The 57,671-nt window shown below is 59.5% G+C and carries 46 protein-coding genes (1 of these 46 running past the window's edge); 22 read left to right on the top strand and 24 right to left on the bottom strand.

The window, feature by feature from the left end; translation table 11 throughout:
- Nucleotides 1-341, bottom strand: partial view of a hypothetical protein gene (locus tag J7E24_RS10725; protein ID WP_215137954.1) — the 5' end (the start) only. The gene continues 637 nt to the left of window position 1, outside the view; 341 of the gene's 978 nt are visible here — the first part of the coding sequence; the start codon lies at nt 339-341; the stop codon falls past the left edge of the window.
- The gene (locus tag J7E24_RS18010; RefSeq protein ID WP_410779732.1) at nt 341-559 is read right to left on the bottom strand and encodes a helix-turn-helix domain-containing protein; all 219 of its coding nucleotides are present in this window, start codon (nt 557-559) and stop codon (nt 341-343) included. Before J7E24_RS18010 ends, J7E24_RS10725 begins: the two co-directional genes overlap by 1 nt.
- 605 nt (nt 560-1,164) lie before the next feature.
- Between J7E24_RS18010 and J7E24_RS17780 the strand changes: the two genes are divergently transcribed.
- A complete protein-coding gene (locus J7E24_RS17780) occupies nt 1,165-1,287 on the top strand; it encodes a hypothetical protein (protein ID WP_262898871.1) in 123 nt (40 codons plus the stop codon).
- Nucleotides 1,288-2,065: 778 nt separating this feature from the next.
- Nucleotides 2,066-2,494, top strand: a complete 429-nt coding sequence (locus J7E24_RS10715; protein ID WP_215137950.1) for a hypothetical protein — start codon at nt 2,066-2,068, stop codon at nt 2,492-2,494.
- 3 nt (nt 2,495-2,497) lie between these two features.
- On the opposite strand, the gene J7E24_RS10710 is transcribed toward J7E24_RS10715, so the two are convergent.
- From J7E24_RS10710 to J7E24_RS10695, 4 genes are all read right to left on the bottom strand, one after another.
- Complete coding sequence (locus tag J7E24_RS10710) at nt 2,498-4,822, bottom strand: hypothetical protein (protein ID WP_215137948.1); 2,325 nt, start codon at nt 4,820-4,822, stop codon at nt 2,498-2,500.
- Nucleotides 4,823-5,839: 1,017 nt separating this feature from the next.
- The gene (locus J7E24_RS10705) at nt 5,840-6,310 is read right to left on the bottom strand and encodes a hypothetical protein (protein WP_215137946.1); all 471 of its coding nucleotides are present in this window, start codon (nt 6,308-6,310) and stop codon (nt 5,840-5,842) included.
- Nucleotides 6,311-6,958: 648 nt separating this feature from the next.
- A complete protein-coding gene (locus J7E24_RS10700) occupies nt 6,959-7,339 on the bottom strand; it encodes a hypothetical protein (protein ID WP_215137944.1) in 381 nt (126 codons plus the stop codon).
- Between the two features lie 263 nt (nt 7,340-7,602).
- Nucleotides 7,603-8,940, bottom strand: a complete 1,338-nt coding sequence (locus J7E24_RS10695; protein WP_215137942.1) for a site-specific integrase — start codon at nt 8,938-8,940, stop codon at nt 7,603-7,605.
- 393 nt (nt 8,941-9,333) lie between these two features.
- Here J7E24_RS10695 and J7E24_RS10690 point away from each other — a divergent pair, with 393 nt between their 5' ends.
- The 6 genes from J7E24_RS10690 to mutM all read left to right on the top strand — a co-directional run bounded on the left by J7E24_RS10690 (nt 9,334) and on the right by mutM (nt 18,632).
- On the top strand, nt 9,334-11,514 hold the full coding sequence (locus tag J7E24_RS10690; RefSeq protein ID WP_215137940.1) for a hypothetical protein: 2,181 nt from the start codon (nt 9,334-9,336) through the stop codon (nt 11,512-11,514).
- A 119-nt stretch (nt 11,515-11,633) separates the two neighbouring features.
- Nucleotides 11,634-13,409: an ABC transporter ATP-binding protein gene (locus tag J7E24_RS10685; protein WP_215137938.1), complete on the top strand. Its 1,776-nt coding sequence runs from the start codon at nt 11,634-11,636 to the stop codon at nt 13,407-13,409.
- A gap of 309 nt (nt 13,410-13,718) precedes the next feature.
- The gene (locus J7E24_RS10680) at nt 13,719-15,380 is read left to right on the top strand and encodes an MFS transporter (protein ID WP_215137936.1); all 1,662 of its coding nucleotides are present in this window, start codon (nt 13,719-13,721) and stop codon (nt 15,378-15,380) included.
- A 239-nt stretch (nt 15,381-15,619) separates the two neighbouring features.
- Nucleotides 15,620-16,507, top strand: a complete 888-nt coding sequence (locus J7E24_RS10675; protein WP_215137934.1) for a membrane-binding protein — start codon at nt 15,620-15,622, stop codon at nt 16,505-16,507.
- 196 nt (nt 16,508-16,703) lie between these two features.
- A complete protein-coding gene (locus J7E24_RS10670; protein WP_215137932.1) occupies nt 16,704-17,606 on the top strand; it encodes a PhzF family phenazine biosynthesis protein in 903 nt (300 codons plus the stop codon).
- A 201-nt stretch (nt 17,607-17,807) separates the two neighbouring features.
- Nucleotides 17,808-18,632 carry a DNA-formamidopyrimidine glycosylase gene (gene mutM, locus J7E24_RS10665; RefSeq protein ID WP_215137930.1) on the top strand — a complete coding sequence of 275 codons (825 nt, stop codon included), beginning with the start codon at nt 17,808-17,810 and terminating at the stop codon, nt 18,630-18,632.
- Between the two features lie 21 nt (nt 18,633-18,653).
- Here mutM and J7E24_RS10660 read toward each other — a convergent pair whose 3' ends face one another.
- Together J7E24_RS10660 and J7E24_RS10655 are read right to left on the bottom strand one after the other, a co-directional pair.
- The gene (locus J7E24_RS10660; RefSeq protein ID WP_215137928.1) at nt 18,654-19,436 is read right to left on the bottom strand and encodes a DUF3223 domain-containing protein; all 783 of its coding nucleotides are present in this window, start codon (nt 19,434-19,436) and stop codon (nt 18,654-18,656) included.
- 64 nt (nt 19,437-19,500) lie between these two features.
- Nucleotides 19,501-20,535: an SDR family NAD(P)-dependent oxidoreductase gene (locus J7E24_RS10655; RefSeq protein WP_215137926.1), complete on the bottom strand. Its 1,035-nt coding sequence runs from the start codon at nt 20,533-20,535 to the stop codon at nt 19,501-19,503.
- Between the two features lie 238 nt (nt 20,536-20,773).
- On the opposite strand from J7E24_RS10655, the gene J7E24_RS10650 reads away from it, so the two are divergent.
- Complete coding sequence (locus J7E24_RS10650) at nt 20,774-21,247, top strand: hypothetical protein (RefSeq protein ID WP_215137924.1); 474 nt, start codon at nt 20,774-20,776, stop codon at nt 21,245-21,247.
- Between the two features lie 159 nt (nt 21,248-21,406).
- On the opposite strand, the gene J7E24_RS10645 is transcribed toward J7E24_RS10650, so the two are convergent.
- Entirely contained in the window at nt 21,407-22,180 is a 774-nt protein-coding gene (locus J7E24_RS10645; RefSeq protein WP_215137922.1) for a sulfite exporter TauE/SafE family protein, read from the bottom strand.
- A 251-nt stretch (nt 22,181-22,431) separates the two neighbouring features.
- Here J7E24_RS10645 and J7E24_RS10640 point away from each other — a divergent pair, with 251 nt between their 5' ends.
- The 6 genes from J7E24_RS10640 to J7E24_RS10615 all read left to right on the top strand — a co-directional run bounded on the left by J7E24_RS10640 (nt 22,432) and on the right by J7E24_RS10615 (nt 31,263).
- Complete coding sequence (locus J7E24_RS10640) at nt 22,432-24,021, top strand: MDR family MFS transporter (protein WP_251047145.1); 1,590 nt, start codon at nt 22,432-22,434, stop codon at nt 24,019-24,021.
- A gap of 194 nt (nt 24,022-24,215) precedes the next feature.
- Nucleotides 24,216-25,271 carry an LLM class flavin-dependent oxidoreductase gene (locus J7E24_RS10635; protein WP_215137920.1) on the top strand — a complete coding sequence of 352 codons (1,056 nt, stop codon included), beginning with the start codon at nt 24,216-24,218 and terminating at the stop codon, nt 25,269-25,271.
- 218 nt (nt 25,272-25,489) lie between these two features.
- Complete coding sequence (locus tag J7E24_RS10630) at nt 25,490-27,988, top strand: TonB-dependent receptor (RefSeq protein ID WP_215137918.1); 2,499 nt, start codon at nt 25,490-25,492, stop codon at nt 27,986-27,988.
- 137 nt (nt 27,989-28,125) lie between these two features.
- Nucleotides 28,126-29,388 carry a PepSY-associated TM helix domain-containing protein gene (locus J7E24_RS10625; protein WP_215137910.1) on the top strand — a complete coding sequence of 421 codons (1,263 nt, stop codon included), beginning with the start codon at nt 28,126-28,128 and terminating at the stop codon, nt 29,386-29,388.
- Nucleotides 29,389-29,586: 198 nt separating this feature from the next.
- A complete protein-coding gene (locus tag J7E24_RS10620) occupies nt 29,587-30,672 on the top strand; it encodes a bile acid:sodium symporter family protein (protein WP_215137908.1) in 1,086 nt (361 codons plus the stop codon).
- Nucleotides 30,673-30,813: 141 nt separating this feature from the next.
- Entirely contained in the window at nt 30,814-31,263 is a 450-nt protein-coding gene (locus J7E24_RS10615) for an ankyrin repeat domain-containing protein (RefSeq protein ID WP_215137906.1), read from the top strand.
- 100 nt (nt 31,264-31,363) lie between these two features.
- On the opposite strand, the gene J7E24_RS10610 is transcribed toward J7E24_RS10615, so the two are convergent.
- The 4 genes from J7E24_RS10610 to J7E24_RS10595 form a co-directional block, all read right to left on the bottom strand.
- The gene (locus J7E24_RS10610; protein ID WP_215137904.1) at nt 31,364-34,027 is read right to left on the bottom strand and encodes an MGH1-like glycoside hydrolase domain-containing protein; all 2,664 of its coding nucleotides are present in this window, start codon (nt 34,025-34,027) and stop codon (nt 31,364-31,366) included.
- Between the two features lie 287 nt (nt 34,028-34,314).
- Nucleotides 34,315-35,190: a sterol desaturase family protein gene (locus J7E24_RS10605; RefSeq protein ID WP_215137902.1), complete on the bottom strand. Its 876-nt coding sequence runs from the start codon at nt 35,188-35,190 to the stop codon at nt 34,315-34,317.
- Between the two features lie 137 nt (nt 35,191-35,327).
- Nucleotides 35,328-36,257 carry an SDR family oxidoreductase gene (locus J7E24_RS10600; protein WP_215137900.1) on the bottom strand — a complete coding sequence of 310 codons (930 nt, stop codon included), beginning with the start codon at nt 36,255-36,257 and terminating at the stop codon, nt 35,328-35,330.
- The gene (locus J7E24_RS10595; RefSeq protein ID WP_215137898.1) at nt 36,257-37,597 is read right to left on the bottom strand and encodes a family 1 glycosylhydrolase; all 1,341 of its coding nucleotides are present in this window, start codon (nt 37,595-37,597) and stop codon (nt 36,257-36,259) included. Before J7E24_RS10595 ends, J7E24_RS10600 begins: the two co-directional genes overlap by 1 nt.
- A gap of 355 nt (nt 37,598-37,952) precedes the next feature.
- Between J7E24_RS10595 and J7E24_RS10590 the strand changes: the two genes are divergently transcribed.
- Nucleotides 37,953-39,497, top strand: a complete 1,545-nt coding sequence (locus J7E24_RS10590; protein ID WP_215137896.1) for a SulP family inorganic anion transporter — start codon at nt 37,953-37,955, stop codon at nt 39,495-39,497.
- A 124-nt stretch (nt 39,498-39,621) separates the two neighbouring features.
- Here the strand turns inward: J7E24_RS10590 and J7E24_RS10585 are convergent, their stop codons facing one another.
- The 3 genes from J7E24_RS10585 to J7E24_RS10575 all read right to left on the bottom strand — a co-directional run bounded on the left by J7E24_RS10585 (nt 39,622) and on the right by J7E24_RS10575 (nt 42,398).
- Nucleotides 39,622-40,602, bottom strand: a complete 981-nt coding sequence (locus J7E24_RS10585; protein WP_215137894.1) for an SDR family oxidoreductase — start codon at nt 40,600-40,602, stop codon at nt 39,622-39,624.
- A 4-nt stretch (nt 40,603-40,606) separates the two neighbouring features.
- Nucleotides 40,607-41,626: an NAD-dependent epimerase/dehydratase family protein gene (locus tag J7E24_RS10580; protein ID WP_215137892.1), complete on the bottom strand. Its 1,020-nt coding sequence runs from the start codon at nt 41,624-41,626 to the stop codon at nt 40,607-40,609.
- Between the two features lie 73 nt (nt 41,627-41,699).
- Complete coding sequence (locus J7E24_RS10575) at nt 41,700-42,398, bottom strand: TIGR04283 family arsenosugar biosynthesis glycosyltransferase (RefSeq protein WP_215137890.1); 699 nt, start codon at nt 42,396-42,398, stop codon at nt 41,700-41,702.
- 234 nt (nt 42,399-42,632) lie between these two features.
- On the opposite strand from J7E24_RS10575, the gene J7E24_RS10570 reads away from it, so the two are divergent.
- The 6 genes from J7E24_RS10570 to J7E24_RS10545 all read left to right on the top strand — a co-directional run bounded on the left by J7E24_RS10570 (nt 42,633) and on the right by J7E24_RS10545 (nt 48,032).
- Nucleotides 42,633-43,436, top strand: coding sequence for a DUF547 domain-containing protein (locus tag J7E24_RS10570; protein WP_215137888.1), 804 nt, complete (start codon nt 42,633-42,635; stop codon nt 43,434-43,436).
- A gap of 156 nt (nt 43,437-43,592) precedes the next feature.
- Complete coding sequence (locus J7E24_RS10565) at nt 43,593-44,201, top strand: DUF6134 family protein (protein WP_215137886.1); 609 nt, start codon at nt 43,593-43,595, stop codon at nt 44,199-44,201.
- Nucleotides 44,202-44,367: 166 nt separating this feature from the next.
- On the top strand, nt 44,368-44,940 hold the full coding sequence (locus tag J7E24_RS10560; RefSeq protein WP_215137884.1) for a hypothetical protein: 573 nt from the start codon (nt 44,368-44,370) through the stop codon (nt 44,938-44,940).
- Nucleotides 44,941-45,082: 142 nt separating this feature from the next.
- Nucleotides 45,083-46,291: an MFS transporter gene (locus J7E24_RS10555; protein ID WP_215137882.1), complete on the top strand. Its 1,209-nt coding sequence runs from the start codon at nt 45,083-45,085 to the stop codon at nt 46,289-46,291.
- 35 nt (nt 46,292-46,326) lie between these two features.
- Nucleotides 46,327-47,211, top strand: coding sequence for a DUF488 family protein (locus J7E24_RS10550; protein WP_215137880.1), 885 nt, complete (start codon nt 46,327-46,329; stop codon nt 47,209-47,211).
- Nucleotides 47,212-47,222: 11 nt separating this feature from the next.
- Complete coding sequence (locus tag J7E24_RS10545; protein WP_215137878.1) at nt 47,223-48,032, top strand: hypothetical protein; 810 nt, start codon at nt 47,223-47,225, stop codon at nt 48,030-48,032.
- A gap of 127 nt (nt 48,033-48,159) precedes the next feature.
- Here the strand turns inward: J7E24_RS10545 and J7E24_RS10540 are convergent, their stop codons facing one another.
- The 8 genes from J7E24_RS10540 to J7E24_RS10505 form a co-directional block, all read right to left on the bottom strand.
- Nucleotides 48,160-48,975, bottom strand: a complete 816-nt coding sequence (locus tag J7E24_RS10540; protein ID WP_215137877.1) for an MBL fold metallo-hydrolase — start codon at nt 48,973-48,975, stop codon at nt 48,160-48,162.
- An 81-nt stretch (nt 48,976-49,056) separates the two neighbouring features.
- Nucleotides 49,057-51,288 carry a xanthine dehydrogenase family protein molybdopterin-binding subunit gene (locus tag J7E24_RS10535; RefSeq protein ID WP_215137875.1) on the bottom strand — a complete coding sequence of 744 codons (2,232 nt, stop codon included), beginning with the start codon at nt 51,286-51,288 and terminating at the stop codon, nt 49,057-49,059.
- Nucleotides 51,289-51,351: 63 nt separating this feature from the next.
- A complete protein-coding gene (locus J7E24_RS10530; protein ID WP_215137873.1) occupies nt 51,352-52,371 on the bottom strand; it encodes an FAD binding domain-containing protein in 1,020 nt (339 codons plus the stop codon).
- A gap of 99 nt (nt 52,372-52,470) precedes the next feature.
- On the bottom strand, nt 52,471-52,989 hold the full coding sequence (locus J7E24_RS10525) for a (2Fe-2S)-binding protein (RefSeq protein ID WP_215137871.1): 519 nt from the start codon (nt 52,987-52,989) through the stop codon (nt 52,471-52,473).
- Nucleotides 52,990-53,269: 280 nt separating this feature from the next.
- Nucleotides 53,270-53,569, bottom strand: coding sequence for a putative quinol monooxygenase (locus J7E24_RS10520; RefSeq protein WP_215137869.1), 300 nt, complete (start codon nt 53,567-53,569; stop codon nt 53,270-53,272).
- 169 nt (nt 53,570-53,738) lie between these two features.
- Nucleotides 53,739-56,369, bottom strand: a complete 2,631-nt coding sequence (locus J7E24_RS10515; RefSeq protein WP_215137867.1) for a TonB-dependent receptor — start codon at nt 56,367-56,369, stop codon at nt 53,739-53,741.
- Between the two features lie 90 nt (nt 56,370-56,459).
- The gene (locus tag J7E24_RS10510) at nt 56,460-56,753 is read right to left on the bottom strand and encodes a hypothetical protein (RefSeq protein ID WP_215137865.1); all 294 of its coding nucleotides are present in this window, start codon (nt 56,751-56,753) and stop codon (nt 56,460-56,462) included.
- Nucleotides 56,754-57,098: 345 nt separating this feature from the next.
- The coding region (locus J7E24_RS10505) for a hypothetical protein (RefSeq protein WP_215137864.1) at nt 57,099-57,671 on the bottom strand (573 nt) is incomplete at its 5' end.

The raw sequence follows: 57,671 nt of genomic DNA, 5'->3' as shown, positions 1-57,671 counted from the left end.
TTGTAAATTGTTAATAGAATATCGCTTTTGCAAGCCCTTACTCTCATTCCGTTTACCTCAAGCCACTTTTTCCCTTCTTCAGCAGTAGCAAGTGGGCCTAAAGCAATAGCTTCTACTGCATGACAATTTCCCCAACCTAAAATCTTTAACGCTTTTTTTACAATTGAAATTTCAGGATTTCCGTTAATCAAATAATCAGGTAATGGGTTTTGCGAAATGGGACAAGGCAAATTATTAATTGTTTGAGCAAGGCTGGTTTCAAAATTATGACCTGCAATTCTCCCTGCAACTCCCGCTTGTATTTGAAGTGCGTGCTTATAATCGTTAGGTGTTAATGCCATTACAAATCTTTCGTTAATGAACTAATAGTTGTATTTAATCCTGCTACAAGTATTGACAGATTTAAGAATGAAATATTCCTTAATCCTCTTTCGACAAGACTTATGTATGTTCTATCAAAGCCACATCTAAAGGCGAGTTCTTCTTGCGACAGTTTCAGTTCTGTTCTTTCGAGCTTCACTTTCTCACCGAGTTTTTTCAGCAGTTTCTCCTTGTCCATAGTGAAATTTCCCTTGGTCATAGTACAATGCGAAAGTATTTTTATGTAGACACTATGACAACGGACAATACGTCTCATTCCTATTAATAACCCTCCTATTCATTCACACCATTTGCAAGCAACACAACCTGTACACTCTCGAAACGGAAAGACAAATACCTGGTGTGAATCGACGAACTGAAGAAGCTGGTCCATGAATACCAAGAAGAACTAATTCGACTGAGGGCGTAGGCACCGCCTGAGCAGCCACTGAGTTCCAACAATAGCCGTTGATTCCGATACCCTCGGGAGCAGCGGCTGTTTTGCGTTGGCGTTTGCGGTGGGCAGGTGAGGGGCGAGGGGTGTCTGCGGGCGTGTAGCGCCTATTGGAACGGTCAGAACGGGCATAAGCGCATCAAATCTGACCCACATCGAGGCCGGACTATCCAAGTAGCTACTATGCTTACTGGGTGATTTGGCCTCGTCACAGGAGCCGATTTGAGTCCGTTTTAACGGGTCGCAATATTTTGGGCGTTTGAATTAAAAGATTTGATGGGTAGCAGTGGTGTCGCACCAACAGCGCTTCTTCGCATAGTACTTCAACACTAAATCCCCAAACGACCACCATGAGAACCAAAAAAGCTATTGCTAAGAGTGTAGATGCGCCTCAGGCCGAGCCAAGAAAATTTGCAATAAACCTAGAAAACATTCCTGTTACTGCCGATGTACCAGCCGCTGAGGTAGTTTAGATAGCAGAGGCCAAGAAGCGTGAGCGCAGCTATAGCCAAAACGCCATCAACATGGAGGACCTAGAGCGCCTGAGCCAATTAAAAACCTTTGTTAAGGAGAAGCTCAACGTAACAGTGAGCAACCAGCGCATTAAAGCGCATTAATTAGTGCAGCCCTCAGCTACATTGGCGACAACGTAGAGGCATTTCTGAAAGGGATTACCGACGAGGCCAAAGCCAAGTAGCTCGCCAAGGGGCGCAAGACCTACTTGGAGTTGAAGGCGAAGTTTGATGCCCTCCCCTCCCCTGCTGTATAGACCACGATCACACTGTTCTTAAAATTTACTAACAAAACGATAAAGCCCTCAAGTGGAAATTGACTTGAGGGCTTTATCATTCCTTTTTCGTTAATTCCTGCCCCATTTGCAGATTGTTCAATTAACCAAGTACCTCAAACAACTTCTATGGAGCGTGTGATGGGGTGAGCTAGTAGTTAGCTGAGCAGGGGGTGGAGATGTTGATTCTGCCACCCTATTCGCTCGACTTCAAGCCGCAACCTGCTCAAAACCAAGTTGCGGATGGCATAGACCCATACGCGCATGATATTGACGGAGGCTTTATGAACGGCCATCGACTGGACTACGAGAAAGGACACGTTCGGCTGGTTTGACCACTTTGGTTATTGTGTTGGCACAGGCTGAATAATCAACGAACCATTTACAAAACCGATATAGTAATGGTTAAGTAGTACAGCAGTCGGGAAGTCGGTTGGCGCTATCTTCATTCAAAATACGAACCGATGGCCAAACTACGAACCGTAACCGGCGGCACCGCATCCTACCTGAAGGAGTTTACTACCCTGCCCTGCCCCGTCGATAGAGAAGCAACGCAGCACACGCAGCAGCAGGTACTGGCCCACTGGCCGGAGAGTCGGCAAGCCAAGTGGCAGATTCTCGTAAAGTGCGAAAAGTGCCGACTGATACATCTCTGGAAAACCAATGAAGTGCCGGAGGGGCTGACGCTGTATCAGGTGCGGGTGCACGCCCAGGGCCGGGTGATACCGGAGCTGGGACAAGAGGTGCCGACGATGGAAGAGTCCTTCATGCTGCTGGCCAAGGACCGCCAGGCTGCCTACCAGCAATCCCAGTTCTCGCGTTCTATGCCCACTAGCGGGCAACTGGTCGAAACATACATTGACGGCGAGGTGGAACGCGATGCCCGATTCTAGCAATTACTGTCGGGCGTTGTTGCGGCGTACCAACTCCGCTCTGGCCTGGCTCTCGCGCTTCTCGTCGATGTCGTCCAGGTAATACTCGGGGAAGGTGGCGGCCTTGTACCCAGCCAATTCATTTTCCGTGAGCAGCGCCACTCTAGGGTCTTGCACCACAAGCGTTTCGGGCTTGCGTGTTGGCTCTGCTGGGTCTGGGCCAGCTGTTGGCCTACCGGCATCTACAATGTCCATGTGGTCATCGAAACCAGCGTCCGCCACCATGCCTAACAGGTTGAAGGCTTGACGTTCATCAGGTAGTTGACCGCCACCATCAGCAGCATCTTCGTGGAGGGCCACAGCGTCGGCGACCGTATCAGGGCCAGCAGATGTTGCGGGTCCTGCTCGAAGGTCTCGGCTATAGTCTGGCCCTGGTACTTGCCAAAGGCCATTGTCTGCTTCGTCGTATTGGCCTGCCAATCCTTCTTGCAACTGAACAGAGCTAGAAAAGTCTTCGGGTATACTTTCATTGGCTGCTGGCCTTCCAGCGTCATGGTATAGTTGTTCTGCACGTCCTTCAGCACGTTGAGGTAGCATAGCGGCCGGCCGGGACTCGTCACCACTAATATTGTCGGATTGTCCAGACTTGGCGTGTAAGGTATTCTGTGGTCGTGTAAGTGATTCAGTGCAGCCGCCAGCTGCTTTTGCGGCCATGTCAGTATCAGTACTTCTCGTTGCATTAGTCTCTATAAGCGTTTTTGTGGCCTTGCCGTCAGCATCGATTGTTTCGATATTGTAAGGGGCCATTGGTAGGTCGGCGTCGGCGTAAACACCAACGAGTACCTCACCAGCCAACCGAATAACCTGCTGGTCGGATTGCACCGAGTCGTGAACCAAGAAGAACGGCGTATCGGTTAGCTTCAACAACCGGGTTGCAACACCGCCAATCATCAGCTCTTGCTCTAGAAGTTGCAGCAGCCGTGGCATGAGATTGCGCTTCTCCTTGTCCTTCCTTTCCAGTGGGGCGTTGAGCTGACCAGTAACGTCCAATAGCGAACCACAAAGCGGGCGTAACTGATTCTTGGCAGCGGTACACTCACCAGTAGCCGAAAAGAAGGCTCCAAACCACAAATCCTTGCCCTTCTTGCGTGCACCGAGTCCAAGGACTTCAGCCGTGTGCGCGTACAGATCCTTCGTGCGCACGTCAGCACAGAACTGCCGTATCTTTTTGTCGGCCTCGTAAGCGGTGTGCAACTCATCCAGTACGTAGCGCACCTCGGCCGCATCGATGGCACCACTCTTGGTCAGCAGCCGGAAACACTGCTCGGGGTACTCAAACAGGTAGCTAGCCAACACGAACTGGGAGCATCGAATATCGAGTACGTAGGCTTGGCTGCCATAGGTAAAGAACTGGCGCAACGCCGTGGCGATGTTGGTCAGCGGCGTGTGCATCCGGTTCCCAAACTCGCAGCAGAGGTTTTCAAATGTAATGATGCCCTGGCGCAGCATATCCACGTAGCAGAGGCTCCAGACCGCTGGCATCTCCTGAACTTCGCTCTCAGCGCGCAAGAACGCTTCCAGCGCAACCATATCAACGTGCTTAATCAACGAATCGACGTGCGCGGCCAGCTGCTGGCGTGCCTGGTTGTACTTGGTGCGCCGACGTAGAAAGACCTGCTTATTCTTATCGTAAAAGCGGTGGGCCTTGGCGCTGTACTTGGCACCCAGCACAACCGGCACGATAACATCGAAGTCCGTGGTATCAACCGTGTGAGGGCGCTTCAGGCGGTAGCTCTTGGGTACACCGTCGCCACTCTCGCCAGCAATCCTTGAGATGTAAGAGCCACGGCCAGCCCGCGAAGTCTTCGCCTGGTAAGGGTAGTTCTTTCTAACTGGCGCAGGACTAAACAGGTCGGTGCCATCGCTTTTCAACCCTTCCTCATCGTAGAATGAGTACCACTCGACGTAGTTGTGTTCTGTAAGAAAATCGATGTGCTTGGCGTAGGATTTGCCGAATTGCTTGTACAGTTGGTCCCTGCTGGCACTGTGGTATCCCAGCTCTGTTAGCCTGGTCACAATGCCGCTGCCATCTTTGTACACCTCGTTGGCCTTCTTGCTGCGGTAGATGGTCAGGTTAGCCGATAAAGCAAATAAAGAGAGAACGTGCAGGCACTCATCTTCAAGGGCCACACCCGTGCTGTTGTAGAACCTCTTATCGGTAGCCCAAGCAGAAAATTCGGTACGTAGTTGGGCTACGTCCACAGTTGCGGGTAGCCATATTTGTAGGGGCGTTAATTCGCCGCTGTCAATTGCCTTCTCGGCGGTAGTTAGTCGTTTATTACGTGTCATTGCACTAGTATGTCATTTAGTGTTTTTTAACGGTAGGCGTGAAAGAGAACGGCCGTTCCCTCTCACTATCTTCCAGAATGACAAACTGGAAGCCGTCGCCTATATTTTAAATTACATTCCGCTCTTCTCAAACAGAATCATAATTAACTCGTTGGTTGAAACCGGCCGCTCGTAAAGAGCAGATAATTCTTTGGCATGTGCGGTTAGTTTCGCTCTGGTTTTCTTGCTCACGCGGACTGTAGTAGTTTCTGTTGCTGCTGTCATAATTTCCATAAACTATATACTGCGTTGTAGACGCTCTGATTGCCAAATGCCGATAAATAATTCAACTATTTCCAAGCAGGCAATACCAGTGGGGGCTCGGTCTGCGACGCCGCCCCTCAAACCAATCTAACCAACACCAGCTCAACAGGACAGCCCAACCAACCACCACCAGCAAGCAGGCCCAACCAACCACCACGGCCAGCAGAAGAGAGTTGTATAGACAGATGTGTTTCCGTTTTTGCGCAAGGCGCTTTAGGGTGGTATTTGCAGCCACTAATAGCGGAAATGGAAACACTTAAATACCAACAGCGAAAACGGAAATACTTAATGCTGGTTGCGGAAATGGAAACACTTAAACAAGATGGGTCTTCGGGTCGCTGACACCTACGACCACCACACCAACCACCACCATACAACTAGCGGCCACCACGAGAGAGTTTGTATAGACAGATGTGTTTCCATTTTTGCGCAAGATTACCGATGATTGCGAAAATGGAAACACTTAAATTAACTGCTCATTAGCCTGGAAGGCGCGAAAACGGAAACACTTAAATTAGCGACTCATTGACCCTATTGATTGACCCGTATAGCGCTCTAAATTACTTGCGCCTGACGCCTCGAAAATCACCAACCATATTTTGTTGTGTCGCCTCGTACAGTGAACATAACTACCTGCTATTTCTCAGCTATGCTCCCTCGTACAGCTCTCTAAACTACCTACTACTGGCATAGAGAAAGTATAAGGTAGTATTTTCAGACTAAGACGGGGGAAGCGAACTGCTGTAGCTGCTCTACGCGCTCAACCTTGGCCTTCTCGATTGCATTGACGAAAGCCACGACCGCCTCCCGCTTCATGCCCTTCGTTTGAAAGCCCAACCGGACCCCACCATCTGAGGCCACGCTGACAATGTGCCTTCTGGTCGAGAAGTACACCAGCACCAGCATAAGACCCACGATGAAGCCCAAGAAACCTAGTTCTCGGTCGCCATTGAAGCCCGTGGACCACATAGCACCCAAGACAGCAGCTATAATGCCTATAACCAGTAATACTGGATTGCTCTGGTAGCGGACTTCGCACGAACTCACCTTTTCCAGCAGTACGGAAACCAAGTACGCCTGAGACGAAGAGGCAGCATTGTAACGAATACGGTGGGTCGTCAGCATCACCACCTTGTTGGGCGATTGCGTGATCAGCGCCTCACCATCGAGTAAGAAGTTTTCCATGCCGGAAAGGTATAGAGCAGCCCTATTATTCCAAGCTGATTATACCAACATTTTCGGGCAGGCCTAACCATCCATAACCAGCTATGTCACGGCAAACACATCCATGAAGTCATGGCGTATGTAAGGATAGCACAGCCACCATACCAGCGATGGAGCTTTAAAGAAGCAATGAGAAGTATTTACGATTGACGCGTCTGATTAAAATTCAGAATAGATACCGCTCCGTCAATTACCCTTTCTTGGATTATTAGCATTATAAGCACCATACGCGTAAAAGATGGCAAATACCACTAGAGCACAAATGGTAAACACTATACCCTCAAATACAATCGAATATAACACAAGGCTTACACACAGTGCCATAAAGAAAATTTCTGACCCTCTCATATTGCTAATGATTATCCTTTGTCACACAAAGAAGCTGAATAACTACATAAAGACAAAAAACCTGTGTCCATTAAAAGCCGAAGCCTAGCATTTTCTACGGTTATCTCTTCGCAACTATCACTACCCGGCTAACCCGTTGTAGGAGCGATAGCTTATTTGTAAAGCATTTAAAGTATTACTAGCTACCACCCTCAGTATAATGCAAAAAACAAGCCCCAACCATTGCTGGCCGGGGCTTTGCTTTTAAGGCTACTGCTTAGGTTACTCCATTCCCAGCTTTGCTTTCAATTCGGAGAGCTGTTTAAAGTCTTTAGCCTTGGCCTTCTCGTTGGCTTCCGCGACAAGTTCACTTAGAAAGCCTTCCACTTGGTCACCAAGGCAGTCCAACGCTTTACTCAGGATACGCTGGTTGCTGATGCTCATTTGCAACTTGCCCTTGATAAGCGATTTCAAGCCATTGAGCCGAACTAAATCAGCCTTGTCGATTGCCGATTGGGAGTAGCCCCGCTCCTTCTTGACATTCTCTACGGGTGCTTCCGTCACTTCTGCCGGTGCCTCAATTTCTGCAGTTGCTACTGCTATTACAGGTGCTTCCTCGGTGGCAACTGCTACTTGCTTGACGGTGGTTTTCTTGCTGGCCATTCTGTTGGTCTTTAAGTGGTTGTTGAAAGATTACATCGTGAAGATGCCGCGTTACCGCGACTTATGACAACTTCCACTAACTTATTTTAGTCCTATTAATGTCTAAGATTTCGTCCTTCTCAAACGGACTCAAACGGACGCGTACAGAGAGGCCAGACCTTCTAACTAGCAGTTAGTCTAGCTGGAAGGGCTGGCCTCAGTGGTGAGCTTGTTTGGTAGCTCTATTCGCGTTTTCAATCTGGTTGTAGCCTTGCCTCTCGCACTTAGCAGAAAGCCTTAGCCATCTCCCCTACTGCGTTCCGGTTTTGGTCCGCGTACTGAAGCAACTGTTCCAAGTTGGCGTGGCCCACCCACGAGCGTAACACGGCCACCGATACGCCACTCTCCAACGCCACGTTGATGAACGTGCGCCGGGCCGTGTGGGTCGTGACCAATGACCAACGAGGTACCACCTCACTCCTTCTCTCGGCACCGGACCAACGCACCCTTTCCACCGGAGCAAGCATGGTAGGCAGCATCTGTAGCAAGGTCTTCAAATGGATGTTGTAGCCACAATTTGAAATGCGCCGAATGGTATAGTCGTACCGTTTGAGAATAGTCTTTGACGTTGCATTAAGCGGAATGGCTACTGCCTCGCCGGTCTTCTGCATTTCAATGTGGATGTGGTTGTTGCGGATGTGCGACGGCTGCAACCGGACCAAATCACTGTAGCGAAGCCCCGACGAACAGCCAAGAATGAACAAGTCGCGGACGTAGGCGACACCCGGCGTTTTACCCAACGGCAGTGCCTTCAGCGCAGCCATTTCCTGTTGCGTCAGGGCTATCACGGTACGGGCCACCGTTTTCTTGCTTTCCGATAGCGTGAAGCGCCGGTATTTCGTGTGGGGCATCAAATCGTCGTCGGCCAGTTGGTTGAGCACCCGTTTCAGGCTCTTGATGACCTTGGCAACCGAAGAGTTCAGGTACTTCTTTTCCCCTACCAAGAATGCCTGAAAGTCCGAGAGCATCCGCTTGTCGAAATCAACTAACTCCAACACCACATCCTTGTGTAGTTGGTACTCCTTGATGATGCGATACAGCGAGTAGTAGGTCTTCATCGTGTTGTTACCGAAGATGCCGCCCTCATGTTGAATGGGCACTCGGTAGTCCATCTTGCGGTGCTGCCGGTTGCGTACCTGTATATGCTCGTAGGTAAGGCCACCGTTTTTGCTGCTGATGAACGAATCAAGGTGATACAGAAAGGGCAACCCGGTGTTGCGTATTTCCGGCACCGACGTGACGGCAAGCGTCGAACTAGGCGCTTTAGGCTGGCATTTCTGCATAGCCTTCACGGCTTCCACCGACGGCTCTATGCCTTGCTGGGCTAGGTCGTCGGCAATGGCTTGCAACGCTGCCGCGACACGGGAAATAGCGGCGTTGACACCAGCGGCATTGGTAGCGGTGGACTTGGCTTGGCCTTTCACTTTATCCCAATGTTCGGGCTCGATGGTCGTGCCAGTTGAAACGGCAAACCACTGCCGCTGGTGGCAGTACTTTACCCCAACGGGCAGGGCAGACTTGTGGACGTTGGTGGCTCTTAAATACGCCTTGGTGGTGGCCATAATATTCTACTGTTTAGTGTGTTAAATGCAACACACGCAGTATAGGCGCGCGTACTTTCCCATGAAACGGGGCCGACAAATCGTCGCCTTTTGCAGTGCGGTACGGACCTGCTGACTCCGCACCGTCAGGCGCTCAAAGACCTAAAAGAGCTTTCCGCATCTGGTTACCTGTCAGTCAAATAGGAATCTAGAAGTCATTCTACCAACAGGGGTTCGATTCCCCTACGGACTACTTAAAAGGCTTTCTGCAGTACGCAGGAAGCCTTTTTGCTTTTCCGGGCAGTTGCCCGGAATTTCCGGCAAAAAGCCCCCTTGTTGTACAACGGCTTGGCGTAGCCGCCTACCTTTGCACGGGCTACCGGTGGGTCGGGAGCTGTTTTTACTCTTATTGCCGTGTTCAATTTGTCCGGATTTCGGGCGGGCCAACTGCTGCCCGCCCTGCTGCTAGTGCTTGGCCTGTGCCTGAACGCCCGCGCCCAGCAGGCCCCTTCTGCCCCCCCACTGCTGCGCGAGCTGAGCCTGCGCCTCGATACCACTACCTTCTACCTGAGCCGCAACACAGCCACGGTGCAGGAGGAGCCCCATCTCTACTTCAGCTACCGCCCCGGCGACGACGCGGCCGAGCTCCGGGTAGTTCCCCTCGACCCCAGCGCCGGCCCGCTGCACCTGCAACGCTCGGCCGATTTTACGCTGCTCGACTCGCTGACGCCCGTAGACGGCGGGCAGTATTACCGGGCCAAGCTGCGCTTCCGCAGCCTCGCCGACGCCCGCTTCCTGAGTTTCACGTTTCAGCAGCCGGCTGTGGCGGGTGGTTTTGCCCCGCGCACCCAAACCGTGCGGCTGCTGCCCGTAACAACGACGACGCTGGAGCTGCGGCCCGCCGATACGGAGCTGTTTGTGGGGGAAGAAAAGGTGTTCGAGCTGACCAGCAACAACCCCAAAAACATCCGCCTGAGTCCCGAATGGACCCGCGGCCAGGACATCGACTACCGCCTCGACCGCGAGAAGGGCACCCTGCGCCTGCACGTACTGCCCAACGCCACGGGTAGCCGGGTGCTCACGCTGCGGCCCCAAACCGAGCAGCCGTTCCTTACCGACCGCAACCGCCGCGTTACGTACGCCCTGCCCCCGCTGCGCCAGGAGTTCACCGTAAAAAGCTCACGGCTGCGCTTTCTGAGCGTCGATAAAAAAGAAATTACGCTCGATGAGGAGTCGCGCCGCAAGGGCGTGGAGCTGATTCTCGACAATGGCCGCAGCTTCAACCTCAAGCGCACCTACCGCATTGAGGACCAGGAGGAAGCCGGCGGCGCGCTGATTGCCGAGCTGTTTACGCGCCAATACCTCACCAACGACCGGGTGCTGTGCTGGCTGCGCGTGTACAATACCCACCGCCAGGCCGACAGCTACCTCTACATCAAGGAAAACGACCAGGCCAAGTACATCACCAACTTCAACATCTCGCCCCCTACGGCCCTAACCGGCCTGAGCGTGCGCCACCGCGGCGGCGACTGGACCAGCAGCAACGCCGTGAACCCCGGCGAAACCGTAGACGTGCGCCTCGAAGGCGTGGCCCTGCTACGGGGCCGCTTCCACTTTGAAGATGTGCGCGTGGTGCCCTCCGACTCCAGCGTGCGCTCGGACGCGGCCGTGGTGTACCGGGTGCAGGTGCCGGTGAATATCGATAAGAAGCGGATTGCCATTGATAACGCCGGCCAGCCCACCAACTTCGCACTGGCGGTGCGCGAGTTCCAGAAACCCCACCCGCTCGACTTTGTGGGCGTAACGTTTGGCGAGGCCGTGCGGCCCATCACCCGCCTCAACGGCCCCATTCTCTACGACCGCACCATCCGCGACGTGGTGTTCAGCTTCAACACCGGCGCCATCGACACGCCCGAGCAGCTATATGGCAAGCAGTACCTCACCTTTGAAATCAGGACCCAGAATGCCAAGGGCGACCTGATTGAGATGCGCACCATTGATAACGTGGTTATCTGCCCCGATGGCAAATCGGTGCGGGCACCTTTCTACCAGGACAAGCAGTGCCAGGTGGGCAACATCAGCCTCAACAACCTGCTGAGCGCCCGCAAAAGCTACGACCTCGACGACTGGAGCAAGATTATCATCACCGTAAAGCACACCCAGGCCCAATACCAGGAGCCCGGCTTTACGCAGCGGCTGGAGCTGGTGCTGCAGCGCCGCGTGAAGTTCGATATCGACATCAGCTTTCCGGCCGGTTTGCTTACCAAGCAGCTCGGCGGCGGCGAAACCAACAACTACACGGCCTTCAGCGGCATCAGCCTGGCCACGCTGGCCCAATTCAGTTTTTACAACCCCAACAAAATAAACAAGCTGCGGCCCTATAAAGTGGGCGCGGGCTTTGTGGCGCTCAACGCGTTCAACCTCAGCTCCAACGCCAACGCCTCCCGCGACCTGGGCCTCGTGGTGCTGGGCTCTGTATACCCCACCCGCTCCGATGCCAAGCTCACGTTTCCGCTCTATTTGGGGGCCGGCTATCTGGTGAACAAGGGCCAGATGTTCTTCCTGTTCGGGCCTGGTATCGGCGTGCGGCTGTAGCACGAACTAAACGGCTGTAGCGCGAACCGAAGGACAGCGCTACAGCTGTGCAACGGCCGGCAGCCGAAACTTTCCGGTGGCCGGGGCGCTTTCTGGTTGATTCTTCCCTTCCCGATTTCATGAAAATCCTTTTTTCTTACCTCCGGCACTACCGGGGGCTGCTGGCGTTGGCGCTGCTACTGGCCGCCATAAACCAGGTTTTCTCCTTGCTCGACCCCTACATTTTCCGGCAGATTATTGACCGGCATGTGGTGAAAGCCGGGACCAACGTGCTCGAAAACGGCTTCTGGACCTTCCTGACCGGCGGGGCGGGCCTGCTGATTCTGCAGGCCATGGGCGTGGCCATGGTGAGCCGCATTGCCAAGAATTTCCAGGACTACTACACCAACGTCATCACCCAACGCCTCGGGGCCCAGCTGTATTCCGATGGCCTGCGCCACTCGTTGGAGCTGCCCTACCAGGTGTTTGAGGACCAGCGCAGCGGCGAAACGCTGGGCAAGCTTCAGAAGGTGCGCACTGACGTGGAGAAGCTGATTCTGAGCTTCGTCAACATCCTGTTTATCTCGCTGGTGGGCATTGTGTTCGTGACGTGGTATGCGCTGAGCGTGTACTGGCCCATTGCGGCGGTGTACTTTCTTACTATTCCGCTGTTAGGGTCTCTGAGCCTGTTTCTGAGCAAGCGTATCAAGGTAATTCAGAAAACGATTGTAGCCGAAACCACGGCGCTGGCTGGTTCCACCACCGAAAGCCTGCGCAATATCGAGCTGATAAAAAGCCTGGGGCTGGCACAGCAGGAAACGCTGCGCCTGAACGCCACAACCGAGAAAATCCTGAAGCTGGAGCTGCGCAAGGTGCGGTACCTGCGCTCCTTGTCGTTTGTGCAGGGCACGTTTGTGAACCTGATGCGCAACCTGATTCTGCTTATGCTGCTGTTTCTGGTAGTACAGCAAACCATTTCGGTGGGCGAGTTCTTCTCGTTCTTCATCTACTCGTTCGCCATTTTCGGGCCGCTGCAGGAGATGGGCACCATCATTAATATATACCGCGAAACCGAGGCCTCGCTGGCCAACTACCAGCAGCTACTCGACACGCCCAAGGAAGTGAAGCCGGCTCACCCCAAAGTCATCGACCAGATTGAGACACTGGAGTTTGACGACGTGCGCTTCCAGCACCTCACGGCCAGCGCGCCGGCCCTCGACGGCATCAGTTTCCGTACCAAGCTGGGCGAAACTATTGCCTTCGTAGGCCCTTCGGGCTCGGGCAAAACCACCCTTGTAAAGCTGCTGGTGGGCCTCTATCCACCCGCCGAGGGCCGGATTCTCTACAACGGCATCCCCGGCCCCGAGCTCGACCTGGACACGCTGCGCGAGCAGATCGGCTTCGTAACCCAGGACACCCAACTGTTTGCCGGTACCATCCGCGAAAACCTGCGCTTTGTAGCCCCCAACGCCACCGACGAGCAGTGCATAGCAGCGCTGCACCAGGCGGCGGCCGAGTTGTTGCTGGCCCGCGCCCCGCTGGGCCTCGACACGGTGATTGGTGAGGGCGGCGTGAAGGTATCGGGCGGCGAAAAGCAGCGCCTGAGCATTGCCCGGGCGCTGCTGCGCCACCCTACCCTACTGGTTTTTGATGAAGCCACCTCGGCCCTCGACTCGCTTACGGAAGAAGAAATAAGCCAGACGGTGCGTGAGCTGTCGGGTTCGCGCCAGCACATCACCATCCTTATTGCCCATCGCCTGAGCACCGTGCTGCACGCCGACCGCATTTTTGTGCTCGAACGCGGCCACGTAGCCGAAGCCGGCCGCCACGCAGAGCTACTCGAACAGCGCGGCCTCTACTACGCCATGTGGCGCCAGCAGATTGGCGAGCGGCCGTTGGCAGCGGTGGGCCGATGAATAACGCTGCGCGGTGGCCCGAAAAACGACGTAGGGGCGGGGCTTGTACTCGCCCGCCGTGCGCGCCGCTGCTGGTGCTTGTTCAACGGTAAGCGTTCAACGGCGGGCGGGGGCAAGCCCCGCCCCTACGTTGTGCTGGCGACCTGTGCAATTTTTTCAGGTGGTGAGGAGGCCCTTTTGCGGAGGATGGGGTTGCGGCTTGTTCGAAAGACCCTGATAGCCGTATGAGTGGGATTCGGGGGGGGGCTGGAAGCTGGCTGAGCAGCCAGAGCCACCGCCAACTCGTTCATCACTTCACCAGTTTCACTTTTGGCCTCCTCGTCGCCGTTTACGCCGCTAAAGACTCCGATTTTTCGGATGCTCTGGATTGCCTCCTTCGTGTCGAACGTGGGCACCTGGATGCAGAACGTGGGCGCCGTGGGGCTGATGACCGAGCTGACGACCTCGCCCGTACTGGTGGCCCTGCTCCAGACGGCTTCGGCGCTGCCCGTGTTTCTGCTGAGCCTGCCCGCCGGCGCCCTGGCCGATCTGCTCGACCGGCGCAAGCTGCTCATCCTCACCCAAACCTGGATGGCCGCAGTGGCGTTGCTGCTGGCGGGCATGGCGTTCGGGGGCTTTTCGTCGCCCTGGCTGCTGCTGAGTCTCACGTTTCTGCTAGGGCTGGGCGGAGCGTTGAACAATCCGGTGTGGCAGTCGGTAACGCCCGAGGTAGTGCCGCCCGCCGACCTGCCCCAGGCCATTGCCCTCAACAGTGTCAGCTTTAATCTGGCGCGCGCTTTGGGGCCGGCGCTAGGCGGGCTGGTTATCGGCTATTTCTCGGCCGGGGCGGCGTTTTTGCTCAACGGCTTATCCTTTCTGGGCACTATTTATATGGTGTATAGCTGGCGGCGTGAGCCCCAGCCCGTGAGCACGCTGGCCGCCGAGCGGCTCGTGATGGCCATGCGCGGCGGGCTGCGCTACGCCCGCTTCGCGCCCCCCGTGCAGCGGATTCTGCTGCGCGGGGCGGCCTTCACGTTTGGGGGTAGCGCATTGTTTGCCCTGATGCCGGCCGTGGTGGCCCAACGGCTACTGCGGCCCACCTCGTTCTACTCGCTGCTGCTCACCTGCATGGGCCTGGGCGCGGTGCTGGCGGCCGTGCTGCTGCCGCGCCTCAACCGCCGCCTGAGCATTGATGGCCGGGTAGCGCTGGCTACTACTGTGTTTGCCGGCGGCCTGCTGGGCCTGGGCTACGTGAATGCGCCGTGGCTACTGTACGGGGCCCTGGTACTGGTAGGTATGGCCTGGATGCTGGTGCTCAACTCGTTTAGCGTGGGCGTGCAAACGGTGGTGCCGCGCTGGGTGCAGGCGCGCACCATCAGCATCTACCTGCTCGTTATTCAGGGCGGCATGGCGGTGGGCAGCGTGGTGTGGGGCGCGGTAGCCGAGCGGGCGGGCTTGCCGCTGGCTTTGGCCGGTGCGGCCGGCTGGCTGCTGCTGAGCCTACTGCTGGCCCGCCGCTACTCGCTGCAAACGCCCCCCGAAGCCCTCGACCACACGCCCACCCGCCAGCGCCCCGAGCCCGTGCTGGCCGAAGAGCCCGCCCCCGCCGAAGGCCCGGTCATCACCACGACCACCTACCGCGTAACCCCCGAAAACCGCGCGGCCTTCACCTATTACATGGAGCAGCTGGGCCGCATCCGCCGCCGCGAGGGCGCCATTGGCTGGGGCCTTTATGCCGACCTGGCCGACCCCGACCGGCTGATGGAATATTTCCTGTCGGAGTCGTGGGAGGAGTATCTGCGGCAGCACCAGCGCGGGGTGGGCCGCGAGGAGGCCGAGCTGAAGGTGCGCCTGCGCCAGCTTCATTATGGCTCCGAACCACCGCACGTCAGTCATCTGCTGGCGCAACACCACCACCCGGCGGCCGGCCACCCGGCCATGCCGCCCGGCAGCACCCGCCTGGTAGCCAGCACCGCCGGCGAGGCTACGTAAGCAATGCGGAGCTGGCAAGACCGCCGGGCAGCAGGACAAGCAGCCCGAAACTAAAGTCTGACGCTGCAAAGGCAGTATACGATTCGCGTGAGAGCGGGCGTTAGTAGGCAAGAATTCCGGCTGTTTTTTTAGCTTTAAACGGAATAAATTCGCATCAGCTGCTGTTGTCCAGGTACCTTGTCGGCACTACTTCGGCAAGGTAGTTGCCTACTTTACGGCGCACTCTACCCTACCTATCCATGACTATCCATCTTCGACTTTTCCGCCGCCTTACCGGCCTGCTGACTGCCGGGTTACTACTGGCCGGCACCGCTTCGGCCCAAAGCAGCAGCAACGGCCAGCGCGATGTACTGCGCGAAATAACCGATGTCGTGGGCCTGAAGCCCCGCTTCCAGCTGCGCGCCACCAGCGAGGTGCAAAATGCCGCCGCCGTGGTGTACGGCGGCCAGCGCTACCTGCTCTACAATCCGCAGTTCGTGTCGGCTGTAAACCGGGCCGGCCGCACCGACTGGGCAGGCATCAGCATTCTGGCGCACGAGATGGGCCACCACCTCAACGGCCACACCTTGCGTGCTGGCGGCTCCAACCCCACCGACGAACTGGAAGCCGATGAGTTTTCGGGTTTCGTGCTGCGCAAAATGGGGGCCAGCCTCGCCCAGGCGCAGGCCGGCATGGCCATCGTGTCCGATGAGCAGGCCTCCCCCACTCATCCCGGCCGCCGCACCCGCCTGACGGCTATCAGCCAGGGCTGGCAGCGGGCCAGCCAGCAGATTACGGCCAGCACCCGCGGTGTTGCCCCTTCGGCCGAGCCAGCCATGATGACCGTCCAGCCAGCGCCGGTGCGGCAGGTGGTAGCCCGCCGGGCCGCGCCGGTAAGTGTGTTGGGTAAAATCACGTTTCAGGCCAAGCCTGAGCTCGATTTCTACGTGACTGACCGCTTGAGCGTGGTGCGCCTCGACCGCGCCGGCCAGGCCGCCGAAGTGGTGGGTCGCCTCACCCGCTCCGAAAGCCTCAGCTACCCCTACGTGCTCATCGACGGCCAGCAGCGCCGCCTCTACATCAGCCGGATGGGCGAAATTTATGACCCTAACGGCCGTCGGGTAGCCATGCTTACCGACCCATCGTAGATGAGAAGAAAGATATGGAACGTCATGCTGAGCGGAGTCGTATCATCTCTACCGCCACACTAATTTCAATGAATGCAATGAAGCAGTAGAGATGATGCGACTCCGCTCAGCATGACGCTCTGTTTCTATCAAACGGCCGGTTTCCCTTGCAGGAGGCCGGCCGTATATCTTTACGGCTCATTCATCCTTTCGTGAAATGCCGGTTTACCCCTTTTTGCTGGTTGATGCCTTTGCCGACACGGCCCTGGGTGGCAACCCCTGCGCCGTAGTACTCGATACCGACGACCTCAGCCCGGCTCAGATGCAACGACTGGCCCAGGAGTTCAACCAATCGGAAACGGCCTTTGTACGCCGCTCGGCAGTGGCCGGGTATGGGGTGCGTTACTTCACGCCGGGCGAGGAAATTCCGCTGGCCGGCCACCCCACCATTGCCACCATTACGGCCCTGCTGCACACCGGCCGCCTACCCCGACCCACCGGCGGCCGGCCCCACGATTTGCAGCTGGAGTTGCTGCACGGGCCCGTTGCCATCCGGGTTTCGCCCGCCGAAGCCGGCCAGCCCCACTTTATCCGTATGACCCAGCGCCGCCCCGAGTTCGGGCCGCTGCACGAGCCGGCCGAGGTGCTGCCCCTGTTTGGCCTCACACCCGCCGACCTGCTGCCCGGCGCCGTAGTGCAGACGGTGAGCACCGGTACGCCCCAGCTGATGGTTCCGCTGCGCGATGCAGCCACGCTGCGGCGCGCCCACTTACCCGACCCCATGGCGCTGGATGCTTACCGCCGGGCCAGCGGCTTTTTCAGCTCGCACCTGTTTTGCCTTGAAGGGGCCACGCCCGTTGGCACCACCTTCGCCCGCCACTTCTGCACCCCACCCGATCTGCCCGAAGACCCCGTAACCGGCTCGGCTACCGGCGCCATGGCGGCCTACCTCTGGCACTACCGCCTGCTTTCCACACCCAATTTCATTGCCGAACAGGGCCACTGGATGGGCCGCCCCGGCATGGTGCACGTGGCGGTACAGGGCCCGCCCGACGCCGTGGAGGCTGTGCATATCAGTGGGCAGGGCGTGGTGATAGTCGAGGGCGAGTTGCGGTTGTGAGTTGGGAAGTTCATGCCGCTGGCCGGTTGTAGGGGGGGCGGGGACAAGCCCCGCACCCTACATCGTTCTTTATAACTCGGACTACTTAGTTGTGCGAGCCAGTCCTGCCTGACTTTTTGCCGGGCTACCTGTTTATGCGTAAAGGGTCCATTATAACGCTCTTTACGATTCTCGAAATCCCCAATTTGCTGCCTCTCCCGAATGCCCGAATTACCCGAGGTTGAAACCTACCGCCGCTTCCTGGACAAGCTGGTAGTAGGCCAGACGATTACCGCTTTTGAAGTGCTCGACGCTCACGTGCTGGGCACGCCCGAAGACACGTTGCGGCCGGCGCTGGTGGGTCGCACCATTGCGGGCACCAGTCGGCTGGGTAAAAACTGCTTTCTGCAACTCGATAACGGCCAGGTGCTGGTGCTGCACTTTGGCATGAGCGGCGACGTGGGGGCCTACCGCGACGCGGCCGATGCGCCCCGCTTCACCCGCGTGGCCCTGCACCTCGATTCGGGCCTGCGCGCTGCCTTCATCGACCCGCGCAAGTTCGGCCGCATCCGGCTGGCCGAGAGCGTGGCCGCCTATCAGCAGGCCAAAAAGCTAGGCCCCGACGCGCTGGCGCTGACCGTAGCCGAGCTGACCGAAAAGCTGGCTAAGCGCAAAACGCTGCTCAAACCCCTGTTGCTCGACCAGCGCCTCACGGCCGGCCTCGGCAACTGGATTGTTGATGAGGTGCTGTTCCAGGCCAAAATTCACCCCGAGCGCATAGCCAACTCCCTCGCAGCGGCCGAAACAAAGCGCCTGCACGCGGCCATTCAGCTGGTGCTCACAACGGCCATTGCTGCCGAGGCCAACTACCGGAACTTCCCGGCCAGCTTCCTCATCCATGCCCGCGAGTGGGACGAGTCGGCCACGCCCGGCACCGATGCCCACGAGTTCTGCCCCCGCCACCCACGCACCCGCATCGAGAAAAAATACGTGGGCGGGCGAGCTACTTATTATTGCCCCAAGTGCCAGCCGGAGCCGGAGTTGTGACCCTCACCGCTGAGCATTTAGTTAAAAAAGAGAAAGCTGCGACGGACCAATCGGCAAGTCTTTCGAGTTTCTCTTGACGCGGCCCATAGCTGAGCGGGCCGAATTGCGCTCTTTACGGACTACACGTAAAGTAGCTTTACCACGATGATATAATACGAATTTTTGCATTAGTTCTGCATCTTTAAATATAATCAGATTGCTTTTAGTTGTTCGATATTCTATAACTTCTAAATCAATATCATTAATTTCTTTAAAACGGTCTATGATAACAGAAAGAGTATTTGGTTGTCTATGATCAACAGCAAGTTCCTCCCACGTAGAAAGGACACCTGTTTCCTGGCATTTAACACCCCCATTTACAAAATTGTCCTTAAAATATTGTTGCTTGACAGTTACTAAGTCGCTTTGAATACAATTTCTACAGGCAGTAGCAAAGATAGACTCTGGGTTGTAGTCCTTTCTATTAACCAACATTATGTACGATGTATAATAACTAGTCTTGTCGCTCAGGAATATTTCGAAGCACTTTGTTTTGAATTGCACCTTAGAGACCTTAATGTTCTCTACGAATACAGATTCTTTGTTCTCTTCATCCTCAACAACATTAGCTTCAATAGATTCTACCTGCAATTCCTCATTAAGACTCATCTGGTAGTCGTAATTCAGCAATGCTAGCAAATCGCCAAAGTCACTATCATTTAGAGATTGACCAAACTCATAAGAGTTAAGCATCATCTTGTAATATGCAAGTGCTTCCTTTTGTGATGAGAAAATTCGCTCACCTATCTGGATCTGTTTTTTCATAATTTAAATTATACTAAGAGCAATATAATATACAATCACTTATCCTTCCTCAAGTTCTGCTACTCTACTCAAGCTCCTCGTTGTTCTTCTTCTCTGCTTTTTGGTTGAGGGTGGTGAGCCAGGAGCGGGTGATGGGCGACTCACTTTGGTAGCCGAAGCGGCGGGCGTCGCCGCGGTTGGTTTCGGGGGCGGGCAGGGCCTGGTTGACCCAGGCGAGCAGGTTGGCGGTGGTGCCGGGTAGCAGGCCGTGCAGGCCTGAAAGCAGCTTGGCGGGCAGGCTGAGGATGATTTCGGCGTCGCCGCGGCGGCAGGCATTCCAGATGCGGCGGGCGGCGTTGTCGGCATTCATCGAGAGGGCCGGCAACGAATCGGCCACCGTAAACCAAGCGTATTCCTTGCGGTGCCGGCCTTTCACGATGGCGTGGCGGGCGCTACCGGTGCGCAGCAGCCCGGGGCACACGGTGGTTACGCGCACGCCGTACTGCAGCAGCTCGGCCCGAAAGCTTTCCGAAAGGCCCACCAGCGCAAACTTGCTGGCGCAGTAGGGCGCCAGGTGCGGCACGGCCACTTTGCCACCCACCGAGGCGATGTTCACAATGCGGCCCTCGCCCCGGTCGCGCATGCTGGGCAGCACGGCCTGCATGGCGTGCAGCGGTGCCCAAAAGTGTGTATCCATCGAATCCGCGAACTCGCGCACATCCATGTTGTCAAGCGGACCAGCCGTGATGATGCCGGCGTTGTTGACCAGCACCTCGATGGGCCCGAGCTGCTGCTCCACGTCGGCCACCAACTGGCGCACCTCATCGGGCTGGGTGAGGTCGCAGACAAAGGCGCGTACGGGCTCGGAGCCGGCAGCAGCCAGTTCGCGGCGGGCGGCTTCGAGCTCGTCGGCGTCGCGGGCGCAGATGGCTACGCGAGCCCCTTCGGCCACGGCCTGCCGGGCCAGAATGAGGCCCAGGCCTCTGGAGCCCCCGGTAATCAGCACGGTGCGGCCGGCCAGCTCGAAATTGCCGCGGCGGTTGGCGTAAAAAGTAGCGGCCAGCAGGCCGGCGGCACCGGCGGCGGCCACGAGCAGCGAGTTACGGGTATCAGCTTTCATAGAAGTATCGATTGGAGAGAAGACTCCTTGGCTGTATGGGTTTCGGAACCGAAAGGTTACGGTTGCATATTACCTGACTGTTGCTTTTTTAAGCCGGTATCTTTACTACTGCCCCGGGGAATATAAGCGCGCCGGCCTGCGTTATAGGCGGCAGCTTGCCGAAACTGGCACCATCTTTATTAGTGTTTGCTGCCCGGCACCATCTGCCGGCTATTTTTCGCCCCGATTTTCTTTCTGCATGAAAGCTTCTTTGCTCATCGGTCTGCTTACCCTAACGGCTACCCCCACCCTGCTGGCCCAAACGGCGGCCCGCCCCAAAGCCCCCACGGCCAAACCTCGCCCCGCGGCAGCGGCCGCGCCTGCCCCGGCCCCACAGCTCGACGAAGCTAAAATTGCCGAGCGCGCCACGGCCCTCACGGCCAATATGCAAAAGGCGCTGGGCCTCAACCCGCAACAAATGGCCAAGGTGGGCCAGATAAACCTGATTAGTGTGCGCGGCGTGGAAACGGCCCGCCAGACTTACCGCCAGAATGTGCGCAAAATGGGCGGCGTTATCGAGGACATCGGTCAGGCCCGCATGGCGCAGCTTAAGGACGTACTCAGCCCCGCCCAGTTCGACAAATATCAGCGCAAGCGCGAGGAAAAGATGGGCGTGCCCAGCTCCCAGGGCATCCAGGGCAACCCGGTACCGGGGATGCCGGGGCAGGATTAGGGATTAGGGATTAGGGATTAGGGATTAGGGATTAGGGATTAGGGAAAGAACGTCATTCAGAGCGAAGCGAAGAATCTCGCGTGCCAAAGTAAACCCTGTCGTCGGGAATTACTTTGGCACGCGAGATTCTTCGCTTCGCTCTGAATGACGTACTTTTCTCTACCCCTCAAAAAACACCTGCCAGCCTAGCTTCAGAATAAAGGCGCTGACCATCAGCAGGAACAGCACCCGCACGAAGCCGGTGCCGTGGCGCAGGGCCAGGTGGGCGCCTAGCGTGGAGCCTACGATGTTGCTGGCGGCCATCGGCAGGGCGGCCAGCCACAGAATCTGGCCGGTGTAGGCGAAATAAGCCAGAGCTGTGAGGTTGGTGACGGCGTTGACGAGCTTGGCCGAAGCCGAGGCCGTGAGGAAATCATAGCCGAACAGCCCCACAAAGGCAAAGAGCAGAAACGACCCCATGCCAGGGCCAAAAAATCCGTCGTAAAAACCCAGCACCAGCCCCAGCGCGGCCCCGTAGTATGGCTCGCGGCTGGCCGGCAGCCGGGGCGCGTGGATGCTGCCAAAATCTTTGCGCCAAAAGGTGTAGGCGGCAATAAGCACCAGCAACCCCAGCACCAGCGGCGGCAGCAGCTCCTGGGGCAGTTTGCTCACGACCCGCGCCCCCAGAAACGAGAACACGCCCGCCACGGCCGCCGCCGTACCCACCGCCCGCCACCGCAGCGGCACCTGCCCCGCGTAGCGCCGCAGCGCCGCCACCGTGCCCAGCAACGACGATACTTTGCCCGTACCCAGCAGCGTGGGCACCGGCACGCCCGGTAGCAGCACCAGCAGCGCCGGCAGCTGAATCAGCCCGCCCCCGCCCACTACGGCATCAATCAATCCGGCCAAAAAGGCAAACAAACACAGCAGGGCAAGCGTGGTAGCAGTCAGCATAGGGCCGCGAAGGTACTTATGAGTTGCCAGTTGAGAGAACTGTCATTCTGAGCATGTTGCGCTTAGAGCAAGGACGAAGAATCTCGCGTGCCACAGTAATTCCCGACGACAGGGTTACCATGGCACGCGAGATTCTTCGTCCTTGCTCTAAGCGCAACATGCTCAGAATGACAGTTCTTTTCAACTCACCCCTGACAACTGACAACTCATCACTGGCAACTGACAACTCATCCGGCCGTACAGGTTGGCTTATGACCGAACAACTTACCCAACGGCAGAAAATGCTCACGTTTGGCGCCGTGCTGCTGGCCATGTTTCTGGGGGCCCTCGACCAAACCATCGTCAGCACGGCTTTACCTCGCATCGTAGACGATTTGCAGGGACTCGACCGGTTTACCTGGGTTGCTACCTCGTATCTGGTGGCCAGCACGGCGCTGGTGCCCATTTATGGCAAGCTGGCCGACACTTACTCGCGGCGCACCATCGAAATTGTGGCCGTAAGCGTGTTCTTGCTGGGCTCGGCGCTGTGCGGACTGGCCGGCGAGTTCGGCCCGTTGCCGCTGCTTGGCGACGGCATGACGCAGCTTATCGTGTTCCGGGCCGTGCAGGGGCTGGGCGGCGCGGGGCTGTTTGCCATGGCCTTTATTGTCATTGCCGATCTGTTTCCGCCGGCTGAGCGCGGGCGTTACCAGGGGTTTGTAGGGGCCGTATTCGGCACGTCGTCGGTGCTGGGGCCGTTTCTGGGCGGGTTTCTTACGGATAACGGCACCGGCCTGATTCCGGGCGTGGCGGGCTGGCGGCTGGTGTTCTACGTGAACCTGCCGCTGGGCGCGCTGGCCCTGTGGTTTATCCTGACCCAGATGCCGCCGCTGCGCCCCCGCACCGAGCCCAAGCCGCTCGACTACCTCTCGATGCTGCTGCTGATACTGGGCCTGGGGCCGCTGGTGATTGGCCTGCAGCTCAACAAGAACGAGTACGGCTGGACCGACCCCGTTACGCTCGGTCTGCTGGGCTTTGCGGTGCTGATGCTGCTGCTGTTCGTGCGCCGCAGCCTCAGTCATCCCAACCCCATTCTGGCGTTCAGCCTGTTCAAAAACCCGGTGTTCCGCACGGCCAACGCGGCGCTGTTTCTGCTGGGCGGGGCCTTTCTGGGCCTGATTATTTTCGAGCCGCTGTTTATGGTGAACGTGCTGGGCGAATCGGCCACCAGCGCCGGCGTCAGCCTGATTCCGCTGTCGATGGGCGTGGTGACGGGCTCGTTGCTGGCCGGGCAGATGGTGTCGCGCTACGGCCACTACAAGCGCTGGATGCTGGCCGGGCTGGTGGTGCTGATGGGCGGCCTGCTGCTGCTGGCCACCATGCCGCCCAGCGTCAGCTACCGCCAGGTGCTGCTGTACTTGCTGATTTGCGGCGTGGGCCTGGGCCCGAGCATGCCGCTCTACACCCTGGCTATCCAGAACGCCGTGGAGCCGCAGTTTATCGGGCAGGCCACTTCGGCCAGCCAGTTTTTCCGGCAGATTGGCGGGGCCGTTGCGGCCTCGGTGCTGGGTGTTATTCTCTCGCTGGGCCTGAGTAGTGTACTGCCCGCGGCCGGCCCGGCGGGCGGCGTAGCGCCGTCGGCGGCTGCGGCCCAGGCGGCACCGGTGGGCGAAGGGCCGGTGGTGGTGCCAGCAGGCACCCCCGCTTCGCCGGAGTTGAAAGCCGCTTTTTCGGAGGCCATTTCGCAGGTGTATCTGGTAACGCTGCTGCTGGTAGCCGCCGGCTTTGTGATGACGCTGTTTGTGCCCGAGCTGCCGCTGCGCAAAACCAACGAGGAAGCGCCGCCGGTAAAGGTGAAGTAGAACAGTTGTAGCGCGAAGCTCCAGCTTCGCGTGTCGTTGCTGACGGCCGTACTGCACGGCTTCGTTCAACGGTACGCGAAGCGGGAGCTTCGCGCTACGGCCGTTCTATAGTCAGCAAACTACTTCCCTCCCGTTGCTGTTCTAGTTGCTTCACCCCGGTTATACCACGGGGCTCACCTCTTGATTTCTACTTGATGAATACTGACCTTAAACTCCAGCTCAGCGTCCTCGACCAGTCGCCGGTACCGTTGGGACGCACCCCCCGCGAGGCACTGCTGCACACCGTAGAACTGGCTAAGCTGACTGATCGGCTGGGCTTTACCCGCTTCTGGGTGAGCGAGCACCATAACACCCGCACGCTGGCCGGCTCGTCGCCCGAAGTACTGCTGGGCCGGCTGGGGGCCGAAACCAGCCGCATCCGTCTGGGCTCGGGTGGCGTGATGCTGCCCCACTACTCGGCCCTGAAAGTGGCCGAAAACTTCCGGCTGCTCGAAACCCTGTACCCCGGCCGCATCGACCTGGGTATTGGCCGCGCCCCCGGCACCGACCGCATCACGGCCCAGGCCCTCAACCCTCACAATACCTTCTCAGACCAGGATTTTGCCGAGCAGCTCATGGACCTGCGGGCTTTCCTGCGCGACGATGTAGTGGCCGACACCATTCATGCCCGGGTGAAGGCTGCCCCGTTCGTTGATACCGTGCCCGACATGTGGCTGCTGAGCTCCAGCGGCCAGAGCGGGCTGTTTGCGGCCCACGTAGGAGCGGCTTTCAGCTTCGCCCACTTCATCAACCCCAACGGCGGCCCGAAAATGGTGGAGATGTACAAGGAACGGTTCCGGCCCTCACCCGAGCTGGCCGCGCCCCAGGCCAACGTGGCCATTTTCGTGGTGTGCGCCGACACGGCCGGCCGCGCCCAGCTGCTGGCCGACAACCTGGCGCTGCAGATGCTCAAGCTCGAAACCGGCCAGTTTACGCCCATCGAAGCCGCCGAAACGGTAAACGTGGCGGCCCTCTCGCCCGACCTGCAGGCCCGCCTGGCCTACCACCACCAGCGCATCATCAGCGGCACGCCCGACAAGGTGAAAGCTGAAATTGAGGCCTTGGCTGCCAGCTACAGCGTGAACGAAGTAGTAGCCGTCACCATCACGCACGACTATGACGACCGACTCCGCTCCTACGAACTGCTGGCCGATGCCTTCGACCTCCCTGCTGCTACGACCTTAGTGCAGCCGGCATTGGCAGCGGTATAAGCCCTTATTTTTCAATCAACCCGAAGAGCCCGGCTAAGCCGGGCTTTTCTGGTTTAAAGCCTTCTAGACCAAGGCAGCCGGCGATAAAATCCGCTTCCGTCCAAGCATTCAAAAAATATAATAGAACTTTTCTAAACAGTTATTTTGAATTGATCCAGATAGACCTGAGCTTTGCATTATATTTAATCAGTCCAAACAAGCGCACCGCTTCTTTTTATATGCCCCGCCCCTTACCCTTGTTGCTGCTCCTGAGCCTGCCAGCCTTCACTCCTGCCACTGCCTTGTCTGCCCCTGCTCCCCGGCTGGCGGCCTATAATGGCCCCGACGATGACGCAGCCCCAAAGGGCCGGCTGAGTGGCCAGGTGCGCGACGAGCAGGGCCGGCCAGTAGAGGGTGTTTCGGTGGCCCTGAAGGGTACCTACCACGGCACGGCCACCGATGCCAACGGGCAGTTTCGGCTTACGGCGCCGGAGGGCAACTACCAGCTGGTTGTCAGCAGCCTGGGGTACACTTCGCAGGAGCTGGCGGTACGCATAGTGGCTGGCCAAACGGCCTCCCTGCCCGCTTTTACGCTGGCAGCCGGCAGCCAGGCGCTACAGGAAGTAACGATACAGGGCAGCCGCAGCCTGAACGAGCGGCCGGTAGCGGTGGGCAAAATGGCCATTGCCCCGCTCGATTTGCCCCAGAGCACTGCCACCGTGGAGCGCCAGGTACTGGAGCAGCAGCAGGTAGTGCGGCTGAGCGACGCGCTGGCCAACGTGAACGGCGTGTATGTAATGGGCAATACGGGCGGTTATCAGCAGGAAATTGCGGGCCGCGGCTTCGCTTTCGGCAGCAGCAACACCTTCAAAAACGGGGTGCGCTACAACAACAGCATTCTGCCCGAAACCAGCTCGCTGGAGCGGCTGGAGGTGCTCAAGGGCAGCGCGGCCATCCTCTACGGCAACGTGGCGGCGGGCGGCGTGCTCAACCTGGTTACCAAAAAGCCCCGCTTCGAGCCGGGCGGCTCCATTGCCCTGCGCGCCGGCAGCTACGATTTTTATAAGCCCATGCTGGATGTTTACGGCGCCGTGAATGGCAGTGAGCACGTGGCGTTCCGGGTGAACACGACCTACGAAAACGGCCGCAGCTTCCGCGACGGCGTGAAGGGCGAGCGGTTTTATGTGAACCCTTCGCTGCTTTTCAAAGTGGGTGCCAAAACCGACTTCCTGCTCGAAGGCGACTACCTCAACGACAACCGTACGCCCGATTTCGGCGTCGGCGCCATCAACTACCGCATTGCCGATGTGCCCCGCAGCCGCACGTTGAATACCGACTGGGCCAACATTGCCACCCAGCAGAAATCGGCCACCGCCACCCTCACCCACCGCCTGACCGAGAACTGGCAGCTGCGCGGTGTGGCCGCCTACCAGGGCTTTAGCAGCAACCTGCGCTCGGCCGTGCGCCCCACCACCATCCGCGACCGGGTAGATATTTTCGCCGGCCTGAACAAGAAAGGCGAACCCAACAAAATCCTGAGTGGCAGCCCGGCCCTCTACGGCAACCTGGTACGCAGCCTGCAGGCTACCGATATCAACGAAGACTACTTCCTGGGCCAACTCGACCTGACGGGCCAGTTCCGTACCGGCGTTTTGAGCCACACGCTGCTGGTAGGCGTTGATGCCGACAAGTACAACACCGTGAACGTGGCCTATAACCGCGTAGCCAACTACGACTCCATCAACGTATTCGAGCCGGGCCGCTTTAACGCCCGCACCAGCCAGCCCGAGTTCAGCCGCAACACCCGCACCTTCTCCCCTATTCGCCGGGTGGGCGTGTACGTGCAGGATCTGATTGGTATTACCGATAACCTGAAGCTGCTGGCCGGCGTGCGCTACAGCTACCAGGAAACCGGCAGCCAGCAGCTTACCTACAAAGATGGCGTGTTGGGAGAGTTGAACCGGAGCTACGACGACGCTTTCTCGCCGCGGGTGGGCCTGGTGTATCAGCCGCTGAAAACCATGTCGATATTTGCCTCCTATGCCAACTCGTTCAACCTGAACACCGGCACCGACAACACCGGCCAGGCTCTTGCGCCCACGCTGGTCGACCAGTACGAGCTGGGCGTGAAAAAGGAGCTGCTCGACGGCCGCCTGTCGGCTAACGTAACGGCCTATCAAATCGTGAACGGCAATCTGGCCCAGACTATTCTGAGCGACGCCGCCAACTTCAATCCCACCTTCCCGAACGCCCGCGAGCTGGCCGGCGAGGTAACCAGCCGCGGCGTGGAAGTAGACGTGCAGAGCAAGCCCCTGAACGGCTGGACGGTGCTGGCCGGCTACAGCTACAACCGCACTACCTACACCCGCAGCAACATTTACACCGTGGGCAGCCTGCTGCGCTACAATCCCGCCCATACGGCCAACGCTACGGCCTTCTACACCTTCGAGCAGGGCGCGTTGCAGGGCCTGAACGTGGGTCTGACCGCCCTCTACATCGGCGAGCGGCAGGCCGGCCGCAGTACCCGCGGCAACGTAGCCAACGACCAGTACCGGCTGATTCCGCTGGCCGCTTACACGCAGCTCGACGCTTCGGTAGGCTACACCCTCGACCGCCTCTCGCTGCGGTTTAAGCTCTCCAATCTGCTCAACCAGCTCAACTACAACGCGCACGACGATAACAGCGTGAACCCTATTGCCCCCCGCCAGTTTACAACGACGCTGAGCTACCAGCTGTAGGTGAATGAATAAGTGAGTAATTAGGTGAGTGATTAAGTGAGGGTCACGATGCCCGGAAGACGCTGGCTGCAACCGGCGGCCTTCCGGGTTTTCGGCCCTTACTACCGGGTTGCTTCCTGCTTTAACCGTTGATTTCGATGAAGATATTTTTCCGCAACATTCACCTTTACCTCAGCCTAGCTTCGGGGCTGGTAATTGCCCTGGTAAGCCTCACGGGTGGCCTGCTGGTCTTCGAGAAAGAGCTGACCCAGGCCTGGCACTCCGAGCGCTACTTTGTGGCCCCCACCGCTGCCAGCACCCCCCGTCAGCCCATCAGCCAGCTGACAGCCGCCGTGCAGGCGGCCAGGCCGGGCGCCCGCATCACGGGCGTTAAGGTATACGCCGACCCCACCCGCACCGTGGAGTTCAGCCTGGCCGGCGCGCCCGAGGGCGGCCCGAAAGCCAAAGCTGCCGGCCCGCGCCCCGCCGAAACCAAAGCAGGCAACCCCGCTGAAAAAGGCAAAGCGGGCAAGGCCGGCGGTAAGAAAGGCGAGAAAGGGGGCGGCCGCGGCCCCACGCTGTTCGTGAACCCCTACACAGCGGCTATAACGGGCGAGCTGAACTACCGCGACACGTTTTTTTACTCGGTGATGGCCCTGCACCGCGGTATGGTGGGCGGCGACATCGGCAAGTTGGTGGTGGGCGTAAGCACGGTGATGTTTCTGTTCATCATCGGTACCGGGCTGGTGCTGTGGTGGCCGGCCTCGCGCAAGGCCCTGCGCCAGCGCCTGAACGTGAAATGGGACGGCAGCTGGAAGCGTCTCAACCACGATTTGCACGTGGTACTGGGTTTTTATGCCGCGCTACTGCTGTTCGTGTTTGCCTTCACGGGTCTGGCCTGGTCGTTCGAGTGGTTCAACAAAGGGATATATGCCGTTACCAACTCCAGCATGGAGCGCCCCGAGCCTCCCACTTCAGTCGTGCCACTGGCCCTGGCAGCCCCGGCAGCGCCAACAACTGCGGCTGGCTTCTCGGCCGATGCGGCCCTGGCCCGCGCCCGCCAGCTGGTACCGCAAGCAGTGTTCTACAGCCTGCAACTGCCTCAGGACTCCGCGGCCAGCTTCAAGCTGACTACCCTGCGCCCCGATGCCGCCACCGACAATGCTACCGACGAGGTGTACCTCGACCAGTACAGCGGTGAGACAGTCGGCTCCCAGACGTACGAGCAGCGCAACCTGGGCCAGCGCGTGCGCGGGCTGTTCAAACCAGTGCATACGGGGGCCATTTGGGGCTGGCCGGGCAAAGTGGTCAGCTTGGTGGCCTGCCTGCTGGGCTTTAGCTTTCCCATCACGGGCACCATTATGTGGCTGAAACGCCTGAAAAAGGCCCGCAAGAAGCCCGCGAAGCGGCTGCTGGCTTAAGGAAGCTGGACGGCCGGAACAGCGCCCAGGAGTAGCGCTGCATCTTCGGGTTGAATTGCCCCCGCCCGCGCCGCCTGGAGTTGGCATCGGTTGCAAGTTCCGTTGCAATTATCGTTCAGCCTCGAAACGTAGCGCTGCTTCTCTACATCATGCCGCGCCGGCCCCTATTGGGCCGGCGCGCTTAGTTTTGCGGCTACTATGCCACAATCTGCCCCGCCTTCCCCCCTATTCCCTGCTGAAAACCGCCTGCTGGCCTGGTTGCGGCGCGCCGGGCTGCTCGACTGGTTTCTGCCGGCGCTGGCCGGGGTAGTGGGGCTGGCCTATGTATTTCCGCAGGCGGGTGCTCCGGCTAGCCCACTGCCCTGGGACGCCCTTACCACTGGCGGCGTGGCGCTGGTTTTCTTTCTGTATGGCCTCAAGCTAAGCCTGAGCAGCCTGCGCCATGGCACCCGCAACTGGCGGCTGCACCTGGTGGTGCAGGCCACTACGTTTCTGCTGTTCCCGCTGCTGGCGCTGGCGGTGCGGCCGCTATTTGGGGGCGCGCAAGGCGAACTCCTGTGGCCGAGCATTTTCTTTCTGTGTGTGCTGCCGAGCACAGTTTCCACTTCGGTGGTGATGGTGAGCATGGGGCGTGGCAACGTACCGGCGGCCATTTTCAACGCCAGCCTGAGCGCCCTGCTGGGCATAGCCCTCACGCCGCTGTGGGTGGGCTTGGTGTTGCACCCGGCCGGCGCGGGCGGCACCGAGGGCCTGGGCCGGCTGGCCCTCAGCCTAGCCTGGCAGGTGGTGCTGCCCGTGGGTGCCGGCATGCTGCTCAACCCACGCTTCGGCGAGTGGGCCGGGCGGCACAAGGGCCACCTGCGAGTGCTCGACCAAGTGGTTATTCTGAGCATCGTGTTTGTCTCTTTTTGCGAATCGTTTGCCCAAGGTGTGTTCCGCAGCTACGCACCGGCTACTGTGGCGCTGCTGGGCCTAGGCATGGTGGGGCTGTATTTCGCCATATTCGGGCTGGTGGCTGGGGTTAGCCGGCTGCTGGGCTTTCCGGCCGCCGACCGCACCACAGCCATTTTTTGCGGCTCCAAGAAGTCGTTGGTGCATGGCAGCGTGTTCGCCAGCCTGCTGTTTCCAGCCACTGCCGCTACTGGGGCGCTGCTACTGCCGCTTATGCTTTACCACGCGTTGCAAATTGTGCTGGCCAGCGTGATGGCGCAGCAGTTCGGGCAGGCGGTGGCCCGCGCCGAGGCAGTGGCCCAACTCCCGGCCAACGCAGCTTCGGCGGGCTAAGCTGCGTAGGTAGCCTGGTTTGGCTTTTAAATGAATGCGCTTCAGCATGAAGCCCAAGAAGATGCACAATATCGGGCAGGTATTTGCGCCAAAATCGTATCTTCCGGCTGGTTTTCTTCCACCCCACCCCCACTTTCCGGAATGAAAAAACTTCTTCTCGTTTTTGCGCTATTTCTGACCACAACTCTTCTGGCCCAGGCCCAGACGCCCACCCAGAAGGTATACGCGGCAGTCGTAAAAAACCACCCGGCCGATGTGGAAGCCCTGCTCGGAGCCGGAGCCGATGCCAACGCGCCGGTAGAAATGATGCCCGGCTTCCCGACTACTTTCCTGGTAATAGCCGCCGGCAACGGCCACCTCGATCTGGTAAAGGCGCTGCTCAAAAACAAAGCGCAAGTCGATAAAACCGACTCCTTCCAGATGACCCCGCTGATGGCCGCCGCCGCCAACGGCAGCCTCGACGTAGTGGAGCTGCTATTGGCCAGTGGCGCCAACCCCAAGGCCAAGGACAAAGATGGCAAAGATGTACTGGCCGCCGCCAAAGAGGGCGAAAATGAGCAGGTCATTAAGCTGATCAAGAGCAAGATGTAGACTTGATGAGTCGAAGAGAAAGCGTAAAAAGTTAAAGCCGTTGAACGGGCCTAGTGCTGACGTTCAACGGCTTTAACTTTTTACGCTTTCTCTTCGACTTCTACCTCACCCCTCCCAATAACCGCACTACGAGGCCGGTCCAGCCGGTTTGGTGGCTGGCACCGAGGCCGCGGCCAGTGTCGCCGTGAAAGTACTCATGGAAGAGCAGATGGTCTTTAAAGTGCGGGTCGGTTTGCAACAGCTCGTCGCCGTTGAAGGCCGGGCGCAGGCCGTTGGCGTCGCGCAGAAACAGCTTGGCCAGGCGCTCCGACAGGGCCTCGGCAATCTGCTGGAGCGTGTGCATCTTGCCCGAGCCGGTCGGGTATTCCACCTGAAAAGAGTCGCCGTAGTAGGCGTAAAACCGCTGCAACGACTCGATGATGAGGTAGTTGATGGGAAACCAAATGGGTCCGCGCCAGTTGCTGTTGCCCCCAAACATGCTGCTTTCGGCCTCGCCGGGCACGTACTGCACCGTGAAATCGGTTTCCTGGGTGCGGTACACGTAGGGATTGGCCAGGTGGTCGCGCGAGAGGGAGCGGATGCCGTAGTCGGACAGGAACTCAGTTTCGTCGAGCATGCGGTGCAGCAGGGCGCGCAGGCGCGAGCGGCGCAGCAGGCTGAGCAGGTGCCGGGCGCCCTTGCCGTCGCCGTCGGTTCCTTTCTCGCGCCAGCGCGACACGAGTTGGGCCAGATGCGGGCGGTTTTCGAGCAGCCAGCGGGCACGCTCCGTGAAATCGGGCAGCTCATCGAGCAGTTCCTCATCCACTACTTCCACGGCAAACAGCGGAATCAACCCCACAATGGAACGCACCTTGAGCATGGTGCGGGCGCCGTCGGGCGTGTGCAGCACATCGTAGTAGAACTGGTCTTCCTCGTCCCAGAGGTTGAACTGGCCGTCGCCGCCGCGCGTCATGGCATCGGCAATGTAGAGGAAGTGCTCGAAGAACTTGCCCGCCATTTCCTGGTACACCGAGTTGGTGCGGGCCAGCTCCATGGCCATGCGCATCAGGTTGAGCGCAAACATGGCCATCCAGGCCGTACCATCCGATTGCTCGATGTGGCCGCCAGTGGGCAGCGGGGCCGAGCGGTCGAACACGCCGATGTTGTCGAGGCCCAGAAAACCGCCCTCAAACACGTTTCGCTCGCTTTTGTCCTTGCGGTTCACCCACCAGGTGAAATTGAGCACCAGCTTGTGGAACACGGCTTCGAGAAAAGCCGGGTCGCCGTGGCCGTTCAGCTTCTTGTCCATCTGGTACACCCGCCAAGTGGCCCAGGCGTGTACCGGCGGGTTCACATCCGACAGGTGCCACTCGTAGGCCGGCAGTTGGCCGTTGGGATGCATGTACCAGTCGCGGCACAGTAACCGGAGCTGGTTTTTGGCGAATTCCACATCCACCATGGCCAGCGGAATGCAGTGAAAGGCGAGGTCCCAGGCCGCGTACCAAGGATATTCCCAGGTATCAGGCATCGAGATGATGTCGTGGTTGCGCAGGTGGCGCCAGTTGTGGTTGCGCCCCTTGCGGCGGCGGGTGGCGGGCACTCGCGGCAGGGCCGGGTCACCGTCGAGCCACTGGGCTACATCGTAGTAGTAAAACTGCTTGCTCCAGAGCATCCCGGCAAAGGCCTGGCGCTGCACGTTGCGGGCGTCAGTGGCATCGGCGGGCAAATCGTCTTGGAGGCAGTCGTAAAACTCATCGGCCTCCTGCTTGCGGGTTTCAAATACGGCCCCGAAATCAGCAAACGGCGTCTCCAAAGCAGCTGGCGTCAGGCGTACCTGCACGGTAACCGATTCGCCGGCCGGCACCTCGAACTGGCAGTGCGCGGCCATTTTGGTACCCCGGCGGGCTGGGTTTACGGCCGTGGGGTCGCCCCCTACCACGTAATCGTTGATGCCGTCTTTAAAGTAGCGGCCGGGGTTGTGGTAGTCGGCCAGGCTGCCGGTGCGGTAGGCGTTGGTATCGTTGTCGCAGAACAGCAGCTCGACGTCGGGCTGGTCGCAGTAGCAATAGTACTGGCCCAGCGTGGGATGCGCAGCCAGCGCCGTGCCGGGGGCATGGGCCGCCACCACGGGCCGCGCCTCCTGGCCGGGGTAGCCCCAGCTCCAGGTGTTGCGAAACCACAGCTGGGGCAGCACATGCAGCGGTGCCGCCTCGGGGCCACGGTTGTGGGCCGTAATGCGCAGCAGCACGTCGTCGGGCCCGGCCTTGGCGTACTCGATGAACACATCGAAGTAGCGCTGCTGGTCGAACACGCCGGTGTCGAGCAGTTCAAATTCGGGGTCCTGGCGGGTACGGGCGGCGCTTTCGCGCCGCAGCTGCTCGTACGGGAACTCGGCCTGCGGATACTTGTAGAGCATCCGCATGTAGGAGTGCGTGGGCGTGCTGTCGAGGAAGTAGTACAGCTCCTTCACGTCCTCGCCGTGGTTGCCTTCGGGGTTAGTCAGGCCGAACAGGCGCTCCTTGAGCATCTCGTCCTGCCCGTTCCACAGGCCCACGGCCAAGCACAGGTGCTGCGCATCATCGGAGAGGCCGCCGATGCCCTCTTCGCCCCAGCGGTAGGCGGTGCTGCGCGCCATGTCGTGGGGCAGAAAGCTCCAGGCCTGCCCATCGGGGCTGTAATCCTCGCGCACCGTGCCCCACTGCCGCTCGGTCAGGTAGGGGCCAAATTTCTTCCAGGGGGCGGTCAGGGCGTTGGCATCAGCCAGCCGCAGTTGTTCGTGCGTCATAAATAGAATCGGGCCGGCCAACGGCCGCCGGTTCAGGATACCAAAAATCAGGCCCTGTTACGCTGGTAAAGATACCGGGTTGCTGGTTACCAGTTGGTAGTACTTAGTTGTCAGTTGATAGTTGTCAGTTGATAGTTGTCAGTAAGGAACGTCATTCAGAGCGCAGCGAAGAATCTCGTGTGAATCGTTGAGCGAACTGTTGCAACGTCAGCACGCGAGATTCTTCGCTACGCTCTGAATGACGTTCCTTACTGACAACTGACAACTAAGTACTACCAACTATCAACTCACTCCGCCAGCGCCGTAAGCGGCCCGGCGTACGCGGGGTGCTCGGGCACCTCCCCGTTCGGCAGCGCCCAGGTATCCTGGGGTTCCAGGGGCAGGGACAGCAGGCGGGCTACAGTCTGGCCGGCGGGGTCGGAGAAGGCGGGCACGCCGATGGTGATTTGCTGTTGGGGCACGTTGAGGCGCAGCGTGCGGTGCAGCCGGTCCCAGAGCGTGAGCACGACGCCAAAGTTGCTCTGCGTTTCGCGGTCGACCATGGAGTGGTGGATGCCGTGGGCGCGGGGCGTGACCATGAACGGGGCCAGACGGCGCTCCAGTTCGTAGGGTAGCTCTAGGTTGGTGTGATGAAAGGCGGTGCAGGCCTCGAACACCACCTCGAAGCCCAGCGCCGTGGAGCCGCGCACGCCCAGCAGGGCCGCAATACCGGCCCGGTACGGGATGCTGGCCAGCATCTCGCCGAAGTGGAAGCGCCAGCCGGTGGTCAGGTCCATATCGAGGTCGGAGTGGTGGACACGGTGCAGGCGCCAGAGCAGCGGCGAGTGCAGCAGCCGGTGCCAGGAGTAGCCCAGGTAATCGAGCAGCAGCACTTCGGCCAGCAGGCGGGCCGGCTCCGGCAAGCGCGAAAGCGGGGTGCGGTAGGGTGCCATCAGCTGGCCCAGGCCCACCATGGCGGGCAGCAGCGTGAGGCGCATGGCCGGCATCGAGGGGGCGGCCAGCACCACGTTGCGCACCCACCGCTCGGTGCGGGGCCGGGTGCGGCGGCGCAGCGGCTTGCGGGTTTCGAGCAGCAGCAGGCCCAATCCCAGCACGGCCAGCACGGGCGTGGCATATTTATCGAAACGCTTGAGCAAGGGGTGAGAAACGGGCAGCAGGGACATATTGAGGGGGAAGAGGATCGGGAGGCGGTTTGCCGGAGGAATCGGCTTGGCTGGCCTGAAACGGCAGCGCCAGCGCGAACTCCCCGCAAATAACCCATTGCAGCCGACTTCCTCCCAGACTACGCCATACTTTCTGCCTACGCATCGTGCGCTTCGTGCAGATACGCGGGCGGGGGCTCCGAATGCAGCAGCTGCTCATCGGCCAGGTAGCGGTGCAGGCCGCTTTCGAGGCTGGGCAGCAGCTGGCCGCATTGGCTGCCCAGCACGCTGAAGCCGGGCCGCGCGGCAGGCCAGCCAAACGAGGCGGCTGGTTGGGGCTGCACCAGGGCCGGATCGAGGCCGGCGGTGCGCAGGGCCAGCTGGGCCAGCTCGGCCCAGGTGCAGCCGCCCGCGTTGGCCAGGTGCCAGCGGCCGTGTTCCGCATCGAGCAGCAAATCGAGGGCGGTGTTCACGAGGTCGGGCACGTAGGTGGGCGACACCAGCAGGTCATCAGCCGCGGCGAAGGGCCGGTTCTGGCGGGCCGCACCCAGGGCGTGGTGCACGAAATTGTGCTCGTCCCAGGCCCCGAAAAAGGCGCTGGTCCGCACCACCAGGGCCTGCGGGTGCCGGCTCAGCACGACCTGTTCGGCCTGGAGCTTGCTGTGGCCATACACGTTCAGGGGCCGGGCCGGGTCGGTTTCCAGGTAGGGGCGGGGCTGCCGGCCGTCGAATACCAAATCGGAGGAAAACGTGAGCAGCGGCAGGTTTTGGGCGGCGCAGGCGCGGGCCAGCAGCAGCGGGCCCAGCGTGTTTTCGCGGAAGCAGCGGGCCGCGTCGGTTTCGGCGGCATCCACCCGCACGTAGCCGGCGGCATTCACCAGGGCCCAGGGCTGGTAGCGGCGCAACGCCTGGCCAATGGAGTCGGCGCTGGTAATGTCCAGCTCATCCCGGCCAAGGCACACGGTTCGCAGGCCCCGAATCCGGCCCACGAGCCGGAATGCGCGGCCCAGCGTGCCCGCGGCCCCCGCCACGAGTAGCGGCGGAGCATCAGCAGGCAGGGCGGCAGTGGTAGTTAAGTTCGACGTCATCATACCAAAGCAGGCTCGGAAACAGGCTCAGAAACTGGTTGCCGTACGGGCGGCTGATGGGCGGGATAAAAGCGCAGGGGCCGCTGCCACCAGCCGCGCCCGGCCAGCACCGGGTGCCGGTAGTGGCCCTGGCAGATGAGCCCCTGCACCATGCGGGCCAGCGCCGTGGGCCGGGGCTCCCCGCCGCGCAGGTCGAACACGCCGCTTTCGTAAGAAGCCCCGTCCTGGGTCAGCAGGTTGTCCCAATCGTAGGCTCCCAGCAACGACCACACCGTGAGGCCGCGCACCTCCACGCCGGCGGCGCGCAGCCGATTGACGGTTTGCCAGCCCTGGTGTAGCCAGCGCATTTGCTCCTCGCGGGTGCAGTTGAGGTGCAGCTCGGTTACGGCCAGCGGCCGCCGGTAGCGGGCCCAGGCCGCCTGCAGCACCCCCGCCAGCCCTACTGCCTGGGCGTCGGGCACGCGCACGGCTTCCACATTCACGTAGGCCGGCCGGGCGGGCGTGGCCGGGGCCGCGCCCAGGCCGGGGTACAGGTCCAGCCGGTCATCCAAAAACCGCTCGCTGGTGAGGTAGTAGTTGATGCCCAGAATATCGGGCGGGCAGGGGTTTTCCTGCAAATCGGTCAGCTCGGCTTCACTCAGGCCGTGCTCGCGCAGGTAGTTCCACAGGGGGTGGGCGGGCGTTACGGTGCCGTTCAGCAAATCGAAGGTCAGCCAGCGCCGGTGGTTCTCAAACTCGGCCCGGGCTGCCAGCGCCGGCGTGCAATGCGCCTGGCCCAGGTCTTCGGTCTGCACGAGCTGGGCAGCCGGGTTCACGCGCCGGATTGCTTCCATCGCCAGCCGGGTGGCCAGTACCTGGTTGTAGAGCATGCGCACGAAGGCCGCATCGGAGGTGGCGTGGGGGTACCATAGGCCGTAGAGGCCACTGAAGCGGGCCGTAGTCAGGGGTTCGTTGACGGGGGTGTAGTAGCGCACCCAGGGGTAGCGCGCGGCCACCAAACCGGCGTAGCGGGCCAGTTCGGGGGCGAAATTGGGTTGGTCGAGGGCCGTATAGCGCGGGCCGCTGCCGTGGTGCACCAGCCCCACGATGGGCTCGATGCCCAGCTTCTGCAAATGCGCCAGTCGCTCATCGGGCCAGCGCCAGTCGGGCTGCTCCAGGCTCTCGGGGGCCACGTGCTCCCACAGCACCGGGTAGCGCAGCGTGCGCAGGCCCAGCTCGGCGAAACGGTCGAGGTCGGTGAGGCGGTGGCGGTGGCCGCTGCGGGCCAGCTGGTCGGAATAGGCGTCGCCCACGCGTCGGCAGGTGCATTCCACCCCGCCCCAAAGGTCTACGTTCTCCATTCAGGCTGATTTCGTGACTGAAAGCGCACCCTGCCGCCCGCACCGGGCCAAGGAGGGCGCTTCTTTTATACCCGCATTTCGAGCTCCGGGATGCCGTATTTACCACAGATAGTGTGGGTATTTACCCCGGTTTTCCCGCCTGCCGGCCCCCGAACTTGCCGCAACGGCGCCGGCAGGCGGTGCGCGCCCGGCCAAAACGGGGGCGGTGGGGCGGGCGTCAATGCCTACCTTTGCCTGGGCGGAACTTCCGCCGGATTCTCACTTTTTCGCCGGGCTGTTTATTTGCCGCCGCGCTGCTCCGTAACCGGGTGGGCGGCTTTTCTTTTTGGCCCCGCTCCTCTCCCACTTTCCGCCCATGCAACAGGTTCTGCACTACTTCACGCAGTACAAAGTCAACTACAAAAACGAAATCCTTTCGGGCCTGACGGTGGCGCTGGCCCTGATTCCGGAGGCCGTGGCGTTTTCCATTATTGCCGGGGTGCCGCCGCTGGTGGGCCTGTACGCCGCCTTCGTGATGGGTCTCGTGACGTCGGTGCTGGGCGGCCGGCCGGGCATGATTTCGGGGGCGACCGGGGCCGTGGCCGTGGTGCTGGTGGCGCTGGCCAAAACCCACGGCGTCGAGTACATTTTCGCCACCGTTATCCTAGCGGGCGCTATTCAGGTGCTGGCGGGCGTGCTGAAACTGGGCAAGTTTATCCGGCTGGTGCCGCAGTCGGTGATGTTCGGCTTTGTCAACGGGCTGGCCATCATCATCTTCCTCTCGCAGCTGGTGCAGTTTCAGGCCCTGGGGGCCGATGGGGCGCTACACTGGCTGACGGGGCCGGCGCTCTATACCATGCTGGGGCTGGTGGGCCTCACCATTGCCATTATCGTGGGCCTGCCGCGCCTCACCAAGGTGGTGCCGGCCTCGCTCACGGCCCTGCTGGTGGTGTCGGCGCTGGTTATCGGGCTGGGCATCAACACCAAAACCGTGGGCGACATTGCCTCGATTCAGGGCAGTTTCCCGCCGTTTCATATCCCGGCCGTACCGTTCACCTTCGCCACGCTGGGCCTCATCTTTCCCTACGCCGCCATCGTGGCCGGCGTGGGGCTGATTGAGAGTTTGCTGACGCTGAACCTGATTGACGAAATCACCGAAACCCGCGGCCGGGGCAACAAGGAGTGCGTGGCCCAGGGCGCGGCCAATATGCTCTCGGGCCTGTTTTCGGGCATGGGCGGCTGCGCCATGATTGGCCAGAGCCTCATCAATATCTCGTCGGGGGCCCGGGCGCGGCTGTCGGGCGTGGTGGCGGCCGTGATGCTGCTGGTGTTCATCATGTTCGGCGCTTCGCTGATTGAGCGCGTGCCGATGGCCGCCCTCACCGGGCTGATGATTATGGTGTCGGTGGGCACGTTTGAGTGGGCCTCGCTGCGCACCTTCGGCCGCATGCCCGTCGCCGATTTGGTGGTGATGCTGACCGTGACGCTGGTAACGGTGGTGCTGCACAACCTGGCGCTGGCCGTGCTCATCGGCGTGATTATCGCGGCGCTGGTGTTTGCCTGGGAGAATGCCCGCCGCATCCGCGCCCGCAAGCACCTCGACGAGGCCGGCGTGAAGCACTACGAAATCTTCGGCCCGCTGTTCTTCGGCTCGGTGCAGGCCTTCAGCGAGAAGTTCGACGTAGCCGACGACCCGCAGCAGGTCATCATCGACTTCGCCGAAAGCCGGGTGGCCGATATGTCGGCCATCGAAGCCCTCAACAAGCTCACCGAGCGCTACCACCGCCTGGGCAAAACCGTGCACCTGCGCCACCTCAGCCCCGACTGCCGCCACCTGCTCCGGCGCGCCGACGCCCTCATCGACGTCAACATCCTGGAAGACCCCATCTACCACGTTTCGGGCGCCGATTTACGGTATTAGGATGTAGCGCGAAGCTCCCGCTTCGCGTGTCGTTGAACGACGTCCGTCAGCAGTCAGCAGTCAGCAACGACACGCGAAGCGGAAGCTTCGCGCTACTGCCCGGCTGCGTAAATCCTGTTTAACCTCACTCGTAGAACTTGCGCAGCCGGCGCATGCTGGTCAGCACCACCCAGTCGCCGAGGCGGGGGAAGTTGGTGTGCACGATGGCAATGAGCCAGCCCAGGGCCGAAATAACGGTGCGCTGCCGCCGCCGCCGGATGTGGCGCACGATGATGGCGGCCACTTCGGCCTGGGTTTTCTGCCAGCGGGGCTTGCGGTAGGCAATGGGCACGGGCTGGCCGTCGGCGTCGAGCACGCGCTTGTCGTCGTCGTTTTCAGTGAAGCCGATGTGCACCACCCCGAAGTGCACGCCGGTGCCATCGAGCTCCAGGCGCAGGGTGTGGGCCAGATTGGTGAGGGCCGCCTTGCCGGCGCAGTAGGCCGAGCCGCTGGGCATCCCGTTCAGGGCCGAAATGGAGGAAATAAATGTAACGCTGCCCTGGCTTTCGAGCAGGTGCGGCAGGGCGGCTTTCAGCGGAAACACGGCCCCGTACACGTTGCTGTCGAGCACGCGCCGGAACACCTCGGGGGCCATATCGAGGAAGTAGGCCCGCTGCGAGATGCTGGCGTTGGCGACCAGAATATCGAGCCGGCCGAACTCCTGCACGGCCGTGGCTACCAGCGCCTCGCAGGCGGCATAATCGGTGATGTCGGCCCGGCAGACGGCCACGGTGGCGCCGGCGGCTTCGAGCTGTCGGCGGGTGGCCTCCAGGCGCTCGGGGCGCAGGCCGTTGAGCACCACGGCGGCCCCGGCAGCGCCCAACGCCCGGGCAGTCTCGCGCCCAATGCCCGACTCGGAACCCGTGACGATGGCCACTTTACCGGCCAGCGGCCCGGCGGTAGGCAGCGCCCGGACGCGGCCCGGGGCAGCAGCAGCCGTGGTGCTTGGCTCGTCGGTTGGTTGCGCGGGGGCTTCCTTAGCCGCGGGCACCACTAGAACGGGCGCGGAAGGCGGTTCGGCGGGGGCAGGTACAAAAACGGCCGGGGCCGGACTTTCTTTCCACATAGAATCAAATATACTGCTGTGCCCGAAACCAGGCGAAGGCGTCGGTAATAGCCTGCGCGACCGGCGTTTGGGGCAGGCCCAGCTCGCGCCGGGCTTTGTCTACTGCAAAGTAGTGGCCGTCGTTGGCCACGGCCGTCATGGCGGCGTTCAGGCGGGCGGGCCGGCCCGTGAGGCGGGTTTGCAGGTCGCAGAGCCGGCCGTAGAGCTGGGCCAGGCCGGCCGGCAGGGGCCAGCGCGGGGCGGGTACGTTCAGCAAATCGGCCATCAGGGTAAAGGCTTCGTGGTAGCTCAGGTTTTCGTTGCCCAGAATGTACGACTCTCCTACCCTGCCCAGATTCAGCGCGTTCACGGTGGCGTAGGCCACGTCGCGCACGTGCACGTAGTTTTTGCCGCCGGGCGGGTAGCCGGGCACTTTGCCGCGGTAGATTTCTAGCAGCAAAGCGCCCGAGGTGGGTTTGGCATCGTTGGGGCCGAGCATGAAGGTGGGATGCACCAGCACGGCCGGCAGTTGCTCGTCGGCCACGGCTTGCAGCACGAGGTCGGTGGCGGCGCGCTTGCTGTCCATGTAGTCGAGGCCGTAGCGGGCGCCGGCGTAAGGGCGGGTCTCGTCGCCGGGATTCTCCCGGGTTCCGAAGCCGAAGACGTTGGCCGTGCCCACGTACACCAACCGCGCCACGTCGGCGCGGCGCGCCTCGGCCAGCACGGCGCGGGTGCCCTCCACGTTCACGGACCAAAGCGCCGGGTTGCGGGCCGGGTTCACGCTGGCCAGCGCGGCCGCGTGGATGATGGCCCCGCAGCCCGCCGCCGCCCCGGCCAGCGTGGCGGGCTGGCTCAGGTCGGCCTCCACGTAACCCACGCCCCACCCGGCCGGGAAGGGCGGCGCGGTGCCGGGCCGCACCAGCGCCCGCACCGGTTGGCCCCGGCGGTGCAGCTCGGCCACCAGGTGGCGCCCCAGAAAGCCGTTGGCCCCGGTGACGAGGGTTGGTGGTTGGCTTAGGGTTGACGGTTTTTGGCTATCGGGCACGGGTAGCTGTAAAACAACAGAACGTCATTCAGAGCGCAGCGAAGAATGACGTTTTTATCTAACTCACCGCGTTCTATCGGTGGTTTATCAATGCCTTGTAGGTGCGGCCGATGCGGGCGGGCTCCACTTTCAGAAAGTAGAGCGCAAAGGCCGTGAGGTTGGCCAGTTGCACGCGCAGCCAGCCGTTCTGCTCGTACTTGCGGGCCGATACCAGCACGCTTTGGGGCACGATATGGAACGAGGCCACCCGGCGGATGCGCTGGATTATCTCAAAGTCCTCCATCACCACGAACCGCTCGTTGAAGCCGCCCAGCTGGCTGAACAGCTCGCGGGTGATGAACAGCGTCTGGTCGCCGCCGCGGCTCATGAGGCCCTTGAAACGGGTGCCGTAGCTGTTGAGGCGCAGCAGCGGGTGGCTGGAGTCGAAGCGGAAGCGGTAGCAGCCAGCCGGGTGGCCCGCGGCCACAGCTTGGGCAATGGTAGTTTCGTAGCCCGGGCAGACACCGACGTCGGCGTGCACGAAGTACAGGATGCGGCCGGTGGCGTGGGCGGCGCCGTGGTTCATCTGGGCGGCGCGGCCGGGGCGCGGGGCCGGCAGCACGGTGGCCCCGGCCGCCTCGGCCAGCGCCGCCGTGCCATCGGGGCTCCGGGCATCGACTACCAGAATCTCCACGGCCTCGCCGGGCGGCGCAAGCTGCCGCAGCTGCCGCACCAGCCCGGCAATGTGCGGGGCCTCATTATAGGTAGGAATGATGACGCTAAGCTCGGGCATACTGAATTGAACAGGAGCGCAATTTGCGCAATTTTCGACGGCCATAAACTGGCCCGGCCCGGCAGATACGCAATGGCTGGCCGGGCCAGTTTGCCTGCCTGAGAAATCCGGCTGGCCAGCACGGCGCGTTTATTGCATTAGGTTTCATCAGGGCCGCAGCTTTCCTTGTATGCGTCAAACGCTTAGGGTACCGGCTCATCGTCCGGCTCCTTTTTCTCTTCAGAATCTCCTTCCATGTCTGTATACCGCACTTTCCTTCTAACGGCGCTTTGTGCCTCCACTCTTACGGCTTCGGCCTGCAACGGTGCCCCCAACGCCACCACCGAAACTGCCGTAGCCCTGGCAGCAACTCCGGTAGCGGCTCCGGTAGCGGCTCCGGTAGCAGCGGCCTTCGACCACAGCGCCTTCGACCGGCTGCTGAAAAAGTACGTGAATGCCCGGGGTCAGGTAAACTACAAAGGGTTCAAGAGCGAGGAAAAGGCCTTTAATGCCTACCTGGCCAAACTCAGCCAGAACCCGCCCAAAGCCACCGACTCGAAGGCCGAGCAGATGGCCTTCTGGACCAACGCCTACAATGCCTACACCATTCGGCTCATTCTGGATAATTACCCGCTTAAGAGCATTAAGGACATTGGGGAGCCGTGGAAAAAGCAGTTTTTCAGCATCGGCGGCACCAAAATGAGTCTCGACGATATTGAGCACGGCATTCTGCGCAAGAAATTCAACGACCCGCGCATCCACTTTGCGCTGGTGTGCGCCTCCATTTCGTGCCCGCCGTTGCGCCCCGAGGCCTACACTGCCGCCCGCCTGAACGCCCAGCTCGATGCCCAGGGCCGCGCCTTCCTCAACGATACCGGCAAAAATAAGCTCAGCACCCAAAGCGCCCAGCTTTCCAGCTACTTCGACTGGTACAAGGACGACTGGAACCAGAACGGCCAGTCGGTGGTGAAGTGGGTGAATAGGTACGCCAAAACCAAGATTACCGACAACACCAAGATTGGTTACCTGGACTACAACTGGAACCTGAACGAGCAATAGGTTTTTAAAAGAACGGTGTAGGGTGCGGGGCTTGTCCCCGCCCGCCATTCGGGCCACTGCAACGGTTCCGTCTAACGGCGGGCGGGGACAAGCCCCGCACCCTACACCGTTCTTCGATCCAACGTCGGCCCCTGCAAAAAGCCCCTCTGCCCTCGAATGAAGCTACCATTACTGCTGCTACTGCTACTCCCCTTGCTTGCCCAGGCCCAGACGCCGCCGCTCGAAACGCGGCGCTATGCCATTGAGGTGGCGGGCCTACGCGTGGGCACCATGACGGCCACCCGCCAGCTGCCCACGCCCACGAGCCCCGAAACCATCAGTACCCTCATTAGCGATGTGCAGGTGGATATTCTCTTCTATCACCTCGTCATCTACTACAAGGTAACCAACTACATGCGCGGCGGCCAGCTGCGGCTGTCTACCGTGGATGCCCGCACCAACCAGGGCAATTTTTCGTCGCGCACCGAGTGGAAAGGCGACCACTACGACATTGTGGCCGACCAGTACAAGCACCGCTACCGGGCCACCGAAACCAAGCCCATCCGCTACACCGTTACCGATATGTTTTTCGCGGAGCCCCCGGCCGGCCAGTCCCGCGCCTTCGCCGAGTATTTCGGCGACTTTTTTGGGGTGAAGCCCGGTAAGCCCGGCCGCTACCAGGCCACCCGCGCCGGCCGCGAGGATGAGTACCAGTACCAGGACGGGCAGCTGATAACGTTGATTAAGAAGAATCCGCTGAAGAATTTTGTAATTCGGCTGCTGTAGGGCCAAGAGTCGCCGCTGCTCGCCCCCCCAAAAGCCCGCATTTTTCCTAATTGGAAAGTCGCTGCCGCGTATTTGGTTACCGAATCAGTTTTAATCTGCTTTGTATTAGGCCGCCGAAGTCAGTTGTAGCTGCTTACTTCGGGCGGCCAACTTGCATCTGCTGCCAATGCCCCTTTCCTACACCAACCGCCGCCAGGAAACCTATTACATCCGGGCGGCCCGCGCCAAAAAAGGCGGGGTCCGCTATTACGTTATCAAGGACTTTACTAAGTACCCGGCGGAGGAAATTCCGGACCAGCTGCCCGACGGGTTCGAGTGGTATGAGTACCCGGAAGATGGCAAAACGACGCTTCGCAAAGTTGTGCCCACCCGCGTGCCCGCCGCCATGCTGGCCACGGTGCGCGAGCTGACCACCCGCTACTCGCCCCGCGAAGTGCTGCACTTTGATGTGGAGCCTGAGGCCATAACGGTGTACGAATATCCCTACGGCCCCGACGAGTTGGGCATGCCGCTGGCCGATATTCTTAAATTCGTGTACTTCTCGCCCGTTCTGCGGTTCGTGCTGCTACCCGGTGGCGGCAGCTATCAGGTACAGCGCATCTGCCAGTACCCCGGCCTCGAAGGTTGGATAGCCCTCGAAACCAGTCCCGATTTGGCGGCTCTCGTCACCAGGTTCGCCCCGCACATCGGCCAGGAAAGTCTGGTTGACTTTTGGATTGAAGGCGAAGCGGATTTCTAGGGGCCGGAGTACAAACGGCAGGTGTAGAGACGCATCTTTNNCGCAAAGATGCGTCTCTACACCGCACGTAGCAGCCCAGATACAACGCTACCGGCCCGAAACGGCTACTTTTCGGGATCCTACCCCATCTGCTCCCCCCCAAATGTCCCGTATTCTTCCCACCATTGTGCTGGCGCAGTTCTGCTGCACTTCGCTGTGGTTTGCCGGCAACGCCGTGGCCCCCGAGCTGACGGCCCGCATGGGCCAGCCGGCCAGCTTCGGGGCGGCCCTTACCAGCGCCGTGCAGCTGGGCTTCATTGGGGGCACGCTGGTGTTTGCGCTGCTGACCGTGGCCGACCGGTTTTCGCCTTCGCGGGTATTCTTCGTTAGTGCGCTGCTGGCGGCGGGCTGCAACCTGGCCCTTAACCTGCCGGGCCTGGGGGCCGAGGGGCTGCTGGCGGCGCGGGTGCTCACCGGGTTTTTCCTGGCCGGCATCTACCCGGTAGGCATGAAGCTGGCCGCCGATTACTACGAAGCCGGATTGGGCCGTTCACTGGGGTTTCTGGTGGGGGCGCTGGTGCTGGGCACGGCGTTTCCGCACCTGTTGCGCGGTTTGGGCGGCATCGGCGGTGGCGCGGGCGGCCCGCTGCCTTGGCAGGCCGTAACCATTGGCACCTCGGCGCTGGCGGCGCTGGGCGGGCTGGCGCTGGTGCTGCTGGTGCCCGACGGGCCCTTCCGCCGGGCCGGGCAACGCCTGCGGCCCGGCGCGTTGCTGGCGGGGCTGCGGGAGCCGCAGTTTCGGGCGGCGGCGCTGGGCTACTTCGGGCACATGTGGGAGCTGTACACGTTCTGGGCCTTCGTGCCGGTGGTGCTGGCGGCCTGGCGGGCGGCTCACCCGGCGGCGGCCAGTTTCAATGGGCCGCTGGCGGCGTTTGGCATTATTGGGGTGGGCAGCCTGGGGTGCGTGGGCGCAGGGCTGCTGGCCCAGCGGCGCGGGGCGCGGCCGGTGGCGGCGGGGGCACTGGCCTTGTCGGGGCTGTGCTGCCTGGTGTCGCCGCTGGTGCTGAGCGGCACCTCGGCGCCGCTGCTGCTGGCGTTTCTGGGGTTCTGGGGGCTGGTGGTGGTGGCCGACTCGCCCCTGTTCTCGGCGCTGGTGGCCAGTAGCGCCCCGGCTCCCACCCGCGCCACGGCCCTCACGCTGGTTACCTGTCTGGGCTTCGCCCTCACCATCGTCAGCATCCAGCTCACGAGCCTGCTCGCCCGCTCCCTCGACCCGCGCTACCTGTTTCTACCGCTGGCCATTGGCCCGGCGCTGGGGTTGTGGGCGTTGTTTGGGCGGGGGAAGCAGGTGAAGGGAACAGTGAATCAATAAACTAACTTCAATAGTATTTTCTGTATCTTCGCAAGATGTTTTACAGAAGAAAAATTGCACTCGCTTTGATCCAAGGCTTTGGCGGGGAACTGTCTAAAATATCCTTCCATAAACTCCTTTTCTTATTCACGATTAAGCAGTCGAAACCTGACTATGATTTTGTTCCATATAAGTATGGCTGTTACTCATTTTCTGCAAATGCTGACTTAACTGCCATGGTGAAGCATGGGCAGATTACAGAAGGCACTAATATAATAACTAAAATAGACTCAGTGAATTATATAAAATCACTAAGCGATACTGACAAGAAAATACTAATTGAAATTAATAATAAATTCAAAGACAAAACTATTGAATTTTTAATAAATACAACTTATACAAATTACAAATATTATGCAACCAGAAGTGAAATAAGTAAAAATCATGTATCTACAGATGTTTATCAACAGATAATTGATTCAAAACCCAAAAACGATAAGACTATATTATACACAATAGGATATGAAGGAATATCTTTAGAGTCCTATTTGAATAAGTTAATTAAAAATGACATAAAATTACTTATAGATGTAAGACGCAACGCGTTAAGCATGAAATTTGGATTTTCTAAGAAGCAATTGACTGGCTTTTGCGAGAAAGTAGGTATCAGTTATCTACACATACCCAAAGTTGGAATACAATCAGATCAAAGACAAGAATTGAAAACACAGTCTGATTATGATAATCTTTTTAAAAAATATACTAATACAACCATTAATGAAACGCAACAACAACAAAACGAAATAATAGATCTATTGAAAATAAATAAGAGAATTGCTCTGACTTGCTTTGAAGCAAATGTTTGTCAATGCCACAGAAAACATCTTGCAGAAGCAATTACTAGACACCAAGATTGGAATTTCGAACTCAAACATTTATAAAAACACATAAGATGAGCTTATCAAAAGTATTAATTACAGTAAAGACCTATCCTACACTATCGAGTAAATACGACGAACTGGTTTGTACGGCTGGGTTTTTAGAAGATGGAACTTGGATTAGGATTTACCCTATTCCTTTCAGGAAACTAGAGTATGAAATTCAGTATAAAAAGTATGATTGGATAGAAATAGATTTAGAGAAGTACAGCCGTGACTTCAGATTAGAAAGTTATCGGCCACAGAATATTGAAAAAGGCTTTAGGATTATTGGTCATCTGGATACACGTGACCATTGGAGAGCAAGAAAGGAAGTAGTGCTTAAGAATGTATATACTAATATGTCTGACCTAATACTAGACTCAAAGAATAAAGAAAAGTATACCTCACTTGCAGTTTTAAAACCAAAAACGATTCTCAATTTTAAAATTGAGAAAGTATCCAGAGAGTGGGATACAGAAAAACTAGCAGCATTAAAAGCGAAAGATTCTCAATTGAATTTATTCACTAATTCAGAAAATCCATTTGAAGTAGTCAATAAATTTTCTTATAATTTTACAAGTGATGATGATATTGAAAGAACAATGATGATCGAAGACTGGGAAATAGGAGCACTATATTGGAATAGTTTAAAAAGGCATGAAGGAAATGAATTTAAAGCTTGTGAAGATGTTAAGAATAAATATTTTAATGACTTTGCAAAAACCAAAGATCTGTATTTATTTTTGGGGACAACCAGGGAGTATCATCTCATAGCGCCTAATCCGTTTGTAATTATCGGCACGTTTCATCCTACTGTTCAAACCCAGTTCTCTTTGTTTTAAATTTTTTATAAACGTAAAACGCCCCGCAACCTCTCGGCTGCGGGGCGTTTTACGTTACATCAGCGGCAGTAATTGCAGCAGCTTATTGAGCATGATGGGCAGGTTGTGGACGCGCTGACGGGTTTTTTTACTCGTTGCTACCGTCCTGGTGCTTTACCCATTTTCCGTGGTCGGGCACGGCTTCCTGCTGCCAGTGGGCCAGCAGGTGTTGCAGGCCGGCCCGTAGCTCCTCGCCCTGCATGGCCGGGCCGTGGCCGGTTACCAGGGTTTGCGGCCTCAGCGCCGCCAGCTTTTCGGCCGAGGCATGGGCAGCCGGCCAGTCGGTAGTCAGGTACACCGGCGGGCCGCACAGCTCCTGCTTTTGCAGCAGCACCCGGTACAGCGAATCCTGGCGGACGGTAATCAGGGCGTCGGCCGAAATCAGCAGGCGGTCCTGGTCGCGGAAAAACGCCACCTGCCCCGGCGCATGGCCCGGCACATGCACCCACTGCCAGTCGGGCAGACCCGGCACGCGGCCGTCGGGCGGCAGGGCTTGCAGGGCCTCGCGGATGTCGGTGGCCTGGTGGGGGTAGATGGCCGATATCTTCGCCAGCACGCCCCCTTCCACCGTGGTGTCGGGCTCAGGATAGTCCCGCTCACCGGTCAGGAACGGGAATTCCAGCGGGTGGGCGTACACGGGCACCGGCCACTTCACCAGCAACTCCACGATGCTGCCTATGTGGTCGAAGTGGCCATGGGTGAGCAATATAGCCGCCGCTATAATCTCGGCGGCCGATTTGGGCATGCCGGCATCCACCAGCACCCAGTCGGCGCCGGGCCGGCCAATCATGGCCAGGTTCACAATCTGGTTGGTGTAATAGGCTACATCGGGCGCTACTTCGCGGAGCTTGCCGCTGTCGATGGACGTCATCGGCACAAGCTTGTTATCCTCGCTTTGGTGCATGGGCTACGTGAATTTAGGTGAGTAAAAGGCGTGGGCGTTTCGCTCTGGCAGGCACCTTACAGGCGCCCACCAGCACGACCGTTACAGCAGCTTATCGAGCATAATGGGCAGGTCGCGGACACGCTTGCCAGTGGCGTGGAAAACGGCGTTGGCAATGGCGGCCGTGACGCCGAGCATACCCACTTCACCGATGCCCTTCACGCCCAGCGGGTTCACAATGTCGTCGTCTTCGTGCACGAAAATGACGTCGATGTGCGGAATGTCGGCGTTGACGGGAATGTGGTACTCGGCGAAGTTGTGGTTCATGTAGCGGCCGAACTTGTGGTCCATTACAGTTTCCTCCATCAGGGCCATGCCCAGGCCCCACACCACCGAGCCCAGCACCTGCGAGCGGGCCGTTTTCTGGTTGAGGATGCGGCCGGCAGCCACGGCACTCACCACCCGCGTTACTTTGATAGTACCCAGGTCCTCGTCTACCTCCACCTCGGCGAAGGCCACGTTGTGGGAATGCAGCGAGTAGCCATTCTGCTTCACCATGTTGGGCATGGCCGAGCTGTCGGCTTCGAGCTGGCTTTTGCCGCTGGCCTGCAGCACATCGCGCAGCACCACAGCCTGGGCGTGGTCGAGGCGCAGGCGCAGCTGGCCATTTACAAACTCCACTTCCTCGTACTTAGCGCCCATTAGGGGCGAATCGGCGGGTTTTTGGGCCAGCTTAAGGATTTTCTCGCCCAGCGCGTCGCAGGCGTTTTTCACGGCCGTGCCCACCGAGGCGGCGGTCCAGGAGCCGCCCTGGATGGGCGCTTCGGGCTGGTCGGTGTCGCCGAGCTCAAAGGTCACGGCCTTCAGAGGCAGGCCCAGGGTTTCGGCCGCAATCTGCGTCATAATGGTGTAGGTGCCGGTGCCGTTTTCACCGGTGGCGCTGCGCACCGTCAGCTTACCATCAGCCGAAATCAGGGCTTTGGCCGCCGATTTCTGCTGGCTGGCATCCCAAACGCCTCCTCCCATGCCCATGCCCACCAGCTTGCCGTTGGCGCGCATCGAGCGGGGCGCCTGGGTGCGGTTTTCCCAGCCAAATTTGGCCGCGGCCTGTCGGTAGCACTCGCGCAGCTTCTTGCTCGAAAAGGGCTTATCTACGTTCTGGTCGCGCTCGGCGTAGTTGCGCAGCCGGAATTCGAGCGGGTCGAGGCCGGCGGCATAGGCCATTTCGTCCATGGCTACTTCCAGCCCCACGTTGCCCGAAGCGGCCCCCGGCGCGCGCATATCCTGGGGCGAGTAAATATCAAGCTTGGCCAGCTCGTAGCCCAGCTTCACGTTCTCGCACTTGTACAGCATGCCCGACCAGTTCACCACGTTTTCGGTGTAGTCTTCGAACTGGGAGGTTTCGTGGAGGGCATGGTGCTGAAGGGCGGCCAGGGTGCCATCGGGGTTGGTGCCCATTTTCAGCAGCTGCAGCGTGTTGGGCCGGTGGCCGATGCTGAACATCTGCTGGCGCGTGAGCGTGACGCGCACCGAGCGTTTGAGCTCCAGCGCAGCCAGCACGGCCATAAACACTGAGTACTGTGGCCGCAGCCCCGAGCCGAAGCCGCCGCCCATAAACTGGTTCACCACCCGCACGTCGTTCTTGCCCAACCCGAACACGCCCATCAGGTAGTTCTGCACGTTGTACACGCCCTGGGTTTTATCGTAGGCCGTTATCTGGCCGTTGCCGCGCCACTCCACGGTGGTAGCAAACAGCTCCATGGGGTTGTGGTGCTGGGCCCCGTGGGCGTACTCGGCCTCGATGCTATGGGTGGCATTTTCCAGGGCTTTGTCGGGTTTGCCACGGGGCGGCGGCGGCGGCTGGAAACCGGTTTTGCCCTTGCCCGGCGCGTAGCCTTCGGTGCGCTTGGTTTCGAGGTTGGTTTCGTGGGCCTGCTGCTCATAGTCGATGCGCAGCAGGGCAGCCGCGTACCGGGCCAGCTCGAACGTGTCGGCCACGACCAGCGCCACCGGCTGCTGGTTGAAGGTAATATCGGGCGCATGCAGCGGCCGGAAGGGGGAGCCGCCGGGGGCAATCTGGTCCTTGTAGCTCTTATCGAACCAAGCCAGATACGGCACATTCTCATGCGAAAATACTTCCAGCACGCCCGGTAGCGCCCGCACCTCATCGGCGTATACTTTCAGGATTTTACCCTTGGTAATGGGGCTGCTTACCACGTAGCCGTAGGCGAGGTTGGGCACGTTAAATTCGCCCGAATAGTGGGCCGCACCCGCTACTTTCAGCGGTCCATCTACGCGATTCGGGGCTTTACCTATATGGTTGGTCTGGGTCATGGGTTGGATTTTTAGCTGTGTGAGGGCTTCATAATAACGTATGAGCGGGAGCAGACCCTGCCCCTACTGACCACCCAGATACATGTCGCCGGCCTCTTGCTTTCCTTCGGCGGCCTGTTTGAGGGCGCGCACAATGGCGCGGCGGGCCAGCTCGATTTTGAAGTCGTTGGAGCCCTGGCCCACGGCGTTAGCCACCACGTGGGCAGCCACGCGGCCAAAGGTTTCGGCGGTGGCGGGCTGCCCCTTCAGCAGCGCCTCGGCCGCTTTATCGCGCCAGGGCTTATGAGCCACGCCGCCCAGGGCCAGTCGGGCATCCGTGATGGTGTCGCCATCCATTTCCAGGCCCACGGCCACGCTCACCAGGGCAAAAGCGTAGGAGTGCCGGTCGCGAAGTTTAAGATAGGCAAAGTGCTTGGCAAAGCCTTTTTCAGGCAAATCAAGCGAAGTAATCAGTTCACCTTCGGCTAAGGTGTTGTCGAACTCGGGCTGGTCGGCGGGCAGGCGGTGGAAGTCTTCGAAGGCAATGGTCCGCTCGCCGTTGGGGCCGCTTACGCGCACGGTAGGCGCCAGGGCCGCCAGGGCCACGCACATATCTGAAGGGTGCGTGGCAATGCAGGTTTCACTGGCCCCCAGAATGGCGTGGATGCGGTTGTAGCCCCCGATGGCCGAGCAGCCCGAGCCAGGCTCGCGCTTGTTGCAGGGCGTGGCTACATCGTAGAAATAGTAGCAGCGGGTGCGCTGCATCAGGTTGCCGCCGTTGGTAGCCGCGTTGCGCAGCTGCGGCGAGGCCCCGGCCAGAATGGCCTGGTTCAGCAATGGGTAGCGCTTTTTGACCGCTTCATTCCAAGCCGTATCAGAATTTGTGGCGGTAGCCCCGAGGCGCAGGCCGCCATCGGGTAAGTCTTCGATTTTGGAGAGCGGCAGTTTGGCAACGTTGACCAGATGCGCGGGCTGCTCCACGTTCATCTTCATCAAGTCAATCAGGTTGGTGCCGCCGCCCACGTAGGCCGAAGCCTTGTGGCCGGCCTTGTCGCGCACCGCATCGGCCACATTGGTGGCGCGGGAGTAGGTGAAAGGATACATGTTTTTCAGTATTGAGTAGTGAGTATTTGGTATTGAGCACACTGGCAGATTGAGCAACAGGACACCTTATGCGCCTTATTGCTCCCTGCCAGCTACCCACTACTGTTTGTCTACAACTTCCTTCACCGCATCGAGAATGCCAACATAGGCGCCGCAACGGCATAGGTTGCCGCTCATCAACTCTTTGATTTCGGCTTCGGAGTGGGCGCGGCCCTCATTGAGCAGGCCCTGGGCCGAGCAAATCTGGCCGGGCGTGCAGTAGCCGCACTGGAAGGCGTCGTGGTCGACGAAGGCCTGCTGCAATAGGCTCAGGTTTTCGGGAGTGCCCAGGCCCTCAATGGTCGTGATGTCGTCGTCTTCATGCATCACGGCTAGCGTGAGGCAGCTATTGATGCGCCGGCCATTTACGAGCACCGTACAGGCGCCGCACTGGCCATGGTCGCAGCCTTTTTTGGTGCCCGTGAGGCCGGCGTACTCGCGCAACGCGTCGAGCAGGCTGGTCCAGGGCGCGAGTTGCAGCGTGCGGGTTTCGCCATTGATGGTCAGGCGGACCGGGCCAGTGGGCACCGGCGTGGGCAGGCCACCGCTGGCGGGGGCGCTGGTAATTGGTTGCGACATAAGGCTGGGATAGAAATGAGAAAGCAGGAAAGTACCAGGCCTCAAAGGCAAGACGCCGGTCCATAGCTTTCCTGTACGCCCACAATAGCCCGCGCGTTTTGGATCGGACTGAATTCCCTCAGCTTTGGCACCGCTGGCCACCAGCTATTTTATCCCGCTGGGTAAAGGCTCGATCATCGCCATCCATCACCACACCACTAAAAAAACCGCCTCCTGATACAGCTTCCCCAAAGGGTAGCAGCACCAGAAGACGGCATCAACAGGAAAGCAAGAAGTATTTCTACGCTCCCTTGGAGGCCAAAATATCAAGCATTTCGACGGCCGGGGCCGAGGAGAACAGGTCGGGAGCCTGGGCAAACAAGGCCTCAGCCACTTTGCCGCTCAGATGGGCCTCACGGCCCGACTCATCGGCAAACGTATCGAAGATGCCGAAGGTAGAAGGGCCCATCTGCACCCCGTACCAAGTAGCGGTACCGGGCTCCTGCTCTACCAGGGCTAATCCGCCGCGCAGAAAATCGGCTACTTCCTGCTCTTTGCCGGGCTTGGCTTCGAGGCGCACAAACAATCCTACTTTTACCATGAGAATGGGGCTTAAAGGGTTGGCAAGTAGAACCGGCTCAACGGTGGAATGTTCACGAAAGGAGTTTTCAGGTCCTAAATAGCATCGTGTTTCATCTGGCATTTGCTTGCCGAAGCATGACGTTCTAGAGGTATTTTGCCACCCAGTTTTCGGAGCAGTAGCTTCCCGCCTACAGCCCATAGGTTAGCTGCGCGTAGTACAACCCACCCATGCTGGGGCCGCCGAGGTAGCCGACGTAGTAGCGGTTAAGCACGTTACTGGCTCCGAGTTTAAAGCGCAGATTGGGCGTGGGCAGGTGGTAGCTGAGTTGGGCATCGAGCGTGCCGTAGGCCGGCACGGTGCCGCTCACGAGGAAGGTCTCGGAGAAATAAGCGGTCTGCCAGCGGTAGTTGAGGCCGAAACCCAGGCGGCGGTACACGTTTTCGTGGCCCAGGTTCAGGTTGTAGCTCCAGCGCGGCGTATTAAATCCGGCCTCCAGCCCGTCGGCGGCTTCGGTGCGGTCGAGGCGGGCGTAGGTGGTGCTGGTCCCGGCCAGCAGGCCGCCGGGCACGTCGTAGCGCAGGCCCAGCGAGCCGCCGTAGTTGTACACGCGGCTGCGCGAGTTCGTCCAGAGGCGGTAGCGGGCCTGGGTGGCGCGGGCGTTGAGGGCAGTGGCTACGGCGTTGGCGCTGGCCGTGGCCGGTAGCGGCTGCCCGTCGGGGGCCAGCGGCACGTAGGCTTCCACCTGCCCCATAAAGTCGCGGTAGGTATTGGCGTAGAAATCCACGTCGGCCAGCAGGCGGCCACCGGGTAGCAGGGCCGCCTTGTAGCCCACTTCCCACGAGCGCACAAATTCGGGCCTCAGGTAGGTGTAGGGATTGCGCGCAAGCAGGCTCAGGTTGTCAGCAATGGCTTGGCTGCGGCTCTGTCCGCCGGTGTTCACGCCCCGCGTAACGGCCGCGTTAAAGGCATCAATCGAGCTGCGCAGGTAGCTGCCCTCAAATACCCCGTCCGACATCACCCGCAGCCCCCCGATACGCTTTACCTGCCCGCTGTTTACGTTGGAAAACCCCTCAAACAAGCTCGGAAAGCGGTAGCCGCTCTGGTAGCTGAGCCGAAAGTTGTGGCGGGCCGTGGGCGAGTACACGGCCGTGAGCCGGGGGTTGAAGCGCACATCGAAGTAGCGGTTCTTGTCGGCTCGTAGCGTGACCGTGAGGCGGAGCTTTTCGCCCGGCAGCAGCCGCGCCCCAGCCTGCACGAAGCCACCGGTTTTGCCGTAGGCCAGGGTGCTGAACTGGTCGCGGCCGGGATTGGGGTTGATGAAATAGTTGCCATCGGGCTGCACAAAGTAGGTGCGGTGGTCGGCCCCCACCAGCACATCGGCCCAGGCCGGCAGACGCTGGCTGCCACCCTGCCGCAGGGCTGCACCGAGGTTGGCCTGCATTTCGGCGTGCAGCAAATCGGCCTTTACCCGCAGTGCCGCGCCCTGGTCCCAGTTATTGATGTCGGAAAGTACATTCAGGCGCTGCCGGAACTCTGGGGTGCCGGGCTGCAGACGGCCGGCATCAGCGAAGGTGCGGGCGGCAGCATGGGCGGCGGCTACCGGCTGGCCCTGCCCCACGGCCCGGTTCCACTCGGCGGTGTAGTCGGCGTTCCAGGCATTGTCGGGCTTAAAGCTGCGGTCGAGGTTTTCGGCGGCCGAGCGCAGGTTATAGCTTTTGCCGGTGTTTTCCTGCGTGAAGTAGATTCGCGCCTGCACCACGGGCGTCGTCAGTTGCAGCGCGTGCTGCTGCAGGCGGTAGTCGGCCAGCTGAAAGCGGTTGCTGCGCTGGTACACGTTGTCGAAACGGGCCCCGCGGTAAGTATAAGCCAGCTCGGCCCGCTCGCTTACCCTATAGTGGAGGGCCGCGTCGTACTTCAGCGTCTGCAGATGGTAGTCCACCACGTCGCGCTCCAGATAGCCGGTGCGGGCCACCTGGTAGCTTTTGCCACCCAGCGTCAGCGTACTGCGGTTTGATGATTCGTTGCCGTAGCTGCTTACCGGGTCGCGGGCGGGGTTGTCGGCCCCTAGCAGGCCGGTGCTGGCGTTGCCGTTGGGGTTGAGGTCGGTCGGGTCGGTGGCCATCCAGTCGTAGCCCCGCAGGTAAGTGCCGTTCACCTTGAAAGCCCACTTCGAGCCCAGCACCCGGGCGTAGCGCAGGCTGGTTTCGGAGTAAGGCCGCACGCCCGTGTTCGGGTCGTTTACATGGTTGACGCCCACTTTCTGCTGCGCGCTCAGCCCTTCGCTGGCAAACGGGTTGCGGGTGCTGAAATTGGCCAGCCCATTGATGGCATTCAACCCATACAGGGCAGCCGCTGTGCCGGGCACGATTTCAACGCTACTGATATCCAGGTCGCTCGGCCCGAGCACGTTGCCAATCGGACCACCAATGTGCGGGGCCTGATTGTCAATGCCATCCACGAGCTGGGCGAAGCGCACGTTGGTGGTGTTGGCGAAGCCACGGGCGTTGAGCACCTTAAACCCCAGGCTTGGCGCCAGCACCTGCACGCCCTTCATCTGCTCCAGCGCATCAAAAAACGAAGGCGCGGGCGACAGCCGCAAGGCCCGTGCATTCAGCTTTTCTACCGTAACCGGCGACTGCAGAATACTTTCCTCTACCTTGGAAGCCGCCACCACCACCTCGCCCAGCAGCACCGGCCGGCGCGTAGTATCGGCCGGCAGAGTAGCCGCCTGTTGCGCCAAGGCCGGGCTGGCGGCCCCGGCGGCCGTAATTCCCCCCGCCAACACCTGCCAACAGGTTGCTTGTACCAGATGCTTCATAATAGATAGGCAGTAGCAAAAAGCTTCTGGGCAAGCCGCCCTGGAAGCTGGGCAGCAGCGAGGGAAATACGGCGGAGCGGATACTCGGTATTAAACTGTTACGCTTTCCTCAATAGCCGCCGAAATATCCACTTCCTCCAGCGGCGGCACCGGCGCAAACCGCGACTCGTGGAAGTTGGCTTCGGGAAAGCCCGGCGCTACTGCCGCGTTGTTTATCTGGTGCAGCGTAATACCAAAGCCGTTATGCGTGTCGTACACGTCGCGCACGGTGTAGATGGGGCCGCGCTTGGGCGTCTGGATATTGGGATTCTGCACCAGCAGCATGGTAAAGTCATCGTTGGTGCAGATAACTTCCTGGCCGGGATGGAAAAGGGGCGCTTTCATGGGGCAAAGATAAGGGGCCGCCGGGCAGCAGTTGCGTTGGCCAGACTTACTACAATGTCACGAGGCCGGCAACAAAAAAACCACTTAAAGGCGCTTACAGCCTAATATGGCTGTTTTTTAGTGCAGGCAGTGCCGTTAGGGTACGGCTAAAAACAAGATATAAAAAGGTAACCCACCGGCCAGCCTGAGAATAAATAAACAGCCCGCCCCTATCAGTTGATGAGGGCGGGCATTATTCCTTCCTGGGCAAGCTGGCAACTATTCCGGAAGCGTAGCCGAAGATACGAAACGGGCCTCAGAGGTGCGCAAGGCTGTGTGCCGGCAAGACCGGCTAGCTACTATCTATCAGACAGCTTTGCCAGTCTGAACATTGGTCATTGAAAAATGAGGAGGCCTCAACTTGAGTAATTGTGCTATGTGACTATTAAGTATTTCTCCAAAGACATCTATAGCGTGGAAGTCGAAGTGATAATCGTACCCTTTGCTAGAAAATTCATGAAGGTAGCGCCAGTTCATAAATGAATGATTATGCGCAGTGAGCAACTCCTTTACTGTTGTAGATGATGGGATAGGTTTTGCCTTGTGCTGCTCCCCTCCCTGCTTCAAGGTCATATGGATGGCTTTTAATTGATCGACCTTAGTTGGTAATATGTCTTTATACTTCTGTCCCAAGCTGAGCATTGTGAGTTGAGGCAGTGTTTTAAACAGCCTCCATAGTTCATGGGTGTTTGGGGGACGACTCGCGCTTAATGAGTGGATTGCCTTTAGATATAACTCAATAGCAAGAGCAAGATTAACTGCTGCGGGGCCAATCATCATAAAGGCCGTTGCATCATGTTTTCGAATTGCCCATGCGGAATTCAGCCCAACTTGATGAAATCCAGTTGCCATTCTATATAAATAGGACTTACGCACTTG

Source organism: Hymenobacter sp. ISL-91 (assembly GCF_018613725.1).
Classification (GTDB): Bacteria; Bacteroidota; Bacteroidia; order Cytophagales; family Hymenobacteraceae; genus Hymenobacter.
This window is presented reverse-complemented; position numbering and strand designations above follow the sequence as displayed.

Bases quoted from the DNA above. Each gene is read 5' to 3' on its own strand.
- J7E24_RS18010 (WP_410779732.1), bottom strand. From the start codon at position 559: ATGGACAAGGAGAAACTGCTGAAAAAACTCGGTGAGAAAGTGAAGCTC.
- J7E24_RS17780 (WP_262898871.1), top strand. From the start codon at position 1,165: ATGAGAACCAAAAAAGCTATTGCTAAGAGTGTAGATGCGCCTCAGGCC.
- J7E24_RS10715 (WP_215137950.1), top strand. From the start codon at position 2,066: ATGGCCAAACTACGAACCGTAACCGGCGGCACCGCATCCTACCTGAAG.
- J7E24_RS10710 (WP_215137948.1), bottom strand. From the start codon at position 4,822: ATGACACGTAATAAACGACTAACTACCGCCGAGAAGGCAATTGACAGC.
- J7E24_RS10705 (WP_215137946.1), bottom strand. From the start codon at position 6,310: ATGGAAAACTTCTTACTCGATGGTGAGGCGCTGATCACGCAATCGCCC.
- J7E24_RS10700 (WP_215137944.1), bottom strand. From the start codon at position 7,339: ATGGCCAGCAAGAAAACCACCGTCAAGCAAGTAGCAGTTGCCACCGAG.
- J7E24_RS10695 (WP_215137942.1), bottom strand. From the start codon at position 8,940: ATGGCCACCACCAAGGCGTATTTAAGAGCCACCAACGTCCACAAGTCT.
- J7E24_RS10685 (WP_215137938.1), top strand. From the start codon at position 11,634: ATGAAAATCCTTTTTTCTTACCTCCGGCACTACCGGGGGCTGCTGGCG.
- J7E24_RS10675 (WP_215137934.1), top strand. From the start codon at position 15,620: ATGACTATCCATCTTCGACTTTTCCGCCGCCTTACCGGCCTGCTGACT.
- J7E24_RS10670 (WP_215137932.1), top strand. From the start codon at position 16,704: ATGCCGGTTTACCCCTTTTTGCTGGTTGATGCCTTTGCCGACACGGCC.
- mutM (WP_215137930.1), top strand. From the start codon at position 17,808: ATGCCCGAATTACCCGAGGTTGAAACCTACCGCCGCTTCCTGGACAAG.
- J7E24_RS10660 (WP_215137928.1), bottom strand. From the start codon at position 19,436: ATGAAAAAACAGATCCAGATAGGTGAGCGAATTTTCTCATCACAAAAG.
- J7E24_RS10655 (WP_215137926.1), bottom strand. From the start codon at position 20,535: ATGAAAGCTGATACCCGTAACTCGCTGCTCGTGGCCGCCGCCGGTGCC.
- J7E24_RS10650 (WP_215137924.1), top strand. From the start codon at position 20,774: ATGAAAGCTTCTTTGCTCATCGGTCTGCTTACCCTAACGGCTACCCCC.
- J7E24_RS10645 (WP_215137922.1), bottom strand. From the start codon at position 22,180: ATGCTGACTGCTACCACGCTTGCCCTGCTGTGTTTGTTTGCCTTTTTG.
- J7E24_RS10640 (WP_251047145.1), top strand. From the start codon at position 22,432: ATGACCGAACAACTTACCCAACGGCAGAAAATGCTCACGTTTGGCGCC.
- J7E24_RS10635 (WP_215137920.1), top strand. From the start codon at position 24,216: ATGAATACTGACCTTAAACTCCAGCTCAGCGTCCTCGACCAGTCGCCG.
- J7E24_RS10630 (WP_215137918.1), top strand. From the start codon at position 25,490: ATGCCCCGCCCCTTACCCTTGTTGCTGCTCCTGAGCCTGCCAGCCTTC.
- J7E24_RS10625 (WP_215137910.1), top strand. From the start codon at position 28,126: ATGAAGATATTTTTCCGCAACATTCACCTTTACCTCAGCCTAGCTTCG.
- J7E24_RS10620 (WP_215137908.1), top strand. From the start codon at position 29,587: ATGCCACAATCTGCCCCGCCTTCCCCCCTATTCCCTGCTGAAAACCGC.
- J7E24_RS10615 (WP_215137906.1), top strand. From the start codon at position 30,814: ATGAAAAAACTTCTTCTCGTTTTTGCGCTATTTCTGACCACAACTCTT.
- J7E24_RS10610 (WP_215137904.1), bottom strand. From the start codon at position 34,027: ATGACGCACGAACAACTGCGGCTGGCTGATGCCAACGCCCTGACCGCC.
- J7E24_RS10605 (WP_215137902.1), bottom strand. From the start codon at position 35,190: ATGTCCCTGCTGCCCGTTTCTCACCCCTTGCTCAAGCGTTTCGATAAA.
- J7E24_RS10600 (WP_215137900.1), bottom strand. From the start codon at position 36,257: ATGACGTCGAACTTAACTACCACTGCCGCCCTGCCTGCTGATGCTCCG.
- J7E24_RS10595 (WP_215137898.1), bottom strand. From the start codon at position 37,597: ATGGAGAACGTAGACCTTTGGGGCGGGGTGGAATGCACCTGCCGACGC.
- J7E24_RS10590 (WP_215137896.1), top strand. From the start codon at position 37,953: ATGCAACAGGTTCTGCACTACTTCACGCAGTACAAAGTCAACTACAAA.
- J7E24_RS10585 (WP_215137894.1), bottom strand. From the start codon at position 40,602: ATGTGGAAAGAAAGTCCGGCCCCGGCCGTTTTTGTACCTGCCCCCGCC.
- J7E24_RS10575 (WP_215137890.1), bottom strand. From the start codon at position 42,398: ATGCCCGAGCTTAGCGTCATCATTCCTACCTATAATGAGGCCCCGCAC.
- J7E24_RS10570 (WP_215137888.1), top strand. From the start codon at position 42,633: ATGTCTGTATACCGCACTTTCCTTCTAACGGCGCTTTGTGCCTCCACT.
- J7E24_RS10565 (WP_215137886.1), top strand. From the start codon at position 43,593: ATGAAGCTACCATTACTGCTGCTACTGCTACTCCCCTTGCTTGCCCAG.
- J7E24_RS10560 (WP_215137884.1), top strand. From the start codon at position 44,368: ATGCCCCTTTCCTACACCAACCGCCGCCAGGAAACCTATTACATCCGG.
- J7E24_RS10555 (WP_215137882.1), top strand. From the start codon at position 45,083: ATGTCCCGTATTCTTCCCACCATTGTGCTGGCGCAGTTCTGCTGCACT.
- J7E24_RS10550 (WP_215137880.1), top strand. From the start codon at position 46,327: ATGTTTTACAGAAGAAAAATTGCACTCGCTTTGATCCAAGGCTTTGGC.
- J7E24_RS10545 (WP_215137878.1), top strand. From the start codon at position 47,223: ATGAGCTTATCAAAAGTATTAATTACAGTAAAGACCTATCCTACACTA.
- J7E24_RS10540 (WP_215137877.1), bottom strand. From the start codon at position 48,975: ATGCACCAAAGCGAGGATAACAAGCTTGTGCCGATGACGTCCATCGAC.
- J7E24_RS10535 (WP_215137875.1), bottom strand. From the start codon at position 51,288: ATGACCCAGACCAACCATATAGGTAAAGCCCCGAATCGCGTAGATGGA.
- J7E24_RS10530 (WP_215137873.1), bottom strand. From the start codon at position 52,371: ATGTATCCTTTCACCTACTCCCGCGCCACCAATGTGGCCGATGCGGTG.
- J7E24_RS10525 (WP_215137871.1), bottom strand. From the start codon at position 52,989: ATGTCGCAACCAATTACCAGCGCCCCCGCCAGCGGTGGCCTGCCCACG.
- J7E24_RS10520 (WP_215137869.1), bottom strand. From the start codon at position 53,569: ATGGTAAAAGTAGGATTGTTTGTGCGCCTCGAAGCCAAGCCCGGCAAA.
- J7E24_RS10515 (WP_215137867.1), bottom strand. From the start codon at position 56,369: ATGAAGCATCTGGTACAAGCAACCTGTTGGCAGGTGTTGGCGGGGGGA.
- J7E24_RS10510 (WP_215137865.1), bottom strand. From the start codon at position 56,753: ATGAAAGCGCCCCTTTTCCATCCCGGCCAGGAAGTTATCTGCACCAAC.